We start from the raw sequence: 57,671 nt of genomic DNA on the forward strand, positions 1-57,671 counted from the left end.
ATCAGAATCGAATTGTACTAAATCTGCATCAATATTAGAATAATATTGGATTGCACATTGATAGTTTTCAGCTCTGAAACATGAATCTCCTTTTTGAATGGAGTATTGGTAATCTTTGACGTCTTGATCAAAAATTATATTGAAATTTAATAGGAGTAAGTTTAAGAATATGATCACAGTAACTCAAGAAAATTAAAAAACTCAAATTAAGCTATTGTGATCAAATTCAATAGATTTTTTATCTATTTTTCTTTTTTAATTTTTCATATTCGCGATCAACAGAATAGTAGGAATTATTTACATACACTCCAAAGAAATGTAACGTTATTCCTATCCCCCACCCTAAAGTCATCCATAACGGCCAAGGGAGAAATAAATCACCATAACTGCTTCCGAAACTTCCTGTAAAATACCATAGCAACCAAACTAATACATTTACCGACAGATAAGTTGTTAAGTGGCGCTTAAATCCTACTCTAGCTTCAGCTAGTTTCCATAATTCTTCATCTCTATTTTCCATGATTCTTAATTTAATTGATGCTTATATAATTGATATTTAATATGTTTTAACTAATCATAATTAACTTATTGTCTTTTACTAATCATTCACAAGATTGAATATTATACCAGCATATAAACTTCTTCTAGTCAGGTAATTAGAATTGTATTTACTGTAATCATAATTGTAGCTGATCGAATTTTCATTTTTGAAATCAAAGACATTATCTACATTTATAAATACAAGACCATTTAATTTACTTGACAATTGGAACAACTTGCTTGCCCCCATGGAAAAATTCCTATAAGGGTTAAAGAAGTTCGGAGATGATAGTTCCTGAGGTGCGAATACTTCAAGACTTGAAATAAATTGAGCACTATTCACTAATTGAAAAGTATTTCCTTTGAAGACTTGAAATGATGCATTTAAGCTCCAGCCAGGATAAGGATTATATTTTAAAAAAGTACGTGCAAACCATTCCCATTTGCTGCTTCGAAGATAAAATGAAGCTGATTGATCAAGCTGAATTTTATTCTTGTGAAAAAAGGTCAATCTGCTTTCACTGCCAGTAACTGCGCTGTCCCCGTGATTTCGAAAAAAGCTTTGATGCAGAGCCCAGCCCTTTTGTTTCAAATCAAGATCAATACTAGATTGAGACTGTTCTATTATTTGAGGATCAGTATCTATGCGAGTTTGGTAATACTTTCCATGACCTACCTTCAACTGCAGACCTTTATTCATTTCCCATAAATAATTGAACTGGTAACTCCACAATTGTTGATGGGTGACCGGAATATAAGCTGTTCGCATTCCTGAGCCAAATGAATGGTGGCCCCATTTTTTGCGCCCGTACAAATAATACTCGTGACTTTGCAGCTGTTCCTTGGAATTAATGGTAATTGAAGGATGATCAGGCGCCAAGGCGTAACCTAAAGAAGGAACCTTACCCTTAAGAATACTATTTTGGTTCCAGTAGGCATAGCCTGTTTTAAATACATCACCCTTTTTACTATAAGTGAAATTTGCCGATGCATAGGGATCATTGTTTTGTTGACTATATTCTAGGTTACCAAAATTATAGTTATTTTTGCTTAATGAATTGCCCGCAATCAATGAGGCTTGCCAAGCCCCAAAATCCTGTATCCATTGAGCTGTAGTAATACTTCGTTCAGCATTTTGTACAAATCCATCTTGATAACTGGGGTGTTCAAAATTGAAATTATACGAATCAAATAATCCATATTGGTAGATCTTAAGAGATCCCCATGACTGATGGGTGGTGAAAAGCGCACCGCCTTCGTACGCATTAAAACTATTGATATCTTCAAAATTACTTGTATTGACTCCCTTTAAGATTTCATCAAACTGGTAATTTCCAAAAACCCCCACATAAGATCTTTCTCCAACTTTCCCTCGACCTGAATATCCTACGTTGGCCATAGAGATAACAGCTGTATGTTGCCAATAGTCAGGAAAGCGATCTGCTAGTTCCAACACTACCGTACCGGAAGTAGCTTGACCATATTCTACCGGTGGATTTCCAGGAAAAACAGTAGCACTTTTTAGGAAATCTGTATTAAAAATACTGAGTGTTCCGGTATTCGTCAATTGAGCATATTTGACAGGATTTTTTACTGGCACCCCATTCAAGAAGTAACCGGTTTGTTGCGGAGAAGCTCCCCTAAATGCCACAGCCGCATTTTCATCTTTCGTAGTGGATGACATCTGTGTATTAATAGCTACCAAAGCATCTGCTTTAGAGTTGGGATTAGTGTAAATATCCAAAGGCTCAAGTTTTTCAAAAGCAAAATTTTCTGCTCCTAAAACGCTGGCCTTTACCTCAACACTTTCCAACTGTCGCGAATATGGTTCCATACTAATCAGTACATTATCATCTTGTTCGGCTACAATAAAAATCCTTTCCTTATACCCAATAAAACTACAAAGTAAAGTATCACCTAACTGAATGCCCGCTATGGTAAAATAGCCCTTGCTATTTGTCACAGCATTAAGTTTATAATTGCTTTTCATCCAAACATGTGCTCCAAGAAGAGGTTCATCATTTGACACGATCTTCCCGGAGATTGATATTTGCCCAAAAGCATCACTCAAGAAAAAAAACAAGCCCACTAAACACAATAACTTCTTCATCATTGAAAAATGTTTTATTGATCAATTTAAATGCTACTTTTATTTGCTTGCTTGAGCTTGAGGCAATAGTTGAGAGGATACCCATTTAAATTCGGGCTCAACAGTTAAAGCTTTCTCGTACGTTTCAATCGCTTTATCCTTTTGACCAATGGCTTGGTATGCCTGACCTAAACTAGCCAGTGTATTAATATATAGCCATCCTTTATAATTTGCTTTTTCATATAGGGCAATTGCTTTTTCAAAAGCTTTAACTGCAGCTTCTTTATCACCACCAAAAGTTTCTGGGGTATAGAATAGTGAAGTTCCTGAAATCATATTGACAATCGGTGAATCACTATTCATGGCTACTGCACTTTCAATTGCGCTTGAGCTTTTAGGCCCATAATACATCCCTTTCCAAGGAGAATAGGCCATGATAAAACCATAGATTGAGGATCGTAGCGCCATCGCTTCTGCCTTATGAATTCCTTGCTCTTCTAAACTTTCAATGTATTCTAAAGCTGGATCAACGAATTCATCAAACTTTTCCTCATTAGATGCAACCATCGTATTATTCAAAATCCCATAATAAGCTATGGCTTTCTGTAGAGGCCTCTCCTTATCAAATTGATTAAGGGCAGCTTCCCATAAATTGTCACTGCTTAACAGATATGCTTTATACATTAAACTATCTACTTTTTGCGCTTCACTGAATTGCGCATTGACTAAGATCATCAAAACAACTCCTAAAACTATTCTAAACTTTTTCATAATAAACTACTTTATTTTATAAACTATATTAAGATAAAAAAAGACTCCTTGAAGTCTCAATATTTAAAAAGATCAATCTGTGGGTTTAATATAAGACCTCAATGCATTTAAATATTTTTCAAATGCATCAACTCCTTGATCAGTTATTCTACAACTAGTATGCGGATAATTATCCTTAAAGGTCTTCTCTACCTTTATGTACCCTGCATCTTTCAATTTATTAACCTGAACGCTCAAATTTCCTGAAGTGGCATTTGTTTTCTCCTTTATATAATTAAAGTCTGCCTCTTCTACATTCATTAACAAACTCATAACAGCTAAGCGTAACTGAGAATGCAATAATGGATCTAATGGCTCGAACATGATTTATACGTTTACTTTTTTAGGTAACAAATGACCTGGAATTATAAAACTTACCGTTACAGATAATGAAAGTAAAAATAGCTGCGTTTCAAAGCCAAAATAGAAAGCAGCAAAGCCAACTACCATACTAAGATATCCACCAACTGTCAGCGCCTTATATTTAATGATACCTCCAGTGCTGGCAGTGCCAATACCATATAAAACCATCAAAACAGGATAAATCCCGTTCCAACCTAATGCAGGAGAGGCAAATAAAAACACAAATAATGCGGCTATAAATGCTTTCCAAACAGATGCGATGGCGCGATCTGTAAAACTAAATACTCTGGCTTTCCTTTTCTTACGACCGAAATAAACAGCATTCACAACCCCTGCTATCGGCATCGTCAACCACACTAACCAAGCCATTTCAATTCCGAATTGATACTGCAATACATAATGGGCCATTGATGACACCGCTACTGCATAGCCCCACATAAGGTAGATAAATTTATCTTCGCTGATGTTATATTTAGTATTACTGATCATCTCTGAGATGATGTTCAAACTTTCTTCTACATTTAAATTTTCCTTTTCCATTTTCAATTATCCTTTATAAACTCCCAAAGTTTAGACTTAACTTAACACCGAAATTATTGAGCTCCTGCTGATTCAAAGCGGCATCCGCGTCTAAATAAGCTAACCTATAATAAACTCCAGCCGAAATATGCATATAACTATTGACTGAATACCAAAATTTCAGATTAGGCTCAATAAAAAAGAAGCCTTCTTCCAAATCGTCAATTGCATAACCACCAGAACCAGCCAAAACATCCCCTCCAATTCTTACAGACTCTCTCACTTCATTAAAGTATCCAAACATCATTCCTCCATAACCAATCGAACTCAACTCTCCATTACTGGTAGCTAATGTATTCGATCCGCCATATCCAGCCCCACCCAAGTAAAAGTTAGAATTGATCACCCAGGCTCCACCACCTCCTATCAATAATAAATTCCCGCTGTTGGTAAACTCCGATCCGGCATGTACTCCTCCGAACCCACCTTGTGCTTTTGCATTTTCAGAAACCATCACTGAAAAGCAAATCAAAACCGCAAATAAAAATAGTTTCTTCATGGTTCAATAATTTGTTGACAATACAAATGTAATTTAGTTTATTTTATAAACCAAATTATAATGCAAATAAATAATAAGATTTCAGCTATTGCCTATTAGTACGTATAGTATTATTTAAGACTATTTCTAGAAAAAAAGTACTATTGTGAGATGTGAAAAAAATTACAAATATTAATCAATTGACGCAATCATGAGATGAAAGAGGGATATGTTTAAGCGATTTTCTTAAGGAGATTCCAAAGCATCAGCTTTTTGGATGTATCTTTATTTAGCTCAGTCAAATCGTGTGCGTATATGGCACTACCCTTATTGATTTTTAATATTTGGTACTCCGATGATTGGACATACTGATTATGAAAAGAAAGGAACAATTTTAAATCTTGTATCGATTTTAACTGCTCAGGATGATCATGAATAATTTCATATTGACCCTCCTCAATTTTGATAGCATTTAGTAATTTTTTTAACGTCTCTCCCTCCTTTTCTCCTAAATCTTGATGAACTAGAATTACTATTTCCTTGTGCACTACCGGAGCTTTTTCTATAGAAGTATTCAGTTCAATTTGCGGTTCTTCGACTTTTTGCTTTGCAAGAGCATCGCTATCTACATTATAATCAATTTTCTTGTCTTCCTCTTGAAAAACAAAAAGCTGATCACCTTCAAATATACCAGGCAAATATTCTTCCTCGATATCCATTATTCATCCAATTTAAAAATAGATTTCAATTCTGTCGCTTCTTCAGGCTTCATTCGCTTACCCAGTACCAATCGTAATTGTCGTCTTCTCAAGGCGCCATCAAAAAGCTCTTGTTCCTCTTCAGTTTCTGGCACTAATTCTGGAACATCGATGGGTCTACCAGACTGATCAACCGCTACAAAAGTAAAGAAAGCGGAATTAGAAGGATATTTTTTTCCAGAAGGAATATTTTCTCCTTTTACCACAATATGAACCTCCACAGAAGAACTAAAAGCTCTCGTTACTTTAGCTTCCAAGGTCACGACATCCCCTAACGCAATTGGGTGTTGAAAAGAAATATTATCCACAGAGGCAGTAACCACAATTCTATTACAATGCTTCTGAGCAGTTATAGCAGAAACAATATCCATCCAATGCATCAATCTGCCTCCCATTAAATTATTAAGAGGATTTGTATCATTGGGTAACACCAATTCCGTCATAATGGTATAAGTGTCTTTTGGGTTCTTTGCTTGTTTTGCCATAATTATTCTGATTTATTGCAAAGATAAAACATAGATAGCAAAACGACTTCCTATTAGGTAGAATAACTCTTCAAAAACAACATCTTGCTTAATAAATAAAATCATGATTTTGTATTACATCTAAATTCCTTTTTTTTAAATTCACTTGTAAAGGTATATTTAAATAGAATAAAAAAATACAGCCTCCATGAAACTGGAAGAAAGAGATTGGACAATCCCCCTTATTTATTTATTTACAGGTATTATATGGATTGGTTTAAGTGATGAACTGCTCTTTTATTTTGCTGAAAGATTTATTTTGGATTCGGATACTACTAATACAATTAGTCAATGGAAAGGCTTTTTCTATGTTATACTGACTACTTTCCTGTTGTACTATTTAATTAAAAGAAAAACAAAAACCCTAGAATCTGTAAAGAATGACTTTAGAAGGTTATTTCAGGAGAACCCAAATCCCATGTATATCTTTGAAATCAATAGCCAAGATATTTTACTAGCTAATAAAGCTGCTGGAAATCAATATGGTTACTTTTCAAAAGAGTTGAGTCAGTTAAATCTTAAGGACTTAAGGCCTTCATCAGAAGTGGGAAAGCTACAAATACATCTACAAAACTTAAAAGAAGACTTTGCTGATAGCGGTGAGTGGCTACATCGAGACAGATTTGGAAATCACTTTTACGTCAATATCTATTCTCATAAAACTTTATATAAAGACAGAGAATGCAGATTAGTCAATGCCATCAACATTAATAAAAAGATATTGGCAGAATTGGAGCGAGAAAATTTTGAAAGAGCTTTAGATAAAGCTGCTTCAGTTTCTATAACTAATATCACAGGAAATATAGAAGAAGTTAATAGTGAATTCTGCCGGGTAAGCGGCTACCAGCAAAATGAGTTAATTGGGAAACCGATTGAAATTTTAGAGTCAGGATTTCATGACTCAAAATTCTGGAATGACATGTGGGCGAAAATCAAAGCTGGCCAGATTTGGAGGGCAGATTTGAAAAATAAAAATAAAGAAGGACATTGCTATTGGGTAGATATTGTAATCAGTCCGATAAAAAATCATGAAGGCAAAATATATAAATTCATGTCGATCAGCTATGACATCACCGAAAAGAAAGACTTAGAAATAAATCAGCAAAAGCTCCTAGATGACTTCACTGAATATGCCTTTCAAACCTCCCATGAGCTTCGCGGTCCTTTAACCAGTATGATGGGACTGGCAGGCCTTTTTGAACGATATGAAGATCCCGCTTATCTAGTCGCAAAATTAAAATCAACAGCGCAACAAATGGATGTTGTGATAAGAAAAATGAATGACAGCTTAAGTCGAACTGCCTTAGACTTAATTCTAAAAAAAAGAGACCACTAATCCTCGGGATAGGGGACGTAAACGAAACTCGTCATATCAGTATCTATGACAAATAAACAGCAAAATTCATCAGGATTCTTATAGGCTTTTTTGAATTCTTCTATCTTATCTTCATCCACTATTTTTCTTTGAACAAACTCATCCAAATAAGTAATGAAATAATTCCAGGTTAAATTTAGCTCCCCTGCCCCGATCAACACTTGTCCTATAGGCTGTTCTGTTTTACAAATAGGAAAGATTGGGAATTCCGAAAATCCCTGCTTTCTTACTGCATAAGAAGCTTCTTTAAGCGTTTCTGAAATCGCCACAAAATCTTCGGTTATTGTACCTAAGTATTTTCCGTTTAATTCCGGGTTATTATCCATAATCTATTCATCAATTTAAAGCATTGCCTCATCAGCAAAACTGTAGTACTTATCTTCTGCAAAAATAATATGATCCAGTACAGGAATATCTAACAAGAGTCCACTTTCTTTCATTTTCCTAGTCAGACGAACGTCCTGCTCACTTGGGTTTCGGTTGCCTGAAGGGTGGTTGTGTGCAAGTATTAAGGCTGAAGCCATTTGATCAATAGCTTCCTTATAAATTATTTTAACATCTGCAACGGTTCCTGAAATCCCACCACTGCTGACTCTCTTCATTCTGATTACTCTATTGGCTCTATTCAGCATGATGACCCAAAATTCCTCATGATGCAAATCCAGCATAACCGATTTTAATAAATCATACGCATCTTGCGAACTAACAATTTTAGGCTTCTCCTGAACGGTAGATTCCTTCCTTCTTCTTCCCAGCTCTAAAGCGGCAATAATTGAAATAGCTTTTGCTTGCCCAATCCCCTTAAATCTTGTCAATTCTTTTACTGAGAACTTTGCCAAATGGTTTAAATCGTTATTAACATCTGACAATATGTTTTTACCTACGTCAATAGCCGATAAAGACTGCGTTCCTGAACCTATCAAAATGGCTACTAGTTCAGCATCAGACAGGACACTACGCCCGTGCGTTAATAACTTTTCTCTTGGTCTATCAGCTTCGGCCCAGCTTTTGATGCTAGATATCGCTGAATACTGTTCGTCTTTCATTTGGGTTTTACCTTTAAGGTTGAAAAAATAAATCCCCAAAAGTTATAAAAATTAGCATAAACTAAAAAAGCCTCAACTGACTGAGTTGAGGCTTAAGACTAATATCTTAGAATCTCTTACGCTAATTTAGCTACGAACTTCGCTAATTTAGACTTGTTATTATCCGCCTTTTTCTTGTGGATAATATTCTTTTTCGCTAATCTGTCTAACATTGAAGTTACAGTTTTCAAAAGATCTTCAGCTTGCGCTTTATCTTCTGTAGCTCTCAATCTACGGATATAAGTTCTCGTAGTTTTAGCTTGATATCTGTTTCTCAAACGTTTTGCTGCACTTGAGCGAATTCTTTTTAATGCTGACTTGTGATTTGCCATATTGATTTATATCTAATGAATTTCTTGCTATCTTTTTAAGGACTGCAAATTTAAAAGAATTTGTTTTACTAAACAAAGCCAATTCGTTTTTATCATTATTTATTTTGCGAAATAGTAATAAAAACGATCAAATAAGTGGTTGTCTCACCTTAAAGTCTTACAAAAGTACGATTAAATATTGACAACTCCTGCTTATAACAAGAATGTGCTTCATTGTTTTTTCACTTACAAATTTATATTTTAGACTCTGAATCAGCCAAAATCATAAGATGAAATCTATCCCTCTGATATTATTCATTCTAGTTCTATTCATTTCAATATTCTCTTTTCAGTTCAAAACTAAACCGAATTGGGGGTTCTTTGCTCATCAAAAAATCAATAGAATGGCTGTTTTCAGACTTCCTCCTGAAATGATTAGGTTCTACAAACATCATGTTCAATACATAACAGAAAATGCCGTCAACCCTGACAGAAGACGATATGCGGTAGATTATGAAGCACCTAGACATTATATCGATTTGGACGTTTATGGCGACAGTGCAGTTTATAAAATGCCACGCTATTGGAATGATGCAGTCGAAAGATTTAGCGAAGACACTTTGCAAGCTTATGGAATCGTTCCCTGGCACGTGAATTTCGTTACCTATCAACTGACAGAAGCCTTTAAAGAAAACAATGCAAAGGATATTCTAAGATATTCTGCGGATCTTGGCCATTACATTGCAGATGCTAATGTTCCTTTGCACACTACTGAAAACTATAACGGACAATTAACGGGGCAATATGGAATTCACGGATTTTGGGAGTCACGCTTACCGGAGCTTTATTCAGCCAATTATGATTTCTTTATTGGGAAAGCAGAGTATGTTGAAAATACTCAATTGGCCATTTGGGAAGCTGTGAAAGATGCTCACCTAGCCTTAGATTCCGTCTTTAAATTTGAAAAAATGCTGACAGAGAAAATGGCTGATGATCGAAAATTTAGCTCTGAATTGAGAGGTAATGTAAATGTAAAAGTCTATTCAAGAGATTTCTCAAAAGCCTATCATACGATGTTGGGTGGACAAGTGGAAAGACGAATGCGAAATTCCATAAAAATGGTAGGAGATTATTGGTTTACGGCTTGGGTAAATGCCGGACAGCCCAATTTGGATTTACTAATTGAAGAAAAGGCTATTTTCAGTAAGGAAGAATTCATCTCCCCCGGGTCTTCTAAAATACTAAGGCAACATGAGAGTGGCGTAAAAAATTAAGGAAGGCATTAGTTAGGATACTAATGCCTTATTTAATTCTCAGTTTAAAAATAAAAAGAGTAATAGCCCTTCACACCCTTTTTATTAACGCCTTGAACGACTACTTTTCCTTTTATGGATTCTAATGTGTCCGATAATTCTTTAGGATTATCTACTTCATTACCATTGATGGCAGTGATGATAAAGCCTTCATCAATATTCAACCTTTTGAAAAATCCGTTTTTGACATCCACAACTCGAACTCCATTATTGATATCTAATAAATTTCTCTCCACCATCGGAACACTTTCGAATTCAACCCCCAATGACTTGGAAAAATAAACATCTCTTTTCAATAACTCAGTGGTATTTTCGCTATTGGTCAAAATCAATTCCTTTTGAATTCTTTTCCCATTTCTATCAATTGTTAAATACAGTTTATCACCTGGAGAAAGCATGCTAAGCTTTTCTTCAAATTCTGAATGCGTACTGATATCTTCCCCATTAAACTCCCGGATGATATCCCCCTTCTGAAGATTTACTTTATTAGCGGCACCTTTTTCTTGAATATAGCTAACGACTACTCCATCTAAATCTTCAGTATTTAATTTATCAGCAATTTCTGTTGAAAGACTCGCTACCTCTGCCCCCAAAAAGGCTTTTTGTACCATTCCATATTCAATTATATCAGTAGCTATTTTCTTGGCAATGTCAATAGGCACAGCAAATCCATATCCAGCATAAGAGCCCGTTCTAGATAAAATAGCAGTATTGATCCCTACCAATTCTCCTCTCGGATTCACCAATGCTCCACCGCTGTTTCCCGGATTAATGGCAGCATCAGTTTGAATAAAGGATTCAATTGGAAAGTTACTCTTCAGAATATTGAGTTCCCTTCCTTTTGCACTTACAATACCAGCCGTTACAGTGGAGGTTAAATTGAAAGGATTACCGACAGCCAAAACCCAAGAACCCACTTTCAAATCCTTAGATGAACCAATGGAGATGGCTGGTAGATCTGTCTCATTAATTTTCAAAACAGCTAAATCTGTTGATGGATCTCTCCCAACGAGGCTTGCTTTATAGGTTTTCTTTTTTCTCACCACTTCTATTTCATCTGCTCCTTCAATTACATGGTTATTGGTAATTATATAGCCATCAGATTTAAAAATTACACCTGAACCAGAACCTACTTGTTGCATGCTTCCGCTTCCTCCAAGCCATAAATCTAACCATGAGCTTCTACCATAAGATTCTGAAACGGTTTTAATATAAACTACGCTTTCACGACTATTTTTCGAAGCCTCCACGAAATCTATATCAGGAATAGAGGCTACAGGATTAGAATGATCTTCTTCAAAATTCTGATTATTAACGTTACTTACCGGTGTCTGAAAAGCAGCTTCTCCTATATTCAGTTTTTGATTCAGATCGGTTACATGAACAATCAATAAAGCTCCAATAACTCCACCTACAAATGCACTGATTGTTGTTTTCAAAATTTGATTCATAATCTGTTTATTTAATCTAATATCTTGGTAAAGATTTTTTATGCCATATATTGTGCAAAATGTTTACGAAAAATAAATTCATTCAGTTCAGTCTCTGCAAAAAAAGTTAACATAAAAAAACGGCAGCCCAAAAAGACCACCGTATCACATATTTAATTGTTAACCTAAACTGTGTATTATCCTCCTGCCCTGTTTAATTCGTCCAAATTCGTATTTCTTTGACGGGCTTTAAATTCTTCTCCTTTGCTGAAGCTATATCTTATGGAAAAGCCGACACTCTGCTGTCCAAAATACTGGCTTATTTCATTGACGTTACCGTTGAAATTTGAATTCCCTTCAAATCTTCTTGTCCTGAAAATATCTGTAAAATTTAGAGAGGCATCTAACTTCTTGTTCATGAAGCTTTTCTTTATTGCAAAATCAATCCCCCATTGTTCTCCAATTGCGTACAGCCCCCAAACAGTATTAGATCTATAATCTCCATTCAACTCAACCTTGAAATCATTCGGTAACATAAATGTATTACCTGCTCTTACAAAAGCAGAAGTAGCATTGTTTTCTACCTGATTTCCACTCAAAAAAGTGGTGAATTCTTGATGAAATACTGAAAGATTTGCATTGATAGACCACCATTTAAATGGTTGAAACGGAACTACAGCCGTTGCGCTATAATTCACTTGATCATCAATATTCTGTTGTGCAAATACTGTAGTTCCATCTTCTGGATTTTGTAAAGGTACCTCTGCGATAAAATCGCTAGTCAACCCATAATTAAGTACTAAATTATACTGCCCCAAAATTGTTTGGGTAACTGACATGGAGTGTGTAAACTGCGGTCTCAAGTACGGATTCCCTTGTGCCCAAGTATAGGGATCTAAATACATAATGAATGGATTTAAATTACTGTAATTAGGTCTATCGATTCTTCTACTATAATTATAATTAACCTGATAAGCTTCCGAAACATTATGTTGTAAAAAGAAACTAGGGAAAAGATTAAAATAATTTCGTTCATTAATTGTATTTAAAGTTAATGACTCGCCCTCTGAATAAGTTTGCTCTGCTCTTAAGCCAACTTTATATGACATTTTCTCACCTAGCTTCCCTGCAAAGCTGCTATATCCTGCAAAAATCTGCTCAGTATACACGAAATGATTAGACCTATTCGGATCTAACGTCCTCTGATTATCTTCTACTTCAAAAAATTCAATTTCATTATCTGACACAACGTGACTTGCCTTTAAACCAGCTTCCATCTTAACTTTTTCAAATATTTTACCTTCAAAATCGACTTGAGCTGAATAAATATCATATGCAAATGGATTTTCATTTTCCAAACGCTCTACTGAATTTGGTTCTGTATTAGCTTCTTGAAAGTAGCTGTTAGTAAATGTAGATCCACCTTCATTAATTAATTTCACATAGTTTAAATCTGCAGTAAGCTTGCTGCCATTGGTATCCAGCTTATGAACATAATGCAGATTACCTTGGGTATTTAAAAACTGATATTCAATCTGATTATCTGAATTAATCATGAATTCATTTCCTCCCTGATCTAAATCTGTATCAATATTAAAATCATGATATACATCCTGGCCATATACATTTAGCATTACCCCAACTGACTGTTTATCATTAATATCATAATCAGTACCTATTCGCATGGAAGGAATCACTCTATTGACAAATTCTTTTCCAGTCTGATCAAAAATAGTTGTCACGCCATTAGATTGAGTGATTTCTCTATAAAAGCCAGCATCTCTAATTCTTCCTCTCTGCGATAAATCAGCATTTACAAAAGAATTCCAATCCCCTTTCTTATGGTTCAATTGTAAACCGGTATTGTAGTTTTGCATTTCATTGTATCGGTAGCCTGCATTCAAACTACCATTTACACCTTGCATACTATTCTTCTTCAATGTGATATTGATAATACCCGCATTTCCTTCCGCATCATATTTAGCGGATGGATTATTAATAATTTCAATAGTTTTAATATTATCAGCTGACATTCCTTGTAACATATTTTGCAGGTCAGTAGCAGATAGATAAGATCTACGTCCATCAATCATGACTTGTACACCTGACTTTCCGTTCAGCTGGATATTACCATCTTGATCAACAAATACCCCTGGCGATTTCTCCAATACTTCGTAAGCTGTGGCACCAGCAGCCATAGCAGTCCCTTCTACTGATACAACCATTTTATCAGCCTCTACCACCACTTGTGGGCGCATGGCTTTTACCTCCACCGCATCCATAACCTGAACATCTTCCTCTAGTCTAATAGTAGAAAAATCTACTGCTGGATTGTTGGCGTCTACTGTTATGCTTTTGGAAAGGTAAGTTTCAAAACCAACCCCTGAGACTTTTAAATAATAATTGCCATATTTCACATTGATTTTAAATTGCCCTTCAGCATCGGTTACGCTTCCGGTCAATAGACTTGAATCTGAAGATTGATAAACGGCCACATTACTGTAAGGAAGTGGGGCATTTGCTTTGTCTTTCAAAACACCCTTAACCGAGCCTGTTTGCGCTTGGGCAAAGCTGCTTAAAAAAAGTGTTAGCGTTAAAATAGATAAAATAGTTTTCATGTTCTTGAGCGTTTGCATGTTTTCGTCTTTAGTTAATAGATGCGTTCATGTTAGTGCTCGATGCATGGAATGTGCCATTTTCTGTAAAAGGCCTATTTTGGGTTTAGAAGGTGATTTAGAAGAAAAAACGATTTACAAGTGTTCAATTATGAACATCAGAAAGATTCAAAAGCGAACATTTGAAGAAAAAATTCTAGTAAGATGCGGATAAATAAATAAAAAAATTGGTGGCAAACTGGTTAAGAAATGCATAGCACAAAAAATGCTATGCATTACTATTTCATATGATACTCAGCTCTTTCGCTGTTTCCTCAATCTTATTTAGCGCATTATCCAATTGATCTTCAGAAAATCCAGCAGTAATTGTCATTCTCACTCTAGTAAGCTTCCTTGGAACAGCTGGGTACGGAACCGGATTTACAAAAATGCCTTTTTGATGTAATCGATAAGTCATTTCCTTCACTTTATTATCATCTCCTATAATAATTGGAAATATTGCGGTCTCAGCATTCCCTATATTAAACCCAGCACTTAATAATCTAGCTTTCACGTACTGAATATTATTCCAAAGCTTATCTTGGCCTGCTTGGTTATTTGCTATTAGCTTTAAACCTTCTAAAGCTGCAGCTACTGCTGGCAAATAAGGGGAGGTCGAAAACATATAGGATCTACTGCTATATTTCAGATAATTAATCAGCTTTTGAGATGCAGAAACGAATCCACCAACCGCCCCAACAGATTTACTCAAAGTTCCGGTAATGATATCTATCTTTCCTTCTAGACCGAAGTAATCAATAGTACCTTTTCCATTCTTGCCAATTACCCCTGTGGCATGCGCTTCATCTACTAATACCCAAGCGCCATAGTAATGCGCCACATCCAAAATTTCGGGTAAATTACAAATGTCACCATCCATTGAATAAACACCATCTAGTACTACTAATTTATTGATATATTTATTTTGAACATTTTTTAATACTTTCTCTAATGAAGCAGGATCGTTATGGGCAAAAAACTTTTTATTGGATCCCTTGCTGCCATCGATAAGGCTCGCATGAGAGAACATATCATAAATAGCAATATCTTTATGTCCAAGCAGTCCGGAAATGGTGCCAATGTTCGCTGCATAGCCTGAGGTATAAACTATTGAAGCCTCCATAGCTTTCATTGAAGAAATTTGTTCTTGTAGCTCTCTGATTATACTCATAGTTCCACTCAACAAAGGAGCACCCCCAGCACCTCCACCGTATTGCTCAATCGCTTCAATAACCTTAGCCTGTATTCTTTTATCTTGGGTAAGATTAAGGTAATCATTAGATGCAAAATTGAGCATTTCCTTTACCGTCTTTGTTTCCGGATCAATTACATTGGAAACCACTTTTGATCCATCAATAGATTCTCTTTCATATAAAAAGCGATTGCTTTTTTTCATGTCCGAAAACCAACTCCCCATCATATCCATCCGGCTGTCCCATTCAGCATATTCCAGTTTTGGGTCGCCCGTAAAATTATATAATGAGTATTTATTGGCATCTATTTCTCCAGCTGGAGAAATATCAAAATACATGTGATCAATATTTTCATCATCAAAAAGATGATAATGCTTCCTTGAGCTTGTGGGGTTAAATGACATTTTGTATCGTTTTGGTTTAAATAATAATAAGGGCAATAATAGATTAGCATAAATGCAAACCCATTTCGATTAATACCTACGCTATTTTTAGTAACTACATTAAGGTAAAAAAGTTAAGCTCATATCTTTATCTAGCATCCAGCCAGTTATGCTGTAGCGCTTACGATAAGACATTAAAACTTCATGTTCAAGTTCACTTCTAAACAATAGCAAACGTCCAGCAACTGGCTGTATTTTTTCATCTTTGTCATCAAAATAAAGTGCCAGTTCACCACCATGACCTTCTTGCCAGTTTTCATTTAGATAAAGGACAAACGAGATCACTCGATGAGCATTTTGTTGAAATCGATCAACATGTCTCTTATAAAAAGTATGCTCTGGATAAATAGCAAAATGAGTTTCGAAATCTTTTAAACCCAAATAGCAATTTTCATTCAAGGAAGTTTTCAATAGCTCTATTTCATTTAAAAAATCTTGTACGATTTCTGACTGGTTATTTCTATCTAGCCATTGAATGTAATCTCCCCTAATACCTTTATCTAACTGGAACAGTGCTTGTTTACCAATCCCTGCCTTTTTAAAAACTCCTGATTGACTTCCCTGATTAGCAATTGCTACGAGCTTTTTTACATTGTCTTGAGAAACAAAATTATCCCAAACAAAATAACCTACTTCGCTTAAATGATCGATAGCAAGTTCTAATTTCTCCTTTGTATTCATTTAACGGCAAAAATACATAATAAAATTATTAAGTTGATAAATAAATTGCGAACCGTTATGTATACTTGCGTAAAAACCTGAAACACTTATAAACGTACGGGTTCTATATATAACTATTTTTTGTACCTAAAAATCTATTTCAGCCAAACCTAAAGCTTTTAAATGTTATAAAAACTAACTTATGTCTTCAGACAACGGTACGGCTGTTTTATATTTTGATATACACTTCAAATTGGTTAATAAGCCTGATGAGATAATCAATTTTTTGGAAGACTTTGAAAATTCCGAAATTAATCGCTCTGATTTTTTAGGTAAAATTAAATTTCAATCTTTGATAGATATTATTGGCAGAAGCAACCACTTGAAGGGGAAAGTAGATGCCTTTCAATTAGAGCTTAATAGCATGTTTGATGAAATAAAGGTCGAGATTTGTCGAAGATTGAGAGTCATGATTGCTTTTGATAAACAAACAAGACTTTTCAAAGCTGATTGGCAAAAGATTAAGGTTTTCGAATCGCTATTAATAGATCTCAAACAACAAGGAATGTTTGATATGATTAAAGATTTTATTGAAGGGAATCAGTTAAGTTTAGGGAAGCGATTTAGCTTTGAGGAAAAATACAAACCATTTACTCCCAAATTAGATGACAAAAGCGCTAAAAATCATTTCAAAGCCGAATTTCGATCTAGAAATAACAGTACGCTTCCAAAATACATTATTTGGTTAAATAATCTCGAGCAAGAGAAGGCATTCCCTAAATCAGGAAAAACAGAACATAATTACTCGAAATCAACTCATGAATTACCGCAAGAATTAATATTTGAGAAAATTGCTCCCAAAATAATTGCCGCAAATACCTTCAGTTTTAATGTAAATTCAAACGACTCGGTTTCTTTTGAAGAAATCTTTAATTTAGATAATTACTACCTCGAAATAGTTGATGAAAATAAGATTTAGTCTTTAATCAACATCAATAGATATCTCATCTTTTTTGAGCTTATCAACTATCAAGCTACTTGCTCCAATAATAGGGGCAGACTGATTTTGTAATTGAGAGGAAATCACCCGCACTCTACCTTTAAAAACTGGCATCAAATTTAACTCTAAATGCTCCTTGACTGGATTAAAAATTAAATCTCCAGCCTGAGATAACCCACCAAAGATAAATATTGCCTCAGGATCAGTATGGATCACTGTATCTGCCAGTTTAGTACCTAAAATCCTACCCGTATATTCAAAAGCCTGCTTCGCAATTATATCCCCTTTTAAAGCATATTTTGTAATCATCTCCGGACTGAGTTCATCAAAGCTAACAGACCGAAGCGCGCTGTCTTCAGTATAATCCGCCAATAATTTATAAATTGTTCTTTTGATCCCTGTTGCTGATACATAAGTTTCTAAGCAACCTCGTTTTCCACAGCCACAAAACCTACCATTCCCATAAGTCACAGTAGTGTGTCCAAGCTCTCCAGCAAAGCCGTTAGCTCCATTCACTAATTGACCATTGCTTACGATTCCAGCACCTAAGCCCGTACCTAGTGTTATAACAATAAAATCTTTCATCCCCTTAGCTCCACCAAAAATCATTTCACCTACTGCAGCTGCATTAGCGTCATTGGTTACCACCGTTGGCACATCAAACTCATCTTCCAAAGTTTTTGCTAAAGGTAAGATTCCCTTCCACCTTAAATTAGGAGCATGCTCAATCGTTCCTTTATGATAATTAGCATTAGGCGCACCAACACCTATCCCTATTAGCTCATGTTTCTCTTGATCTAATCCCTTCCTTATTTCGTTTGAAAGCAAGTGAATATAATCAGCAAAAACCGCTTCCGTTTGTGTTGGAATTGCGCCTTGGTATAAAACCTTGCCTTCTAAAGTTACAATTCCAAATTTTGTTCCAGTACCTCCTATATCAATCCCTATGCTAACTTTCATATGCGTAATATTTAAAATTGACCAACCATTTTCTAACAATTGGCAATATCAATTTCTATAATGTTTTTCTATTAAATACTCTACCAACAAATCAATAGGCTCCTCCACAAAAATTCCCTTCTTCAACTGATGATCTTCCACAACCTCGTTCACGATTTCCTCAAAAAAGTATGGTACTGACCCTACAAAATGGATCGGTAAATTTTCATAATTTTTAATACTGCAGATATAGGTTTCCACAAATTCAGAAATGCTTTGTTTCACAAGTTTTCTCAAATATGGATGGTCAATTCTTTCTTTGATAAATTGACTAAAACTACTTAGATAAACATTTGCATAAGGTTTTATGTAAACATTTAACAGTATTTCTTCTTTATTCAATTGAAACTCTGTTTCAAGATCTCGAGTAATATCCTCAGGCAATTGCTTCTTTAAATATTGGCTTAGAAGTAATTTCCCAAAATGACTTCTACTGCCCTCATCTCCCAAAATAAAATCCATGCCACTTACCTCCTGGCGTACAATATCGCCATCAAAATGACAGGAGTTAGAGCCAGTGCCCATTAAGGCCGTTATGGAAGGTTCCCCATTAAAGGTTGCAAAAGCTGCAGCTACTATATCTTCTTTCACATAAAGATGTGATTTATTAAAAACCATGGAAAGCCCTCTTTCAACCATTGAGGCAAAATGTTTACTAGAACAGCCTGCGCCAAAAAAGTAAACAACTTCTATTGCTGATTTCTGATCAATGATCTCGGTTCCTAAGGATTTCACAATATCACTTATGGCAACATCGTCCATAAAAAAGGGATTAATCCCTTTGGTACTTTTCTTTACCCTTGTTTCTCTGGCATCTACTAATTGCCAATCGCATTTCGTGGATCCGCTGGTACCTATTAAAATCATAACTTAAATTGATAAAATTTTAGCAATTCTTAAATCATCCTTATGAATATCTTTAGGCTGATTCATAATATCATCAAATTTATTAAAAATAATATCATGATGGCTTATCCCGACCATGCTATCTGTTTTTCCCTGATCTAAGCCTTCTACTGCCGCAACTCCCATCTTACTGGCCAAAACTCGATCAAAATAAGTAGGGCTTCCTCCTCTCTGCAGGTGACCTAATATAGTAACTTTTGTGTCAAAATAAGAAGATTTTTCCTTGACTTTCTGAGCTATTTCCATCGCTGATCCTGACTTCCCTCCTTCTGCGACAATGACCAAACTGGACGTTTTTTTCTTTTTACCTCCTCTATTCAATTTTTCAACTAACTCATCGATTGAGGTTTCTTCTTCAGGGATGATAATAGAAACAGCTCCGCCTGCTATTCCGCTATTAATGGCAATATATCCTGAATCTCGCCCCATAACCTCGATAAAAAAAAGACGATTATGAGAAAGAGCTGTATCTCTAATCTTATCTATTGCTTCAACTGCAGTATTGGTAGCTGTATCATATCCGATGGTATAATCAGTGCCCGGTATATCATTATCTATAGTGCCGGGTATGCATATATACGGCATAGCATGTTCTAAAAACAAATAGTGCATACCCGTAAAAGAGCCGTCTCCACCAATTCCGATTAAGGCATCAATCTTTTTATTTTTCAGCTGATCAAAAGCTTTCTGTCGTCCTTCAGGGGTTCTAAATTCTTTAGAGCGAGCTGATTTCAGCATCGTACCACCTCTTTGCAATATATTTGCAACAGATCGAACATCCATTTCTTCGAAATCACCTTCAATCATCCCTTCATATCCGCGGTAAATACCAACTATTTCCTTGTTATAAAAAATACCCGCTCTTACGACAGCACGTATAGCAGCATTCATCCCAGGGGCATCACCACCAGAAGTAAAAACACCTATTCGATTTATTTTATTCATTTAAAAAAAATTTTCAACCCATCAAAGATAGTGTAATGTGTACACTTACCCAATACTATTTTACTATCTTTGCATTACTAATTGAATAGAAACATGTCAGAATTCCATTACAATCCGCATATCTCTGTTGACTGCGTCATATTTGGCTTTGATGATGAAAAGATCAATATTTTATTGATAAAGAGAAAGCAAGAAGGTGAAAATGTTTATGCTTTACCGGGCGATTTAGTCCAAAAAGGAGAAGATTTAGATGTTGCTGCAGCTAGAGTATTGTTTGAACTTACGAGTTTGGAGAACTTATATCTGGAGCAATTTAAAACATTTGGATCGCCAGAAAGAACCTCGGATCCAGTTGATGTAGAATGGATTAAATCGATTAGAGAACACCCTGAAGCACGAGTAATAACAGTTGCCTATAATTCATTAGTGAAAACCGAAGATTTTGATTATCGGCCTTCCTCATTTGCCGAAGAAGTTTTGTGGCATCCAATAGAAAAACCTCAGAAATTAGGATTTGATCATAATGAAATAGCCAATACAGGTTGGGCAATGTTGCGAGAGAAAATCAAAAGAGAACCTGTCATTGCTTTTTCGTTGTTGCCGGAAAAGTTTACTTTAAGACAGTTACAAACGCTTTATGAAGCGATAGTAGGACAAGAATTAGATAAGAGAAATTTCAGGAAAAGAATGCTTAGAAACAGGTTTTTGGTTCCCATGAATGAAAAGGAGACCGGCGTTTCGCACAAACCTGCGCAATACTATCGTTTTGACGACCTTGTGTACAAAGAAGAATTTGCTAAAGATCAGTGGTTTTTATTCTAAATATTTACCTAGCTTTAAATACGAAAATATGATTTACGCAATTTTCAGTATTTAAATTTTCAAAATGATTTAATTATGTGCGGCATTGCTGGTGTTTGGTCGAAGCATGGTGCTTTGGAAGAAGAAAAGTTTGAGAGTGCTTTGCAGCTACTGAATCATAGGGGTCCAGATGAACGCCATTCAATCAAAACCTCAACTATTAATCTCGGTTCACAAAGACTTAAAATAATCGGTATTGATAGCGGGAAGCAACCCATAGTTGATGCTCAAGGTCACTATTTAGCTTTTAATGGCGCGATATACAATTACCCAGAAATTGCTCAGTCATTAAAAGTTTCTTCAAAATCCGATACTGAAGTTCTATTTCAGCTGATCCTACAAAAAGGATTTATGGAGGCCATCAATGATTTAACGGGAATGTTTGCCATCGCCTTCTTCGATGAAAAGGAAAGTAGCTTTTTCTTAGCCAGAGACAGAATGGGGCAAAAACCTTTATACTACTATCAAAATCAGAGTATTTTGCTTTTTGCTTCTGAACTTAAAAGTTTGAAAAAACTGATGGAACTACAGAGCATTGAAGTTGCTATAAATAAAAATGCGATCTATCACTATTTATCTTTCGCCAATATTCCCGAACCTGAAACTATCTATAAAAACGTTTATGCGCTACCTCCTGGCCAATTTCTGAAATACCAAAATGGCTCGCTACATTTTTCGACCTATTGGCAACATGAGTACTTGCCTAAAGAGAAAATCTCCTTTCTTGATGCGAGAATAAAACTGCAGGCCGCTATTGAAGAAGCTGTGAGAATCAGGTTGAGAGCGGATGTGCCCATAGGATTATTTTTATCAGGTGGTTGGGACAGCTCAGTTATTGCTTTTGAAGCCTCCAAAACAGGTCGAGATTTGAAAGCCTTTACAGTCGAGTATCCATTTCAAACTTCCCAAAATGAAAGCCATACTGCTGGAGTTACTGCTAGACAGTTTGGGCTAGATCATCAAATAATTAAAATGGATAAAAGTCCACTTGCAATGCTTGAAAAATCAATTGGCACTTTCGATCAACCCCTAGCGGACAGTAGCGCACTTCCTAATTTAGCTATTGCTGAATCTGCTTCTCAACACGTTAAAGTAATGCTAAACGGAGATGGGGGTGATGAGCTCTTCGGAGGCTACAGAAGATATTTTACTGCCAAAAATATTCAGAAATTAAGACTCTCCAGGTATCTGCAAAACAGCCTCCCAGTTGGGAAAAGGAGATCAAAATTAGGGTTTGTAAATAGAATTTCAAGAATCGCTAATGTACCAGCATCTGAAAGATATTTACTCTACACAACGGATATGCTGCAGGATGCCGATATCTCAACTATCTGGAACCATCCCGAAGAAATCGCAAATCCTTCTCTTGATCTCTTGAGTCTTCATTTTGACTCCAAACTTTCTGATCTTGACCAGCTCATGCACTGGGACAGGAAATTTAACTTACTTTCTGGAATTCTAGTAAAAATGGACAGAGCAAGTATGGCTCATTCTATAGAAGCCCGTTCTCCGTTTTTAGATCATCACTTATTTGAAATAAGCAACTACCTACCAGACAATTTCAAAATATCTTGGTTTGATCGCAAGCATTTATTGAAATCAATTTATCGCAATAAGCTTCCAAGTGTTGTCACTAAAGCATCCAAGACCTCATTTGAAGCACCTTTAGATAACTGGCTGAAAAATGATTTCAAGGAGTTGCTGAAAGATTTACTTTACAATCCTCAGGCACGAGTGTACAAATATGTTAATTACACTGAAATCATGCTGCTAATGAGGCAAGTGAAATATCAAGAGCGCAATACTGATTATATCATTTATGCCTTACTAGTTTTAGAAATGTGGCTACATGAGCACGACTAATAGTAGATCATTTGAATATTTAAAAAACTTTAGCAAAATTCGAACATGAGTTATAAAGAAGTTGATCCGAAATCTATCAAAACACCAGAATTACATGCCTTGTTACTAGGTGCCATTGCTCCTAGACCGATAGCTTTTGCAAGCACAATTGACAAAGAAGGCAATGTTAATTTAAGTCCGTTTAGTTTTTTTAATGTTTTTGGTTCTAATCCTCCCATTCTAATTTTCTCTCCTGCCCGCAGAGGTCGGAACAATACCACAAAGCATTCCTACGATAATGTTAAAGAAATTGCTGAAGTGGTGATCAATATTGCTAATTATCCTATGGTGGAGCAAATGTCACTAGCCTCCACAGAATATGATAAGGGTGTTAATGAATTCGTAAAAGCAGGATTTACTCAAGCAAACTCCACCAAAGTGAAGCCCCCGCGAGTTGCTGAGTCTCCAGTAGCCTTCGAATGTAAGGTAAAACAGGTAATAGAAACAGGTGAAGATGGCGGAGCTGGAAATCTAGTGATTTGTGAAGTAATTCATATCCACATAGATGAAGAAATTTTAGATGAAAATGGAAAAATTGACCCCTTAAAACTGGACCCCATTGGAAGGCTCGGTGGAAACTGGTACAGCCGTTCCAAAAATGCATTATTTGAAGTAGAAAAGCCACTTCAAAAGTTGGGGATTGGAGTTGATGCATTACCTAATGAGATCAAAAACAGCAGATTTTTGACTGGTAATGACTTAGGGAAACTAGGGAATATTGAGAAAATACCTGAAAGGAAAGAACTCCAAGAAATTTCAATCAACTTTTCCTCATCTGCCAATTCTGAAGAAATACATGCTCTGGCTCATCATTTGCTTGAAGATAATAAAGTAATGGAAGCCTGGAAAGTTCTATTGAATTTCTAAATTATTTGAACGGATACTTACTAAATTTTACTCTTGATTGCCCGTCTTTAGTAACATGTGCAATACAGAATTGACGAGCTGATGAATTTAATCCTTTTAAGCTCAATTTGAGCTGATCTTTTGAAAGATCATCCTTCAAAAAATAGTAAACTTCAGTGGTTCCATATTTGGTATGAGGCAGTAAATCAGCGTGCTTATTCATTTCTGACCATAATGTGTCATTTACCGAAAAAACATACACACGTTGAATAGGGCCAGTATTATTTTCATTTCTTTCAAAAGCCAACTCTTTAAAATCACCTTCTAAAGAATTTATATTTTCAGTTGTAAACAAAGAAAATAAAATTAAACTAACTACAAATATCGAAATCAATAAAATTATTCTTCTCATACAACTATATTTTTTTTGAACGGTATGCATAAAAAAAACCGTTCATGTATTAAACACATCAAATATAAACTTTATGGTTATTAATATTTTAGTTAATTTGATTTAAATATTATTTTCAAACAAAGTAAACATTCAAAAAAATTGATTAAGATGAATTTTAAGACCAAAAACAACCTTGACAGAGTAATTTGCATAACTGAGTATCAAAAAGATAATGATTGGATTTATTGTGATTGGGAAGGATATGCTAATGTTGATGCAGTGAAAAACTGGGGTTTAGAGTTTGCAGATTTGGTAAAAAAGACCAAATGTGCTTACCTCCTAAATGACGACAGTAAATCTACAGGCCCTTGGACACAAGCCATGGAATGGATTGAAACAGTTTTGATTCCAAAAGTAATTGAAGCTGGATTAAAGTACTATGCCCATGTTGTTTCCAAAAACACTTTCTCAGAAATGTCAGCTAAAGAACTTAATATGAATATCGATGGCCAATTAGAGATGGCGACATTTAAAACAGTGGAAGAAGCACAGGAGTGGCTAAAAACAAAGCAATCATGATATCTCTAAAGAAAGGTAGTCTGCTTTAAGGACTACTTTTCTTCCTCCAAATTCACCTCACATCTTTGATTAATAATCAACTCTTTCTGCTTATCCAAAGTAAATGCAGATTTCTCAGCCTCCATTTGTTGCTGATATCCTTTTCTCAACTGCTTTCTTTTTACTGCTTCGGCAAATCTTCTGACATCATCTTTAGTCTTTAAGATTAATGAAGGAACAGTCATTAAGCTACCATCCTCATTTTTTGCAACCATTGTAAAGTAGCTAGTATTCGTATGCTTTACTAAACCTGATTTAACATTTTCTGCTATCACTTTTATACCAATAATCATACTAGAATTACCTACATAATTAACAGACGCCATCATCGACACTAATTCTCCAACTTCTACTGGCTGAAGGAAGTCTACATTATCAACCGAAACTGTGACACAATAAGCGCCACTATGCTTTGTAGCCGTAGCATAAGCTACCTTATCCATTAAAGAAAGGAGTATTCCTCCATGAATTTTACCTCCAAAATTGGCATAAGAAGGAATCATGAGTTCAGTTATGGTGGTTTTTGAGTTTTGTGTAGACTTTGCTTTCATATTTTAAGTTATGATGGAAATTAAATTTAAGGAAATTTTAGGTAAGGGACACACATTTTCTGTACTCAACATTATTGATTTTTGTTCGTTATCCGAGCAAATATTTTTTATAATCTAAGTTTAAGCAAATCAATCTATTTATGCATTGTATAAAATTCTTACTTTTTGTTTCTATTCTACTATCAACAGTAAAGGCGCTGCCTCAATCTACATTAGAAAAAGCAGATCAACTCTTTGAAGAACGATGTGAAGTGATTCAGGATGAAAAAGCAAGCAGTGAAAACATTGATAAAGCTATAAACCTCTATAGCCAAAGCACTGAAGAACCAGAAAGAACTATTGGCTTACTAAAAAGCTATGAGTTCAAAGCCTCATGGACGAAAGTATCAGAAGAAGAAAAAAGAGCCCTCTATGAAAAAGCAATCGAGCTTGCAAAAACTAAATCCGTACAATTTCCAGATAATGGTGCAATTGCCTACTGGCATGTCGCAAACTATGCCCGATGGGGAGATTTAATTGACATTACGGAAGCTGCTCAAGAAGGTGTGATTGATGAAATCAAGAAATTAGCTGAAAAAGCAATCAACTTAGACAAAACATATAATCAAGCAGGGGCTTTGAGACTACTAGGCGGTATCCATCTAGAAGCTCCAACTATACCATTAATTCTTACTTGGCCTTCAAATGAAAAGGCTAAGCAGCTACTAACAGAAGCCTATAGAATAGCTCCTCAGCATCCTGCAAACGCATATTTATATGCGAAAATGCTGCATATTGTAGGGAACGATAAGAAATCAAATACTATATTCCAAGAACTGATAGAAAGAGAAGAAAGAAAGCATTACTTTTTGGTTGATCAAAAATATATCCAGAAAGGGAAAGACTATTATGAGGAGAATTTTTGAATACTAATCACCCAAAGAGTTTTTGGTGACCACATACCTATAGGCGACAATCGCCTTTTCCCATTTTTTTAGTTTTGTCAGATCTTTTTTAGCAAAACTAGGAAAAATCAATTTATTAAATTTTGCAAGAATTTGGAAAAAAGATTTTTTCATAGAAAAGAGAAAGCCCCAAGATTGGGGCTCCATTTATCTTGTCGAATACTTTCTCAGTCTATCTTTTAGTTGCTCTCTGTCACTAGTAATACTTGGATCACTATAAATACTTTTCGAAAGTTCGGCAACAGCTTTCTTTTTGTATCCTAACTTTTGAGCAATTTCTTGACAGAAAACAATTTCACTTTTATATACCTTACCATCAATTTTCATCAATTGGATGATATTGTATAAATATTCAAATCTTTGATCTTCTGAAAGCGTTTCCAAACTTTTGAAAGGCTCAGGGTTTTTCATCATCTGATAAATCTCATCTTCTGTAACCCCATTAGCCTTACCAATCTTTTCAATCAAGTTCGCTTCCTTTTCCGCCAATTCATTATCAATTGTGGCCAATTTAATTAAAATTTTTAGCTGTTCTTTTAACATGGTTTGAATTTTAGACTTTAAGTTTTAGTATCCTTCTATGGTATTTAATAAGCCGTAGTTGTCTGCAAATTCGGACAACCAAAGTATTTAATTTTTATTAAACGCATCTAAAGTTAATAATACTTTTGAAAAATCACATTTTTTTATCCCTTAATGTAATTATTCAGTACTTTTTAAGGAAAAATAAATTATCACCCAAATGTCAATTTGCAACTTTCAGACATTTAATAAGAATCATTTTCCTAAATTAGAACTAAACTCAATTGATACCCACGAAGTACAATTAATTGAGTGCAAAAACTTTGTTATAGATTTAATTCTAAAACGGAAGTAGATTTGATGATATCGAGCAGAAAGCTGTATTCAACAAAACAAAAAACACATGAAAAAAGAAAAAATAACATTTGAAGGTTTTATGGGAGATAAGCTTTCTGCTGAACTTCACTTTCCTGCAGATGACGCCCCTCATAATTATGTGATTTTTGCACATTGTTTTACGTGCAATAAAAACTTAAATGCAGTCAGAAATATAATTCTGGGAATGACTAAAAAAGGTTTTGCTGTTTTAAGTTTCGACTTCACAGGATTGGGTCAAAGTGAAGGCGATTTTGCAAACACTAATTTTTCTTCCAATGTAGAGGACCTTATCAAAGCATCAGATTACTTAGAACATAATTACCAGCCTGCTACTATGTTAGTGGGTCATTCACTAGGTGGTGCAGCAGTCTTAATGGCTGCCGCTAAGATAGCCTCTATAGCTACAATAGCAACCATCGGTGCCCCTTCTCAGCCTGATCATGTTCTTCATTTAATCGAGGACAAAAAAGAAGATATAAAAGAGAAAGGGGAAGCTGAAGTGACAATCGGAGGTCGTCCATTTAAAATAAAAAAGCAGTTCCTAGACGACTTACAAAACAAAGATAACCTCAAAAAAATTGAAGACTTGAGAAAATCCATTTTGATACTGCACTCTCCTCAAGATCGAACGGTTGAAATTTCCAATGCTGCTGCAATTTATGAAAGAGCCCATCATCCAAAAAGCTTTATTTCTTTAGACGGTGCAGATCACTTGTTAAGTAATAAAGAAGATTCGCTCTACGCCGGTGAAGTGATAGCAACTTGGGCTGATAGGTATGTTAAAAAACAAGATAAAAAGAAAATTTCAACCGACTCGCAAACTGTTGCATTCATAGGGAATAAAGAGCAGAAATACACTACTCAGATTGTGGCCGAAGGACATCATCTAATAGCAGATGAACCAGAAGATGTAGGAGGAAACAATTTCGGCACCTCTCCATATGGTTTGCTGACTTCCGCTTTAGCAGCTTGCACCGCAATTACTTTAAGAATGTATGCCAACAGAAAAGAATGGGATGTTGATGAGATCTTGGTTCACGTAGATCAAGATCAGCTATATGATAAAGATAGCAAAGACTGTGAGTCAGAGAATAGCAAAATCACATTTTTTGACAGAAGCATCGAAATAAAAGGAAGTTTAGACGAAAAGCAAAGAAAGCGATTAATTGAAATTGCCAACAAATGTCCCGTTCATAAAACACTGGAAAGCAAAATTAAAGTCGAAACAAAAGAGAAAAAAAATTGAACCACAAAAGAAATGGAAGAACACAAAAGGTTTTATGCAATGCATAAAACTGAATCCCAATAGCAACCTTAACCCGTAATAGAAAAAAACAGCTTGTATTTTCTTAGAAAAATCAAAAGACATATATTTATCTAGTAATTATTAAATATTTCAACCAAATTTTACCATTATGAGCACCCACAAAAACTTTTCTAAAGGAGTTAACCTATAAAATTAACGGGGCCGCAATTGAGGTTCATAAAGAATTAGGACCAGGCTTACTAGAGAGTGTATATCATCAATGCTTGTTATATGAATTAAAAAGTCAAAACATCAATTTTCAATCGGAACGTTTGATTGAAGTGAACTACAAAGGTTTGAACTTAGACACCAACTTAAGATGTGATTTATTAGTTGAAAATTCTATCTGCATTGAACTAAAAGCTGTTAAAGAAATCCTACCTATTCATGAAGCACAGATCATTTCGTATATGAAGCTTTTAAAAGTACCTAAAGGTATTCTCTACAACTTCAATGTATACAACCTATACAATGACGGGCAAAAAACATTTGTCAATGAATATTTTACTTCTTTGGACTAAACGAAGAAATCAGATCAGGGAAATTTATTTTTTAAAAATAATCTTGATTATTTCCTTTTGTGTTCTTTGTCCTCTTTTGTGGTAGTTAATTATTTTATTTAAAGTTCCCCACTTACCATTTCAGGTGAAACTAAAATTCTTTTCTATCTTCAAGCAAAATTTTAGCGCTCCATTATGATTTTAAATAATATTGATTGGGTAATCTTAATTGGTTTCTTAATTATTTCTTTGGGGATTGGGTTCTGGACTTCAAGAAAAAACAAAAATGCTTCCGAGTTTTTTGCCGCTGGAGGTAAAATGCCTTGGTGGCTTTTAGGCGTTTCTATGGTAGCCACTACTTTTTCTACCGATACCCCAAACCTTGTTACCGATATCGTCCGCCAAAACGGTGTTTCTGGAAACTGGGCGTGGTGGGCCTTTCTGCTTACAGGTATGCTTACAGTTTTCGTTTATGCAGGATTGTGGAAAAAATCGGGCGTACTAACCGATGTAGAATTTTATGAATTGAGATACTCGGGCAAAGCTGCTCGATTTTTAAGAGGCTTTAGAGCCATCTATTTAGGCTTTCTTTTCAATGTGATGATCATGGCCTCGGTGAGTTTAGCTGCTATCAAAATCGGAGGCGTTTTACTAGGCCTTAGTCCTGTGCAAACTGTAGTCATAGCCGGAATCATTACGGTTATTTATAGTAGCTTAGGCGGACTCAGGGGAGTCCTGTTTACTGACTTCTTACAGTTTTTCCTATCCTTGGGCGGGGCTATTGTAGCAGCCTATGTCGCCTTAAATCATCCAAAAGTCGGGGGATTAGAAAATTTATTAATACACGAAGATGTGGTCGATAAACTATCCTTTTTCCCTTCCTTCTCTAATCCTGAAATGTGGGTCATGCTCTTAATAATTCCGCTATTGGTGCAATGGTGGAGTACTTGGTATCCTGGCGCTGAGCCGGGTGGTGGTGGATATATAGCTCAGCGAATGTTTGCCGCTAAAAATGCTGACCACTCTATTAAAGCAGTATTATTTTTCAATGTTGCGCACTATGCCATACGTCCTTGGCCGTGGATTATAGTCGCATTATGCTCCATTATTGTTTTTCCCGACCTAGATAGTTTTGCCAGAGCTTTTCCAGCTGTTAACTCGGGCGTTGCAACACATGATATGGGATATCCAGCTATGCTTACATTCATTCCTGCAGGATTACTTGGTTTGGTAGTTACTTCACTGGTAGCTGCCTATATGAGCACCATTTCTACACACTTAAATTGGGGTTCCTCCTACTTAGTAAATGATGTTTACAAAAGATTCATCAACCCAGAAGCTTCTGATAGCAAGCAAGTTTTATTGGGTCGCCTACTAACAGTGATTTTAATGATATTCAGTATGCTGATGGCTTTAGTTTTAGAGAATGCCTTGCAAACCTTTGAAATTTTATTACAAATTGGTGCAGGAACAGGTTTGATTTATATTCTTCGTTGGTTCTGGTGGAGAGTAAATGCAATCAGTGAAATAGTAGCTATGGTTGTCTCCTTTTTCCTTGCACTATATTTTGCTTTTGCAGATCAGCCTTTTGGATTTGAAGAACTATTATCTTGGCAAAAATTAATCATTGGAGTGAGTATCACTACAGTAAGTTGGGTAACAGCTAGTTTTCTAACACAAAAGACAACTGATGAACAATTAGCTAATTTCTTGAACAAAGTAAACCCAGGAGGCCCAGGCTGGAGAAAAATCATAGCAAGATTATCATCTAAAGGGTTAATTAAACCTAAAACTCAAAAATGGAAAGTACCAACAGGTATCGTCTGTATGATAGCAGGAAGCATGGGTGTCTATGGCTTTCTTTTTAGCACAGGTTTATATATTTACGGTGAAGTATTTAAAGCAAGTGGTTTATTACTCTTTAGTATACTTTGCGGATTTGTGATTTTCAGATTGTATCCTAGAATTATTGCTGAGGATTGAGATTGTTTATGCATTTATCATTTTTGTTAAACATTTTATTATAATATTTATATTAATTGAATATTACAGTGAATAATTAAAACTCATAACATACCTTTTACAGTATTTTATGTAAAAATACGCATATTTACCTATTTGTTTATCTTGCTCTGATCACTACTTTTATCGGGTATTTAAATTTAAGTGACTATGAAAGTTCCTATTAAGGTTTTAACACGGGCTAGATGTGAGGAAGTAGAGCAACAGCTAAAACAATATGGAGAACAAATTCAAAATGCCATCTCCTTCATAAGAAAAGTCGAGTCAGGAGAATTAGACATCCAATTCGATTCTCATGATTCTGAAAATGAGCTTGCTCAATCTCTTTTGAGCATGCAAGCAAAAATGCGCAGGATTGCTAAAGCAGAACAAGAAAGGAATTGGGCAGCAGAAGGACTAGCGAAATTTTCAGAAATATTAAGAGAAGACAAAAATAATTTACAGGATTTTAGTTATGGCATCATTAGTAATTTAGTTAAATACCTGAAAGCCAATCAAGGTGGGTTATTCATAAAAAGCCTCCATGAAGAAGATAATAAAGAATATCTACAGTTACAGGCGGCATATGCTTACACTAAAAAGAAATATCTAGAAAAAAATGTTGAACTTAATGAAGGTTTAGTAGGACAATGTTATTTAGAGAAAGACTTTATTTACATGACCGATGTTCCACAAGATTATGTAGAAATCACATCCGGTTTGGGTGAAGCTACTCCTTCGTCAATTCTTCTATTTCCATTAAAAATTAATGAAGAAGTCTTTGGAGTGATTGAACTAGCTTCTTTTAAAGAATTTGAGCCTTATCAGATGGATTTCCTGAAAAAATTAGGCGAAAATATTGCCTCAGCAATCTCAAGTGTAAAAATAGCGGAGAAGACGAATAAGCTACTTTTTGAAGCACAGCAGCAATCAGAGGAGTTACAAGCTCAAGAAGAAGAATTGAGACAAAATATGGAAGAAATAGAGTCCACTAACGAAGAAATGAAAAGACAAAGACAGGAATTGGAGAGTAAGGATAAAGAATTGAAAAAGGTTATTGCAGAAATGGAAGCCAATGAGCTTGACATGCAAAAAGCTGAAGATAAAAATAGAAAAATAGTGAAAGACTTCCTTTTACTTCGAAAAGAAGCAAAAGCAAAAGACGAAGCTTTAGAGGTGAAGGATAATCAGCTTTCCGAATTCTGTGAAAAAATAAAAGAATTAGAATCTAAACTCAACATGCGGAAAACCGCTTAAATATTTGTTTAACTATATAAATAAACTATTATGATCGACTTATTAATCACCGAAGAAATTAAAGAAAAAATTGCTGAAAACCCTTCTGATGTGGACAACATTATCAATAGCACAAAGGAAATAGGAATTTGTATTACAAATCAAGATAAAAAGTTCGTGGCAGTCAATGACTATTATTGTGATCTCTATGGATACAAAAGAGAAGAATTAGTTGGAAACGAATTCACGATGATTGTTCCTGATGATTTCAAAGAGCAAATGAATCATCTTCATGATAAATTCATGAAAGATAAAAGGGAAATCTCTCGTGATTGGCAGGTACAAACTAGAAACGGCTTACTAAATATATCGGTAGATACTGCGTACTCAGACCAAATATACGGTGGTGGTGCTGGATATAAAATTACGTTAGTCTCTAAAGAGCTTTAATTCATTTAAACTTGACAATAGCAAAGCTATAAATACTTACATTGCTGCTGTCAAGTTTCTTCCTCTTTTTTAACCGACATCGGTTGTTTTCCAATTAATATCTGAAAGAACATTTTAAAATCAGAAGCCAAACTCCATAGTGGATAGGTAAAAGTAGCCGGCTTGTTTTTTTCAAAAAAGAAATGACCTACCCATGCAAAACCATAACCAACCACGGGAATTAGTGCTAAGCCCCAATAGGTTTGTGTAATTAAAGCCCAAGCCAATACTCCAAAAAGCAAAGCAGTCCCTGTAAAATGTAATTTTCTACATGTAGGATCTTGATGCTCTGATAGGTAATAAGGATAAAATTCTTTGAAGCTCTTATATTGTCTTTCTGCCATTTTTTTTTATATCAATATAATCAATATCCGCTAAACCTCATAAAATTTGCTCCTATGATTTTCCAAAGTGAATCTGGACTTATGCTGCCATTAAACTATATAAACGGTATGATTTTTGATTTATAAAATGAAAACTTTAAAGCCTATGAAAAATCTATCAATATTATTAAGCCTTCTTTTTATAATAAGCAGTTGCACTGTCATACGTCAAGGTGAAGTTGGTGTCAAACGTAAACTTGGTAAAATCAACCCAGATGTCTATTATGCTGGTATTTATGGGATTAATCCATTTTTTACGAAGGTGATTAAAACGCCCACAAGGACGGAAAATCTTGAACTAAACCTTAGTCTACCCAGCAAAGAAGGTTTAAGTATTCAATCTGAAATCTCAATTCTATACCGAATCAAGGAAGAAATGGCCCCAGTGATAATTGAAGACATCGGTCAAAATTATGTAAGAAATGCTATACTTCCTGTTTTCAGATCGGCTGCTTCAGATATTTCTGCAAATTTCATGGCCAAAGACATGCATTCTGGAAAAAGAAAACAAATAGAAACAGAAATCAAAGAGAGAATGACTGAGGTTTTAGCAGAGCGGGGATTCATAATTGAAGAAGTTTTAATGAAAAGTATTGAACTCCCTAGTGAATTATCCGCTGCTATAGAGCGGAAACTACAAGCAGAACAGGAATCCATGAGCATGGATTTTATATTGGAGATTGAACGAAAGGAAGCTGAAAGAAGAAGAATAGAGGCTGAAGGTAACAGGGACGCACAGAAAATTTTAGCTGAAGGTTTGAATGATGCTATCATTCAATTGAGAAGTATTGAAGCCTTTAAAGAATTGGCTAAAAGTCCGAACGCAAAAGTGATTATTACAGATGGCAAAACCCCTTTACTTATTCCTGGTAATCAATAAATTTTTCAAAAAATTCAACCCAAAAGGCTTCATAAATTTGAAGCCTTTTTTTTATAAACCACTAATATAATTTTCATACAAGCCATGGAATAAATTCCTAAATTGAAGAATACGCTAAAAAAGTTAAGATTATGAAAAAAGCTCTATTACTAATTTCAATCCTATGCTTAATAGGAGTTGTTTCATATGGTCAAGAAAAGACACCATTAGAATATATGGATGTGTTCGAATTGCAATATGTCGGAGATCCACAAATTTCCCCAGATGGTGAAAAAATAGTTTATGTACGCAATCAATTTGATGTGATGACTGATCGTAAATACACTAATTTATGGATAATTGATTTTTCAGGAGAAAATCATATGCCGCTTACCTCAGGTAAGTCAGGTTACAGTCAACCTAAATGGTCGCCCGATGGCGAAAAACTAGCTTATGTGTCCGCGGAAGAAGGCAGCGCTCAAATATTTGTTAGGTGGATGGAAACCGGCCAAACTGCATCCATCACAAATTTAACATCAGGGCCTGGTAATATAACCTGGTCGCCCGATGGCCAATATTTAGCTTTTAAAATGAGTATCCCTAAAAAACAAGAAAATTTCGGGCAGTTTCCTTCCCCACCAAAAGGTGCAGATTGGGCTTCCCCAGGAAAAGTCATAGAAGAAGTGTCTTATAAATCAGATGGTAATTTTTCATTTCTAGAACCTGCCTACAATCATGTTTTCATCGTAAATGCTGAGGGTGGAGCCCCTCGCCAACTTACTAGTGGAGACTATGATCATGCTGCTCCTTCATGGGCAGCTGATGGATCACATTTGGTTTTCTCAGCTAATCGTTCCGAAAAAGCAGACTTGGAACCCAATAATACTCATATTTTCAAAATCAATGTTGCATCAGGAGCATTAACACAATTAACAGAAGGAAAAGGTCCTCATAACAGCCCAGTGGTTTCGCCAGACGGCAAATCGATTGTCTATTTAAGCTACGAAGATCAGTTCGTAGGTTATCAGTTAGACCATGTCTTCGTTATGGATATTGAGGGTAAAAACGTAAAAGAACTCAATCATGGATTAGATAGAGATTTCAAAAATTTCACTTGGGCAACAGACAGTAAAAGTCTATTTGCTTATTATGACGACCACGGAAATGGGATACTAGCAAATCTTAAAATGAACGGAAATGCAATGGTCATCACTAAAGGAATCGGCAACGGATCTTTTGGAAGACCATATGCAGGGGGCAGTTACAGTGTAGCTAACAATGGGAAATATGTCTATACCAAGGCCAACACACAGCGTCCAGCAGAATTGACTGTTGGTCATTTCCCAACAAAAATGGCTAATAGAACGATAACAGATTTGAATGCTACCTTCCTCAAAAACAAAAATATTGGTAAGGTGGAAGAGCTTGTTTTTAATTCATCATATGATGATAAGGATGTGCAAGGCTGGATTGTTTATCCACCCGAATTCGATGAAAATAAAAAATACCCATTAATATTAGAAATTCATGGAGGCCCTCATTTAGCCTACGGCCCGCACTTTAGTCCTGAGCTACAATTAATGGCTTCAAGAGGATTTGTAGTCCTATATACCAATCCTAGAGGTAGTACCACCTATGGTGAAGAATTCGGTGGATATATCAACCATAATTATCCAAGTCAGGATTATGATGATTTAATGTCAGGAGTGGATGTGATGGTTGATAAAGGCTTTATTGACCAAGATAGACTGTACATCACTGGCGGAAGCGGTGGTGGCGTTTTAACCGCATGGAGCATTGGTAAAACAAACCGCTTTCGTGCTGCTGTGGTTAGTAAACCTGTGATCAACTGGTATAGTTTTAGTTTAACAGCTGATGGATACAATTACTACCCTCAGTATTGGTTTAACAAAAAGCCTTGGGAAGACCCTCAACAATACCTGGACCGCTCTCCTATTTCTTTGGTTGGAAATGTAAAAACTCCAACCCTCTTAGTTACGGGTGAAAATGACTATAGAACACCTATGAGTGAAACAGAACAATATTATGGCGCATTAAAACTGCAAGAAGTGGAAAGTAAAATGGTAAGAATACCGGGAACTGGACATGGCATTACGGCTAGACCAAGTAATATTATTAGACATGTAGCCTATATTACAGGCTGGTTTGAGAAATACGAATAGGTTCCTAAATTAGTCTTTTAACATAAAAACCTCATTCACATTTTATGAATGAGGTTTTTATGTAAATACTTTAAATTGTTAAAGGGAGAAAAAAATTGATTAATTAAGCTACTTTCTCTTTCGTTCCATTTAACCACTCAGGTTTAGTTATTTTTACTTCTGCATCTAATTGATTGAGCATATTATAAAGACCGAAATAGGTTCTATTTACGTATAGCCCATGCTTTGAACCCCTAGCGCCATTGCTGTTTCTCACTTCTTTCATCTTGGAAACTCGCTCGCCCATCGCATATATCTCTTCGAAGAAGGCATTATTACCAAAATTGAATACATCATATTGAAAAGGTTTGCTCAACATCCCAATCATTTCTGTAAATACACCGCTAAATATTTCTCTTTCAGCTGGAGTATCTTTTTCATGGAAAAAGTCTAAAGCTTTGAATCGCTTATCAATTTCTGATTTATCTTGCAAAAAGCCTGGCTTAAGCAATGCAAAATAATTTTCATAGAAATCGTCTGGTATTTCCTTAATACAACCAAAATCAATAATACCCATGGTGCCGTCATCCATAAACATGAAGTTTCCAGGGTGTGGGTCTGCATGAACTTGCTTCAATTCATGAAATTGAAAATTATAAAAATCCCAAAGAGCTTGACCAATTTTGTTTTTCGTTTCTTGAGATGGATTGGTTGCCAAAAATTCTTTCAAATGAACGCCATCTAACCAGTCCATGGTAATTACACGGCCGCCAGAATATTGCTCATAATATGTTGGGAAATAAAGTCCTTCAATTTTTCCCGCTAAAGCTTCAGTTATTTCTTTAGATCGTCTTAATTCTAAATCATAATCAGCTTCTTCCATTAATTTTCCTTCCACTTCGCTCATATAATGATCCAATTCCGCGTTGCTCATATTAAATAAGCGAGTGGCAAAAGGCCTAACTAGTCTCAAATCAGAACTAATGCTGTCGGCAACCCCTGGATATTGAATTTTTACTGCTAGCTTCTTCCCATCTTTGGTAGCCTGATGAACCTGCCCCATAGACGCTGCATTCACAGCATTTTTTGTGAAAGTATCAAAAATGGCGTCAGGACTTTTACCTAAAGTTTTTTGAAAAGTCTTTACCACCAAAGGATAAGACAATGGAGGTGCGCTATACTGCGACATTGTAAATTTTTCTTGATAAGCAGGAGGCAATAAGTTCCTATCCATACTTAGCATTTGAGCAACTTTCAGCGCGCTTCCTTTGAGTTCACTCAAAGATTCGTAAATATCTTCTGCATTATCTAAATCTAATTGCGAACGGTCCATACCTGGATTGAAGGCTTTCTTAGAATAATGTTTTATATAATTCCCTCCTACCCTAGCACCTGTTGAAACAAATTTACTGGCACGTTGAATTTTTGAAATTGGAATTCGGGATTGTTCTTTTCTTTCGCTCATTACTATCGGTTTTGAAATATGAATTTGGCAAAATCAAACATTGAATCTAATGGACTTTTACCCATCAAGTCATAGGCAACATTTACAGCTTTCTCAATTGCAGCATCTGTTTTTTCAAAGTCCTTACTGTCATCATTAGCCCAAAATTGAAGAATAAAGAGGGTTTGGATCCACAATCCTTCTGCATATCGATCTCCAATTACGGGTCTATCCATTATCTCTTCTGTTTCTTTCCCTTGTAATAGTAGCTCATCAACGAATTTGTAAAAATGCTTTTTGAACACTTCCAAAAAAGCAGGCTTCAAATCTCCTTTGCGCATTTCGTGCAAATCCATCATCGCATATGAGCGATTTGCTTTCAGAACTTCAATTATGGTAAAGTAAAGAGCTAATAATTTCTCTCGTGATGAATATTCTACAAAAGATTCTTCTGCGTGAAGATTTTCTATCGTTTCAGTTAAAAAATCTGCCCATATATGCTTTTTTAAAGCTTTAAAAGAATTATAATGATTATAAAAATCAACCTCTTTCATTTTTAGATCTTTGGCGAATTTATAGATAGAAGCAGGTTCTTGCCCATTTTCTAGCACAAAGTCTATATAAGCTTCTTTTATTTTTAAATCTACTGGTTTTGCTGTTTGCTTTTTTGCCATAAGTCACGTTGTAATTATGGTATTGTAACAGCCTGATAATCGGAAAGGTTTTAGGAATTAGTAAGAAATTGAATAGATCATATCTTTGTACAATACTTTTGCAGATATAACTTCAAGATTACTTTTACCAATAAATAGAAAAAGGTTTTAGGCAAATAAAAAGGAAGCACATCGACTCCCTTTGAATTATTTAAAAATACTAGTCTCTAATGCTAAGTCGGAGCCTACTATCCCTCTATACATGCCCTCAGAGTTAAAGCTAAATTCGTAATTACCAACAGCATCAACGGCAATCAACCCGCCTTCTCCCTTCATAGCCACCAATTTTTTCATAACAACCTCTTCGCAAGCTTCCTGTAATGACAAGCCCTTATATTCCATAAGGCAAGATACATCATAAGCAACTATAGCTCTCAAAAAGTATTCACCATAACCCGTGCAAGAAATGGCGCAAGTAGTATTATTTGCATAAGTCCCACTGCCAATTACAGCACTATCTCCGATTCGGCCATATTTCTTGTTGGTTAAACCACCTGTAGATGTTGCAGCAGCAAGATTTCCTTCAATATCTAAAGCTACGGCACCAACCGTTCCAAACTTCTTATCGGCATCATGATCCAACAATACTTTCCCTTCTCCTTTAGCTGCTAACCACTGCTCCTCTCTAAATCTGGTTTGGAAATATTCATCGGCCGCTTTTTCTAGTTTTCGGCTGTCGGCATATTCTATAGCTCCTTTTCCAATCAGAAAAACGAAATCGTCATCAAATAGTATTGATTTAGCTAATTGAATAGGGTTTTTTATATTCTTCACACCTGCAATTGCGCCTGCTCTTAACTTTTCACCTTCCATTATGGAGGCTTCCATTTCGTTTTGTCCACTATTAGAATATACAGAGCCTTTTCCTGCATTAAAAAGTGGACTATCTTCCAAAATACTTACTGCAACAGCTGTGGCTTCGATTGCAGTACCCTTCTTATTTAAGATATCCTTTCCTCCTTCTAAGGCTTCACGGAGTGCCTCATGGTAGGCATCTTCCTTTTCTGCAGTCATATTTTTTTTGAGTATGGTGCCAGCACCGCCATGAATGGCTAATACAAATTTCTTCATTTTTGATTAAAGTAAGTAAAACTAAATTTGAAAATTGGGTGTATAACAACTACACCCTAACGGAAAAGAAGAAATTCTCTAACTAACAGTCAAAAATGGGCTGTAGATTCTGTAATTCGAATTTTTTTACTTCCAATTGAGGAATTGGTTTTTGAGTAGAATCTGAAATTTTGAAGTGTTTTAATGTTTCCACATTCAATAATAATATTTTCCTCGATGAATGCCAAATCATTTTTTTAACACTGATGCTATTTTATATCTTCTAATTCTCTTCCTTTTGTTTCGGGCATAACGAAAATAGCCCAAAGCAATTGAACCAGCATCATTGCCGCAAAAAACCAAAAAATGACAGATGAACCGAAGGTGCTCGCAAAAAATGGAAAAACATTTGCTATAATAGCTGCAAAAAACCAATGGGTAAAGCTTCCAATGGATTGACCATGTGCCCTTAATTTATTTGGGAATATTTCAGCAATAAAAGCCCAAATTATTGAACCACTTCCTACAGCATGAGCGGCTATAAATAGAAACACAAAAAATGGTAACAAATCGGATGGAATAATGTCTCCGCTAAAACTAATGGCCATTAAACTCAAAGAAACTAAATAGCCAGCAGAGCCTAGATATAACAAAAACTTCCTTCCCATTCGATCAATCAAGTATAATCCAACCATCGTGGCAACTACATTTATCAATCCAATCCCCATAGTTGACAGTAAACCGTTTTCAGTGCTTATACCTGCTGACTCAAATATCCTTGGAGCAAAATAAATAATGGCATTGATACCAGACAATTGATTGAAAAATGCAATTAAGATCGCCATGAAAGTGAATTTGAAATATTTTTTGTTGAAAAGAGCAAAAAAACCTTCTTTACGTTCATTTTTCGCCTTTTCTCTTTCAATATTTTTGATAATAGAATCTACATTTTCAGGATCTGTCTTAGTTAAAACTATTCTAGCTTCCTCGTAGTCATTTTGATTGGCAATGAGCCACCTTGGGCTTCGTGGTAATCGAACACTTAATATGGAATATATTAATGCCGGAATAATTTCGACTGCCAGCATCCATCTCCAACTGTTATCCATATCAGCTAGGGCAATTAAGTAATTGGAGAAATACGCTATTAAAATCCCAAGTACAATATTGAATTGGAAAAGAGCCACTAACATACCTCTTTTGCCTGCTGGTGCGATTTCACTAATGTACATTGGAGCAATTACCGATGATGCTCCTACCCCTAGACCACCTATAAAACGAAAAATCATGAAAGTATATACATCAGGAGCTAAGGCTGAACCCAAAGCAGAAACAGTATAAAGTAATCCGATGAGTAAAAGCATCGGTTTCCTTCCAAATCGATTAGCGGGATAGCCTGCCGACAAAGCCCCAATTACAGTCCCATACAACGCAATAGCTATGGAAAAACCATGCATCCAATCTGAGAGATGCCAAATTTTTTGGATATCCTGTTCCGCACCTGAAATTACTGCGGTATCAAAACCGAATAGAAAGCCACCTAAAGCAGCTGTTAACGAAATGAAAAATACATATGAGTTCTTGAACATTCTTTCTTGATTCACCTAGCTTCCGCTAAAAGTAGTAAAGTAAATTGAGAATGAGAAGTAATCATTTGTTGAAGTGATCAAGCACTTTAATCTTGAATTATTGAAAAACTATTCAAATGCTTTACTGCCGATTATAGCTAACTAGCTCTCAACTTATTAAAATACTGGCATGACTTAAATAAACTACCTTCATCAGAAGAAAAGTAAATATTATTTGTTGATGAATATTATAATGAAAATTTAAGTACTTTGGAAAAAAAAGAAAATAAATAAACTTATATGATTATGAAATATATAGTGCATATCTCCCTACTAATTCAGTTTTTATGTATTTATTCAATTCAAGCACAAAAAAGGACTGAAAATGCAGAGAAAAGGCTAGGTGAATTCAAAGATAAAATCGCTTTGGATCAGTATGATGATTTCTATATCATTAGCTTCAAAGACATAAGCAATGTCAATAATGGTACAGAACAAACTATTAGAATTGACAATCATCAGAATCTTATACGATTTAAGAATATCCTCTTGAATGGTTTTGAAGAAGAACCGGATGAACCCATCATTTATGAGACAGAAAAATATGAGTTTAGATTGTACTATAGAAACCGGTCAATTAGAAAAGACTATGTAGAGGTCATAGTTGAGGATAGCAAAACGGAAGTAACCTCTACTATGCCATGGTTGACATATGCTGCGATCGAGAAACTATTCCAAACTGAAGAATAAAAACAATCTAAAAACACTGAGAATATATGGCCGTTAGATAGAACAGACCAATTGAGATCTTATGACTTTTTTAGCTATACTTTTACAAATACCACAGGGAGTTCCGCATCCTGATGATAGTGAACCACTTCTACTACAAACGCCCTTCGATTATATTTTTTACGTAGTATTACCCGTACTTTTCTTAATTGGAGGCTACTTTTGGTGGAGAAGAAAAAAGAAAAGAGAGGAAGAAAAAGACAAGTAATCAATAATGCAACCTTCCAAATATACAATTTTAATACCAACACTTTATCTCATAATTTATTGACATTCAATATTTTTATTTGCATATTGAGATTGTATGGATTTGAAATTCAGCACATATTACAATTTCAATATCAACCCAAAAAAGATTTTCGGGCTCAAAATTTTGAGCTTCAAACCGGTTCACAGACGAAATCTGCAACCGGTTTTTGATTGTTAGTCATTACTTATCACTTCTTAAAAAAACTCCTATTACAGGAAGAAAACTATAATTACATCTTTCAAGCTAGTGGGCACTCACTCTTAAAAGATGAATAGTTTTTAAACGTCTTAGCCTATTTCATTAGGCTTAAAAGGCGATTTACACTCATTATTCAAAATTTTAAATTAAAGAAATTATGAAAAGGATAAGTTATGCCCTTTTGGCAATATCAATACTGTTTTCAGCTTGTACAGAAGAAAATCTAGAAATGAAAAAACCTGACCACGCAGGAGGCCCCAAAAAAGATAAGGGCGGAGATGATGGAGGCAGCAATACTGAAGTGATACATTATCTGACAGGAAATTCAGAGGATATACAAACTAACAGTAGCCTCGGGTATCTTTTAGCTGGTGGAGCAGGTGATCAAAAGTCATGGTTTGATTGGATGGTCACCAAAGCGGATGGCGGAGACTTTGTCATCCTAAGAACGGATGATAGTAACGGATATAATGATGCGTCTTTTATAGAAGGAGCTAATTCTATTCTTACACTAGTTGTAAATGGTCAAACTAGTGCCAACTCTGATTTCGTAAGAGACAAAATCAGAGAAGCTGAAGCATTATTTATTGCAGGTGGTGATCAAACATCATACTACAATCTTTGGAATGGTACTGAAGTGGAGAGTTCAATTCAGTACTTAGTAAATGAGAAAGGCGTACCAGTTGGTGGTACATCAGCTGGATTAGCTATTTTGGGTGAATTTGCCTACATACCTCAATCATCAGGTGTAATTTCTTCTGAGGCTCTAAGCGATCCTTACCATCCTTATCTAGAAACTATTAAAACGGACTTTCTACAACTCCCTGGTTTAGGAAATATTATTACGGACACTCATTTTTCCGAAAGAGATAGATTAGGGAGAACAATTACGCTCATGGCCAGGCTGATTGCTGACGGAATAGTTAGCAGCTATCAAGACATAAAAGCGATTGCTGTAGATGAATTCACTGCTGTGGCCATTGAACCAAATGGCGATGCTAAAGTGCTGGGAGACGAGAATTATGAAGACTATGCATTTTTCTTCGAAGCTAACTCAACACCTAATCAATGTGAGGCAGGTCAGGAATTGCATTGGACAGACGCCATAACTGCCTACACCGTAAAGGGAGTGTCTAACCCTAACACAAGCTTTAACATTGGTAATTGGGCCACTGTAGGAAGCGTTGCTCAGTTTGAAAATGTTAATATTAATTATGGCAGTATTTCAAATGACATCCAACAGCCAAATTAATAGATTGCCATTGATATCTAAATAAAAAAAAGGGACCAATTTGGCCCCTTTTTTATTCGCTTATCTTTTTTGGATTAACCTCCGAAATCATCAAATCTGATGTTTTCTGGCGGAACACCCATGTCATCTAACATTTTTAGGACAGCAGCATTCATCATCGGAGGACCACATAAGTAAAATTCTACCTCTTCAGGCTCTTTATGATGTTTTAAATAATTATCATAAAGTGCATTGTGAATAAAACCTGTATACCCATCACCATCTTGATCATCCAAACTCTTTTTGATCTTCCAATTATCCTCTTCTAAAGGCTCAGAAAGTGCGACTTGAAAATCAAAATTTGGGTTCTTATCTTCTATTGCTCTAAAGTGATCGACATAGAATAATTCTCTTTTTGATCGACCGCCATACCAGTAGGACACTTTTCTATCAGTTCCTTGCGTATGGAATAAATGGAAAATGTGTGAACGTAACGGAGCCATACCAGCACCACCACCAATGTAAATCATTTCAGCCTCTGACTCATTGATAAAGAATTCACCATAAGGACCTGAAATAGTTACTTTGTCACCCGGGTTTCTTGTAAAGACATATGAAGAACAAATACCAGGATTAACATCCATCCAAGTATTTTTAGCTCTATCCCATGGTGGAGTAGCAATTCTAATGTTCAACATGATGATATCACCTTCTGCAGGATGGTTTGCCATGGAGTAAGCTCTGAATATAGGTTCATCATTTTTCATCACTAAATCCCATAAACCAAAATTATCCCAATCTTCCTTAAAGATATCTTCTTTGTGACCTAGGTCAGGATGAGGAGTAATATCAATATTTTTAAAGTTCACTTCAATTTCAGGAACGTCAATCTGAATGTAACCTCCCGATTCGAAATCTAATGTTTCGCCTTCAGGCAACTGCACAACAAACTCCTTAATAAAAGTTGATACATTGTAGTTCGATTTAACAGTACATTCCCACTTTTTAATACCAAAGATTTCTTCTGGAATGCGTATGTGCATATCCTCTTTCACTTTCACTTGGCACGAAAGCCTTACTTTCTCTTTCTTTTCAGATCGACTAAGGTGGCCTTCTTCTGTAGGTAATACATCACCTCCACCATCTTCGACTACGCATTTACACATGGCACAAGTACCGCCTCCACCACAAGCAGATGGTAGGTATATATCTTGTCCTGATAGAGTAGATAGTAAAGTAGAGCCTGCAGATGTTACAATAGGATTGTCTTCATCTCCATTAACATAAATATTAACGGGACCTGATTGAACTAACTTTGATTGCGCAAATAACAGAATTAATACCAATAATAATATTAGAACTGTAAAGGCAATAATTGAGGTTATAACTACTGATGTCATGAACTTTGATTTTGTTCTAAATGATTCAATTAATTGAGCTGCAAATATATTACTTAAAATGTAAACCTATAAGCACGATTAGATATTTTTCTAATAATATATTCGAAAATCTAACAGTTAGAAGAATCAAAAAGTTGGCAAAAAGTGAAAATTTATTAAAAAATATTTTTCCAGGTTCCTTTTAATCGATTGTATTTGATAGTGGAAGGTAAGGCCTTCCAAAAATATTGATTGATTTCAACAGCAAATGATGGCTGCATATAGCAGTTTATAGCACATCCTTCACATTCTGGAAGCTTTCCTTCCAAAGCTGCTAATTTCTGTACCTCATCAGATTTATACAAATTATACAAATCGCCATTTATCGGATATTCTTTTTTTCCCAGATGATAACACGGAAGCACCAATTCATTTTTAGGGGAAATCACTAAAGAAGAAGAAGCGGCTTTGCAAACCGGATCATGCACATGATTACCTCCATTTTTCCTTAATTCAATAAAGGCATTGTTTAAATAAATGTTTTTCTTTCTACCGATCTGCGAAAGGTATTCAAGATTATGATATGTTAGTCCTCCACGGGTTTCTACCGTATTATAATCAAAAATTGGATTGACAATTAAAACCAAATCGTTTGGCAAGCATATTGACCGATACACCTTTTCTAATTCTTCAATATTGTCATTCATGGCTGTGAATAAAATGTCAGGCTTCTCGCCTAATTCTTTCGCAACTTTTATTGATTTCATCACAAATTCAAAGCAGCCAACTCCCCTGACTTCATCGTGCTGCTTCGCATCCGCAAAATCAAGCGAAAAATGAAGCATATCAACCAAGCCTTTTAATTTATCGGCTTTTTTGGGGTAAAGTAATCCGTTGGTAGTGAGAGTGGTAATAAATCCCATTTCCTTGGCCATCTTCAGAAAAACGTCAATTTCATTATGCAATAGAGGCTCTCCCCCGGTAAAGTCAATTACTTTCACTCCTAATTTCTTGAGGTGTTTCAGGTTTTGCTCAACATCCTCCACTTTTATGTAAGGACTGGGCTTTTCCCATATATCACAGAAATAGCAGCTTGCATTGCAACGATAGGTTACATAATAATTACATAAAACTGGTTTACGAATAAGGCGCATGCCCTAAAGTTAGGAAGAAGCATTTCGAAATACTAAATTGCTTCAATGAAGATGCTTCTAGAATCTGATTTTACTAATTTTAAGTTCAAAGAGGAGAAACTTTTCTTACAAGAGGCTATACTGAAAGGCAACTACTCATTTAAAAGCTTACTCCAATTAATGCTTCATCCAGATTATAAAGATAAAGCATCATGGGTAATGAGTGGCGTGGTAGAGAACAATCCAAGCATTGTAAATGAAGAAGAAATGGGCTTTCTATTAGATTTGCTAGAAAAAAAGCCAACTAAAGGTGTGGAGAGAAATATTTGGAGAGCATTTGAATTTATCGAGATCCCCAAAGGTCATCAAGAACAGTGCGTTCATTTGGCTTTTGAAACCCTTGAAGATAAGAAAAGTTCTATTGCTGTTCAGGTTTTCGCCATGAGTTCCGCATTCAAGCTTTCAAAAAAGAGTAAAGATTTAAAAAGACTTTTAAAAGAGATTCTGTTATTGAAAATAGAGAACGCTTCGAAGGGCTTTCAATCAAGGGCTAGAAAAATATTAAAAGAGTTGAATTAGAACATGATGCCAAACCCCGTATTGAGCCAAGGCGTAAGTCCATTCTCATTGATTATAGCATTTATTCCTGCCTTAAAAAGAATATCGTTGTTAAAATGCTTACGGTAATTTAAGCCCGGCACAATATTTTCGAAAATATCAGCATTTCTGCTTTCCTCTGAAATCCCTTTGTATTCTCTTGCAATAGTCAAATTTGCACCTAATTCAAGGAATGCACCTTTTTCCTCGTTTAAATCAAATAGATAAGAAAAACCAGTAGTGTAGGTAACATAAAAGTCATCTTCCGAATAGCCTCCAAGACCAACTCTCCACAAAAAACCAGGAGTTTTTGATAGCTGTCTTTCGTAATTAATGGAAAAGAAGAGGCCGGCTCCCCCTGCTTCTACATAAGAAGCATTTCTTTTAGAAGCTATTTCTTCTTGTGCAAAACTCATGCTAGCGCATAAAAAAATAAGCAAAATGGTTGATAGTAGCTTTTTCATCATTATGTTTTTAGTTCGAAAAAAATATAACAAAAAAAATGCCAATCGGTGAAATTGGCATTTTTAGCAGTATATATGATCAAAGTTTATTTCAACATCTTTAATAAAGTAGTCAATTTACTTTTCAACTGCCTTCTATCAACAATAAAATCTAAAAACCCATGATCCAACACAAATTCAGCACTTTGAAACCCTTTGGGTAAATCCTTTCCAATGGTCTCTCGAATAACCCGAGGACCTGCAAAGCCGATCAAAGCGCCCGGTTCAGCAATGTTAAAGTCACCCAACATTGCATAGGAAGCCGTTACACCACCTGTGGTCGGATCTGTCAGTAAAGAAATGTAAGGTATTTTTGCTTCAGAAAGTTGAGCTAATTTCGCTGAGGTTTTAGCCATCTGCATAAGCGAAAAACCAGCTTCCATCATTCTGGCACCACCTGATTTTGAAATCATTAAAAATGGCACTTTCTTTTTGATAGAATAATCAATAGCTCTAGCAATCTTCTCACCAACTACAGATCCCATCGATCCACCAATGAAACTAAAATCCATACAGGCTACACATAAATCCAGACCATTCATTTTACCATGAGCAGATCTTACCGCATCTTTCAAGTCTGTTTTTTCTTGTGACTGCTTGATTCTAACTGGATACGGTTTACTATCTACAAATTCCAGCGGGTCAGCTGAACTGATATCTTTATCAAGTTCAGTAAACTTATTATCGTCAAAAAGAATCTCAAAATATTCTTTTGAGCCTATTCGTACGTGGTACTCATCATCAGGGCTAACATAAGCATTTTCCTTAAGTTCACGCATATGAATAATTTTTCCACCTGGAGTTTTGTACCATAATCCATCAGGTGCTTCTTTCTTATTTTCGGTGGGTGTTAAAATCCCTTTATTTTGTCGCTTAAACCAAGCCATATTGTTTCAATTATTTATCAAAACCCTATTCAGGTTTTTGTTGGAACATCAAAGATAATTGAATTGGATGTCAATTGCCAAAGTTAAAGTTCAAAACCCCACCCAATTTATTATTTTCACTGCTATTTTACTCCTATCAACAGTTTTCCGCATAAAAAATCATAGCAAAGCCAAAAAACCCTAAAACCACAGCTAACAAACGTTAGTATCTGATTTACAGAAGATTAAAATTATCTAGAAAAGTTTTGATAGATAAAATAATTCTATGAAATTTACGGAATGAACGTTCATTCCGCCATAGAAAATAAACTGGATAAGAAAACCTTAATATTGGAATCTACTTTGGACTTAATTTCTGAAAACGGATTTCATGGAACACCTATTTCCATGATAGCAGAGAAAGCAGGTATAGGAGCTGGTACTATTTACCGCTATTTTGAAAATAAGGAGGATTTAATCAATGAATTGTTCAAGGAAATCAAAAGGCGCGTTATGCATGCGATGCTCTCCGACTATGATGAAAAACAAAGCTTCGAAGATAGATTTAAGCATCTTTGGATGAATTTAATCCATTATTTCATGGACCATCCAAAAGCTTTTCAATTTATTGAGCAACATCGGTATGCATCATATATGAGTAAACTGACCCGAGAAGAAAGTTTTATGATCATGTCTCCGGTAATGATGTTTTTTATTGAAGCCAAAAGAGCAAAAGCTATGAAAGATTTACCGGTCTACACCATTATTTCCTTATCCTACGGACCAATTACTTCTTTAGCAAAATTACAAATTGACCATCAACAGCATTTAAGCGAAGAACGGATAGAACAAGCTGCAGACGCATGTTGGGATGCAGTGAGAAGACATTAACAAGATTAGTAATACTATTACAAATATATAATTATGAAAACACCTAATGTAGTTTTTAATGGAATCGGTTCTTATGTACCAGAAAACATAGTTCCCAATGAACATTTTCTTAAGCATGAATTTTACTTGGAAAATGGGGAGCGGTTTGACATCCCTAATGAGGAAATCATCAAGAAATTTGAAAAGATCACGGGCATTAAAGAAAGACGATATGCAAGTGATGATCAACTAAATTCTGATTTGGGATCATTGGCCGCAGAAAACGCCCTAAAAAATAGCACTATAGATAAAGAGGAATTAGACTACATTATATATGCCCAAAATTTTGGTGATATTGAAGCTGGCACTAACAGAATTGACAATATGCCAAGTTTGGCCGCTAAAGTGAAAAATAAATTAGGAATTCAAAATCCTGATGTAGTTTGCTATGATATTATTTTTGGATGCCCAGGTTGGGTTCAAGGTGTCATTCAAGCTTATCAGATGATTAGAAGTGGCTTTTGCAGGAATGTAATGGTGATTGGAGCCGAAACTTTGAGCAGATGCGTGGATCCTCATGATAGGGACGGAATGATTTTCTCTGATGGGGCTGGTGCCACTATTGTTTCTGCTTCTTACGATGAAGATAGAAAAGGAATTTTAGGCTTTGCCAATAGGACTGATGCAAATGAAGAACTAAGTTACTTAGCGATGGGCAAGTCAAATAAAGAAGGAGAGGATAACAATGCTCGCTACATAAAAATGAAAGGGAGAAAAATCTATGAATATGCTTTAGAAGAGGTAGCTGCAGCCATGCAATCTGCCCTAAAGCGTTCAGGTATCTTCATGGAAAATATTAAAAAAGTTTTGATCCACCAAGCAAACGAAAAAATGGATGAAGCCATTTTACGAAAACTAGGTCAACTCAACGATTTACGCTTAGAAGCCAAGGACATGATGCCTATGACCATTCAAAAATACGGTAATAATTCAGTAGCGACCGTCCCTGTAATGCTAGACAAAGTGTTAAGAGGTGAAATTGAAGGCCACCAGATCAAAGAAGGAGATGACATTATTTTGGCTTCCGTTGGTGCCGGAATGCACATTAACGCCATCATTTACAGGATGTAATTCGGTACGAGCCTTACAACCTTATGTAAAGAGGGAGAAGTATCACTCAACTTCTCCCTTTTTTTCTACTTGAAAAACTTCTGTATAATCTGGTTGGTTTTATTACCATCTACTTCCGCCCCACTTAATAGTTTTGAGAAAGTGGCTTTGTCTTCTGGGCTGATGTTAGTCTTATAGTCAATTTGATTACTATCGAATTTCTTGCTGCCCATGTGCCAGCTAGGGAAAGTTTTTTCTTTAATAGGGACATAGGACAACATGATGCAGTTAGCATGCCTAGCGTCTTTTTTGATTTTATCGTACAACCCCATCACTACTCCATTTTCTCCTTCAACCAACTGTAGAAATTTTTTATCGGAGTAAAGTAGGGCTCCGGTTATTCCCAAATCAGGATTATTTTTTTTACAAGCTTCCAAGATGTTATCTATTTCATCTTCGGAAGAATTGTTTCTTTTCCTGTCACTAACGTAAACTAATTGTGAAAGCATATTGCGTTAAAAAATTAAGTGAAATTAAAAATATCCTAGCGAACACATATACATCTCAATTGTTCAAAAATTAGAGAATTAAAAACAAAAAAAGAGAGACTGGATACCAGCCTCTCTTTCTATTTACTAAAATTGTAAAATCTTATCCTTCTACTTCTTCTTTTACTTCCTCAGCAGCATCTTCCATTTCTTCGCCAGCATCTTCAGCTTTTTCTTCACCTTCTTCTACTGATTCTTCAACGTCTTCTTTCACTTCTTCAGCAGCATCACCTACCTCGTCAGCTGCATCTTCTACTGCATCTTTTACTTCCTCAGTAGATTCTTCCATCTGCTCTTTTGCTTCTTCTTTTTCGCTCTTGTTATCACATGCAAAAACAGCTAATGTAAAAGCACCCAATAAAAATAATGTGAATAATTTTTTCATAGTTTAATAGATTATGGTTTAAGATGTAAATGTATCTAAATATTAAGACAGACAAAAGTATATTTCTATTTTTTTCTGAAAACTAGCTTAACAGGAACCCCTTCAAAGTCAAAATTCTCTCTTAACCTGTTCTCTAGGTATCTTTCGTAAGGAGGTTTGATATATTGTGGCAAATTACAGAAGAAAGCAAACGTAGGCGTATAAGTAGGCAGCTGCGTTGCGTATTTAATTTTGATGTATTTACCCTTTAAAGCTGGAGGTGGATATTTTTCTATCTCCTTAAGCATCACTTCATTTAAAGCAGATGTACTTACCTTTTCCGTCCTACTAAAATAAATTTTAGTGGCCAGTTCTATTGCTTGAAATATTCTCTGCTTTTCAGTAACGGATGTGAAGATTATGGGAATGTAATCTAATGGACCCAATTTCTCCTGAATCTGTTTCTTAAATTTATCATGAGTCTTACCGTCTTTCTCTACTAGATCCCATTTATTGATCATGATCATGATGCCCTTCTTATTTTTATGAGCTAAGCCGATAATTTGCATATCTTGTGATTCAAAACCACGAGTAGCATCAATCATTACAATACAAACATCACTATCCTGCAAAGCCTGAATTGCTCGGATGGTAGAGTAGAACTCTATATCATCTTTTGTTCTGGTTTTTTTTCTCAAGCCAGCTGTATCAGTCAATATAAAATCTTTACCATACAGTTTATAGTGCGTATTAATAGAGTCTCTGGTAGTTCCAGCGATATCTGTCACAATAGTGCGTTCATCCCCTAATAATGCATTCAAAAAAGACGATTTCCCGGCATTAGGCCGCCCTAGAATTGCTAATCTTGGAACGCCTTCAAAAGGATCTTTGTGGTCGTCATCAGGAAAAAGCTGTACTACAGCATCTAAAACCTCTCCTGTTCCAGAACCACTTGCAGAAGACATGCTGAACACTTCATCAAAACCAAGTCCATAAAATTCACCTGCCATATAGCTCTTTTCAGTATTGTCGGCTTTGTTAGCTATTACATATACTGGTTTTCCCACTTCTCTTACGACATTGGCGAAATCTTTATCCATATCGGTTAGGCCAGTGTGACAATCTACCATAAACAGTATCACAGTTGCTTCTTTTAATGCTTCTTTCACCTGCTTACGGATCTCTTTCTCAAAGATATCATTTGAGCCCGTCACATAGCCACCAGTATCAATCACAGTAAATTTCTTACCAATCCACTGCGCTTCTCCGTATTGCCTATCACGCGTTACACCTGATTCGTTATCCATAATCGCCTGTTTGCGCTCTACTAAACGATTGAAAAAGGTGGACTTACCGACATTTGGTCTCCCTACTATTGCTACTATGTTTGACATTTTTAATTACGAATTATGAATTTTTTAATTACGAATTAAGGTGATAAAGTACCACCCTCTTATTCGCTTCTTGATCTGATCGTTTTTTGTATCGACCCTATTATTTTTAATATTTCTTCGCACTTAGCGATCATTATTAGTGCAGCTTCTTCCTCTAGAAATCCCGCATCTTTTATTAAGCGTAACCAATAATGTGTTTCCCTAGCCTCTTTATAGGAAATTGATATTTTAGCTAAAAAATCTTTCCTTGACTGAGCTCCAATTGCTTCTTCCACATTTGCTCCGATAGAAGTCCCTGACCTTAGGACTTGAGAAGATATCTCAAAATGAGTTTCTTTTTTTAATAATTGAGCAATTCTTATAATCTCTAAAGCAAATTGATAACTTTTTAATTGAATAACATTTTGCGACTTCATTAATGGCATATTTGGTTGAAAAGATGATAAAATCTAAGAATGTCACTCCAAATTTCCTAATTGATAATTCGTAATTCGTAATTATCAGTAGCCGAATCGTTTCAACTTCAAATCCTTTTTACGCCAGTCTTGTTCTACTTTTACAAAGGTTTCCAAATGGATTTGCTTATTGAAAAATGTTTCCAGGTCTTGGCGCGAAGCCATTCCTACCTTTTTTAAAGCTTCACCCCCTTTACCTATGATGATCCCCTTTTGGGATTTTCTCTCTACATATATTTCTGCCCTTATTCTGATGATTTTCTCATCTTCTTTGAATTCAGTAACCACTACTTCGCAGCTGTACGGTACTTCTTTTTTATAATTCTGAAATATCTTTTCTCTAATAATTTCCTCCACAAAAAACTTCTCCGGCTTATCCGTCATTTCCTCTTTGGGAAAATAGGCTGGGTGCACCGGCAATAAATTAATTAATTTCCCAAAAAGCTCTTCTATGTTTATTTTTTCTAGGGCCGAAATCATGATCTGATGATCAGGTTCAATAATCTCAGCCCAATACTTCATTTTATCCTCCGCCTGTGAGCCTTTCGATTGGTCAATTTTATTCATGACCAATATTATCGGCACACCACTTTTCTTCAGTCTGTCAATTAAAACATCTCCTTCCTCATACTTCTCATATAAATCTGTCACAAAAAGTAAGATGTCAGCATCCTCAAGTGCGGATTTCACAAATCGCATCATGGAGTTATGCAATTCATACTGAGGACTCAAAATACCAGGCGTATCAGAATAAACGATTTGAAAATCCTTACCACTCAAAATCCCCATAATCCTGTGGCGAGTAGTTTGAGCTTTGGAAGTAATAATAGAAAGGCGCTCTCCTACTAAAGCGTTCATTAATGTAGACTTTCCTACATTTGGTTTTCCTACTATGCTTACAAATCCGGCTTTATGCTGATTTTCTGACATTAATTTAAATTTATTTTGCAAAGGTACTTGATTTTAATGAATTTCTAATTACCTTTGTAATCCTTTTGAAGCAAACATCGAAAAAGATGTTGAAATCAAGAGTTTATATCGCGGGGTGGAGCAGTTGGTAGCTCGTTGGGCTCATAACCCAAAGGTCACAAGTTCGAGTCTTGTCCCCGCTACTACAAAGCCTGTTTAAAGAAACATTAAGCAGGCTTTTTTTATGCCTTAATTTTAAAATATTGCTCGTTGGGCTCATAACCGCTAGCTAGCAGACACTAATTCGAGTCTTGTCCCCGCTACTTCGAAGTCTGTTAAATCCAAAAAATTATATTAGCATGGAAAAGTAAGAAGTATGAATTTCCAGTATCAGTTTCTTGCAGACTTTATTATTTCACCAACGCTTTCAAGGCTATTATTCATTGTACATTTGACAATCCTTAAAAGGTTAATTTCATTATTGACAACAACTTGAATATTAAGTCAAGCAGTAGTGAAGAACATTGGCTATTACCAGCAGTTTATTATCTATGTTGACAAATAAATTCTAAGCCTTCCTTAAAAAATACATGTGATTGTAATTTCTTAAACTCTAATCGACAATAGCAGTTAATGTAGTCAGATATTAATTTATGGTTACACTATCTCTCATTCACTATTCAAATAATAAGTACTGGGCATTTAAACAAATGCAACTATTACCTCCTCGATTGACAAAAATTGAAGGCTGTCAATTTGCTAAACTTCTTGGCACTGGAAGCGGCTTTGGTTTTAGTCTTTGGCCTGACTTCTCAACATATGCCATGCTGATGAAATGGGGCAACCCACAAGACGCTACACACTTTTTTGATCATTCAGAAGTTTTTGATGAACTAAACAGAAAATCTAGCAAAATTGAAACGCATTATCTAGATTCTCTAGGAGCGCATGGCAGTTGGTATGGAAAAAATCCATTCCCTGAAAAAACGGAATACAGTGGTGGAAAAATTGCAGTAATTACCAGAGCACGAATCAATATCCCTAAACTGCCTAGGTTTTGGCAATTTGTCCCCATGGCAAGTAGAGCCATTGAAAATGCTAAAGGACTAATTTTTACCAAAGGCATTGGAGAATGGCCTTTAATTGAACAGGCTACTTTCAGCGTTTGGGAAAATGAACAAGCCATGAAGGACTATGCCTACTCTAATATTCATAAAGAAATCATAGGAAAAGTAAAGAAGGAAAATTGGTATAAAGAGGAACTATTTAGTCGTTTCAATTATATTAAAAGCATTACGCATTAACAGCAAAGGCTAAAATCCGTTACGAAACAACACCTACATAAATCAGCTTAGTATGAAAAATATCTTAATCATAACATTTCTTTTTGTTCTATTTCAGGGATGCGGACAGAAAAAAGAACAAGCCCCACAAGAGCTAATCAGCTTTTCGATAGACCAAAATTTTGGTGATTATTGGTATCAAGGCAAAGCAGAACTGACTTCCTATGAGTTGGAGCAAGTTCGATATGGAGAAAAGAGAAAAGGTGAAGCGGTGCTGATTTTTGTAACAGAAGATTTCTCGAAAAGCAAACAAGTGAAGTTAGATAATCCTTCCGCAAATTCTGACGATGCAGAGAAGGTAATGAAACTCAATTTCACCAAGAAATTCAATACGGGAATTTATCCTTACTCTATTATGACCTCGGTATTTGCTCCTGTCTACCCAAAAAGTGACCTACACGCAAGAAAACTCACCACTTCGGTTCAGGAATGGTGCGGTCACGTATTCATGCAACTTAACAATGAAACAAATCAGTACAATCTATTGAGTAGATCTTATTTTGAGAGTGAGGGTGATCTTGAGATGAGTTTAGACAAAATTTGGCTGGAGGATGAACTCTGGACTTTAATACGCTTAGACCCTGCCCAAATTCCTGAAGGAGAAATAAAGTTGCTACCTTCCACACAATATTTAAGACTTAAACATAAGGACTTGAAAGCTTATACTGCCATGATCAAAGTGCTAAAAAATGAGCATCTAAATGAACTTAAGATTCAAATACCTGCATTAGAGCGTAAGGTATCAATTTTCTATCAAAACAAATTCCCTTACGACATTGAGAGTTGGGAAGAAAGTTATCCAGAAGGTGGGGAAATCATGACCACTTCTGCAAAACTTAAAAAGCGGATAATGTTGGATTACTGGAAAAAAAATAGCGTACAGGACAGTACCTTCAGAAAAGAGCTTAGCCTTGGATATTAGCCCATAACAAAGCATCCGCTCGGCATTAAAAACTGCAATAGATGAATACGCTTAAATCTCTTGAATTTTGCAAATCCTTAATACGGATCAATCTAGGGTTAATAAGCTCTTACTTCTTTTCCTTCCATAAAATTGACAAAGGCTTTATTTACCACTCTGTTTCCTCCTTGAGTTGGAAAATCACCCGTAAAATACCAATCTCCTAAGTGTTCAGGACTTGCTTTATGCAAATTTTCAACCGTTTGGTAAATTACTTCCACCTCTGCTTCGATTGTATCAACCTTCACTAATTCAGCAATTTTTTGAGAAATTTGCTCATAACTAAAAGGCGCAAAAACATCTTTGACATGATTCTCTGTATTATCACTAATTAGACACTTTTGATACGCCTCATCAAGTATATTCTCTTGCTTCGTTTCTTTTAGTAAAGCTAAAACCGCTCTGAATGCAATGAAGTCTTTCATTTTACTCATATCAATTCCATAGCAATCCGGGAAGCGAATCTGAGGAGCTGAAGAAACAATTATTATTTTCTTGGGCTCCAACCTGTCGAGCATTCGTAGAATACTTTTTTCTAAGGTGGTACCACGAACAATAGAATCATCAATAACCACCACGGTATCAACTTTCTTTTTTATAACTTCATAGGTGGTGTCATAAACATGGGCTACTAAGTCGTCCCTATGAGCATCATCAGTGATAAAAGTTCTTAATTTGGCATCCTTAATTACTAATTTCTCTACTCTAGGACGGAATGACAATAGTTTTTCGAGTGCTTCATCATCTTCTCGAGCACTTCTTAGTTCTTGTAATTGTCTTTTGGCCAAGTGTTGCTCCATCCCTTCCATCATTCCTAAAAACGAAGTTTCGGCTGTATTTGGGATGTACGAAAATACAGTGTTTTCTAAATCATAGTCTATCGCTTCCAAGATCTTAGGGACTAAGAGCTTTCCTAAGGTTTTTCGCTCAGCGTAGATCTCAGGATCAGATCCTCTTGAGAAGTAAATCCTCTCAAAACTGCACGATTTTCGCTCCAAAGGCTCAATGAATTGCTCCATTTTATAATCACCTTTAGTATTGATGACCAAAGCATGCGCAGGCTTTATTTCTTGAATATCTTTATAGTTGACATTAAATGCCGTTTTAATAGCTGTCTTCTCTGAAGCAACTACCACAACCTCATCATCGGCATAAAAATGCGCAGGCCGAATACCTGAAGGGTCTCTAGCTACAAACGCATGCCCTGCACCTGTAATGCCAGCCATAGCATATCCTCCATCAAAATCGCGACAAGCACGCTGTAGCACTTGAAGCAAATCTAATTTTTCTTCAATTATCTGAGTAATTTCAGCATTAGTATATTCATCTTTGTGGAGCTCGAATATTCTCTGATTTTCTTCATCTAGGAAATGACCGATTTTTTCCATTACCGTCACCGTATCCACTTTTTCTTTAGGATGCTGGCCTAATTCGGTTAAAATATCAAAAAGCTCTTCAACATTTGTCATGTTGAAGTTTCCAGCTACCATCAAACTCCTGTTTTTCCAGTTATTTTGACGTAACATGGGATGACAATTTTCAATAGCATTCTGCCCATGAGTCCCATACCGTAAATGTCCTAACCAGAC

Annotated in this window: 59 protein-coding genes, 1 tRNA gene and 1 pseudogene (2 of these 61 only partly in view); 24 read left to right on the forward strand and 37 right to left on the reverse strand. The window is 35.6% G+C overall.

Going from position 1 to position 57,671, the window contains the following annotated elements; translation table 11 throughout:
- From B9Y84_RS09245 to B9Y84_RS09285, 9 genes are all read right to left on the reverse strand, one after another.
- Window positions 1–177, reverse strand: partial view of an ATP-binding protein gene (locus B9Y84_RS09245; protein WP_085516800.1) — the 5' end (the start) only. 1,746 nt of this gene lie to the left of the window's left edge; 177 of the gene's 1,923 nt are visible here — the first part of the coding sequence; its start codon is at window positions 175–177; its stop codon lies off the left edge, out of view.
- Window positions 178–238: 61 nt separating this feature from the next.
- A complete protein-coding gene (locus B9Y84_RS09250) occupies window positions 239–520 on the reverse strand; it encodes a 2TM domain-containing protein (RefSeq protein WP_085516801.1) in 282 nt (93 codons plus the stop codon).
- Between the two features lie 78 nt (window positions 521–598).
- Complete coding sequence (locus B9Y84_RS09255; RefSeq protein ID WP_085516802.1) at window positions 599–2,653, reverse strand: TonB-dependent receptor; 2,055 nt, start codon at window positions 2,651–2,653, stop codon at window positions 599–601.
- Window positions 2,654–2,689: 36 nt separating this feature from the next.
- Window positions 2,690–3,400, reverse strand: a complete 711-nt coding sequence (locus tag B9Y84_RS09260) for a tetratricopeptide repeat protein (protein ID WP_085516803.1) — start codon at window positions 3,398–3,400, stop codon at window positions 2,690–2,692.
- 72 nt (window positions 3,401–3,472) lie between these two features.
- The gene (locus B9Y84_RS09265) at window positions 3,473–3,763 is read right to left on the reverse strand and encodes a winged helix-turn-helix domain-containing protein (protein WP_085516804.1); all 291 of its coding nucleotides are present in this window, start codon (window positions 3,761–3,763) and stop codon (window positions 3,473–3,475) included.
- A gap of 3 nt (window positions 3,764–3,766) precedes the next feature.
- Complete coding sequence (locus B9Y84_RS09270) at window positions 3,767–4,342, reverse strand: hypothetical protein (RefSeq protein ID WP_085516805.1); 576 nt, start codon at window positions 4,340–4,342, stop codon at window positions 3,767–3,769.
- A gap of 13 nt (window positions 4,343–4,355) precedes the next feature.
- A complete protein-coding gene (locus B9Y84_RS09275; protein ID WP_085516806.1) occupies window positions 4,356–4,880 on the reverse strand; it encodes a hypothetical protein in 525 nt (174 codons plus the stop codon).
- Between the two features lie 212 nt (window positions 4,881–5,092).
- Window positions 5,093–5,578 carry a hypothetical protein gene (locus tag B9Y84_RS09280; RefSeq protein ID WP_085516807.1) on the reverse strand — a complete coding sequence of 162 codons (486 nt, stop codon included), beginning with the start codon at window positions 5,576–5,578 and terminating at the stop codon, window positions 5,093–5,095.
- A complete protein-coding gene (locus B9Y84_RS09285) occupies window positions 5,578–6,102 on the reverse strand; it encodes an acyl-CoA thioesterase (RefSeq protein ID WP_085516808.1) in 525 nt (174 codons plus the stop codon). The genes B9Y84_RS09280 and B9Y84_RS09285 overlap by 1 nt, the downstream gene beginning before the upstream one ends.
- A gap of 187 nt (window positions 6,103–6,289) precedes the next feature.
- Here B9Y84_RS09285 and B9Y84_RS09290 point away from each other — a divergent pair, with 187 nt between their 5' ends.
- On the forward strand, window positions 6,290–7,477 hold the full coding sequence (locus B9Y84_RS09290; RefSeq protein ID WP_085516809.1) for a PAS domain S-box protein: 1,188 nt from the start codon (window positions 6,290–6,292) through the stop codon (window positions 7,475–7,477).
- Here the strand turns inward: B9Y84_RS09290 and B9Y84_RS09295 are convergent.
- The 3 genes from B9Y84_RS09295 to rpsT all read right to left on the reverse strand — a co-directional run bounded on the left by B9Y84_RS09295 (window position 7,474) and on the right by rpsT (window position 8,933).
- A complete protein-coding gene (locus B9Y84_RS09295; RefSeq protein ID WP_085516810.1) occupies window positions 7,474–7,842 on the reverse strand; it encodes a hypothetical protein in 369 nt (122 codons plus the stop codon). The two genes, B9Y84_RS09290 and B9Y84_RS09295, sit on opposite strands and share 4 nt — an antisense overlap.
- 15 nt (window positions 7,843–7,857) lie before the next feature.
- Complete coding sequence (gene radC, locus B9Y84_RS09300) at window positions 7,858–8,562, reverse strand: RadC family protein (protein ID WP_085516811.1); 705 nt, start codon at window positions 8,560–8,562, stop codon at window positions 7,858–7,860.
- 116 nt (window positions 8,563–8,678) lie between these two features.
- Window positions 8,679–8,933: a 30S ribosomal protein S20 gene (gene rpsT, locus B9Y84_RS09305; protein WP_085516812.1), complete on the reverse strand. Its 255-nt coding sequence runs from the start codon at window positions 8,931–8,933 to the stop codon at window positions 8,679–8,681.
- A 269-nt stretch (window positions 8,934–9,202) separates the two neighbouring features.
- Here rpsT and B9Y84_RS09310 point away from each other — a divergent pair, with 269 nt between their 5' ends.
- Entirely contained in the window at window positions 9,203–10,186 is a 984-nt protein-coding gene (locus B9Y84_RS09310; RefSeq protein WP_085516813.1) for a zinc dependent phospholipase C family protein, read from the forward strand.
- A 44-nt stretch (window positions 10,187–10,230) separates the two neighbouring features.
- On the opposite strand, the gene B9Y84_RS09315 is transcribed toward B9Y84_RS09310, so the two are convergent.
- The 4 genes from B9Y84_RS09315 to B9Y84_RS09330 all read right to left on the reverse strand — a co-directional run bounded on the left by B9Y84_RS09315 (window position 10,231) and on the right by B9Y84_RS09330 (window position 16,626).
- A complete protein-coding gene (locus tag B9Y84_RS09315) occupies window positions 10,231–11,676 on the reverse strand; it encodes a S1C family serine protease (RefSeq protein WP_085516814.1) in 1,446 nt (481 codons plus the stop codon).
- A gap of 176 nt (window positions 11,677–11,852) precedes the next feature.
- Window positions 11,853–14,273, reverse strand: a complete 2,421-nt coding sequence (locus B9Y84_RS09320) for a TonB-dependent receptor (protein WP_245830845.1) — start codon at window positions 14,271–14,273, stop codon at window positions 11,853–11,855.
- Between the two features lie 280 nt (window positions 14,274–14,553).
- Window positions 14,554–15,906, reverse strand: a complete 1,353-nt coding sequence (locus tag B9Y84_RS09325) for an aminotransferase class I/II-fold pyridoxal phosphate-dependent enzyme (RefSeq protein WP_085516816.1) — start codon at window positions 15,904–15,906, stop codon at window positions 14,554–14,556.
- Between the two features lie 99 nt (window positions 15,907–16,005).
- Window positions 16,006–16,626, reverse strand: coding sequence for a 2OG-Fe(II) oxygenase (locus tag B9Y84_RS09330; protein ID WP_085516817.1), 621 nt, complete (start codon window positions 16,624–16,626; stop codon window positions 16,006–16,008).
- Window positions 16,627–16,807: 181 nt separating this feature from the next.
- Between B9Y84_RS09330 and B9Y84_RS09335 the strand changes: the two genes are divergently transcribed.
- Window positions 16,808–17,584: a hypothetical protein gene (locus tag B9Y84_RS09335; RefSeq protein ID WP_085516818.1), complete on the forward strand. Its 777-nt coding sequence runs from the start codon at window positions 16,808–16,810 to the stop codon at window positions 17,582–17,584.
- A 3-nt stretch (window positions 17,585–17,587) separates the two neighbouring features.
- On the opposite strand, the gene B9Y84_RS09340 is transcribed toward B9Y84_RS09335, so the two are convergent.
- From B9Y84_RS09340 to pfkA, 3 genes are read right to left on the reverse strand one after another with little or no spacing between them, the layout of a single operon-like run.
- Window positions 17,588–18,565: an ROK family protein gene (locus tag B9Y84_RS09340; protein WP_085516819.1), complete on the reverse strand. Its 978-nt coding sequence runs from the start codon at window positions 18,563–18,565 to the stop codon at window positions 17,588–17,590.
- Between the two features lie 48 nt (window positions 18,566–18,613).
- Entirely contained in the window at window positions 18,614–19,471 is an 858-nt protein-coding gene (locus tag B9Y84_RS09345; protein WP_085516820.1) for a hypothetical protein, read from the reverse strand.
- A 3-nt stretch (window positions 19,472–19,474) separates the two neighbouring features.
- Complete coding sequence (gene pfkA / locus B9Y84_RS09350) at window positions 19,475–20,455, reverse strand: 6-phosphofructokinase (protein WP_085516821.1); 981 nt, start codon at window positions 20,453–20,455, stop codon at window positions 19,475–19,477.
- 93 nt (window positions 20,456–20,548) lie between these two features.
- On the opposite strand from pfkA, the gene B9Y84_RS09355 reads away from it, so the two are divergent.
- The 3 genes from B9Y84_RS09355 to B9Y84_RS09365 all read left to right on the forward strand — a co-directional run bounded on the left by B9Y84_RS09355 (window position 20,549) and on the right by B9Y84_RS09365 (window position 24,085).
- The gene (locus tag B9Y84_RS09355; RefSeq protein WP_085516822.1) at window positions 20,549–21,277 is read left to right on the forward strand and encodes an NUDIX hydrolase; all 729 of its coding nucleotides are present in this window, start codon (window positions 20,549–20,551) and stop codon (window positions 21,275–21,277) included.
- Between the two features lie 75 nt (window positions 21,278–21,352).
- Window positions 21,353–23,179: an asparagine synthase (glutamine-hydrolyzing) gene (asnB, locus tag B9Y84_RS09360; protein WP_085516823.1), complete on the forward strand. Its 1,827-nt coding sequence runs from the start codon at window positions 21,353–21,355 to the stop codon at window positions 23,177–23,179.
- 45 nt (window positions 23,180–23,224) lie between these two features.
- Window positions 23,225–24,085, forward strand: a complete 861-nt coding sequence (locus tag B9Y84_RS09365) for a flavin reductase family protein (RefSeq protein ID WP_085516824.1) — start codon at window positions 23,225–23,227, stop codon at window positions 24,083–24,085.
- A gap of 1 nt (window position 24,086) precedes the next feature.
- On the opposite strand, the gene B9Y84_RS09370 is transcribed toward B9Y84_RS09365, so the two are convergent.
- Complete coding sequence (locus B9Y84_RS09370; protein WP_085516825.1) at window positions 24,087–24,476, reverse strand: hypothetical protein; 390 nt, start codon at window positions 24,474–24,476, stop codon at window positions 24,087–24,089.
- Window positions 24,477–24,626: 150 nt separating this feature from the next.
- Here B9Y84_RS09370 and B9Y84_RS09375 point away from each other — a divergent pair, with 150 nt between their 5' ends.
- Window positions 24,627–25,037, forward strand: coding sequence for a hypothetical protein (locus tag B9Y84_RS09375; RefSeq protein WP_085516826.1), 411 nt, complete (start codon window positions 24,627–24,629; stop codon window positions 25,035–25,037).
- 32 nt (window positions 25,038–25,069) lie between these two features.
- Here B9Y84_RS09375 and B9Y84_RS09380 read toward each other — a convergent pair whose 3' ends face one another.
- Window positions 25,070–25,627: an acyl-CoA thioesterase gene (locus B9Y84_RS09380; protein ID WP_085516827.1), complete on the reverse strand. Its 558-nt coding sequence runs from the start codon at window positions 25,625–25,627 to the stop codon at window positions 25,070–25,072.
- Window positions 25,628–25,767: 140 nt separating this feature from the next.
- Here B9Y84_RS09380 and B9Y84_RS09385 point away from each other — a divergent pair, with 140 nt between their 5' ends.
- Window positions 25,768–26,532, forward strand: coding sequence for a hypothetical protein (locus tag B9Y84_RS09385; protein WP_085516828.1), 765 nt, complete (start codon window positions 25,768–25,770; stop codon window positions 26,530–26,532).
- A 186-nt stretch (window positions 26,533–26,718) separates the two neighbouring features.
- On the opposite strand, the gene B9Y84_RS09395 is transcribed toward B9Y84_RS09385, so the two are convergent.
- Window positions 26,719–27,114, reverse strand: coding sequence for a tellurite resistance TerB family protein (locus B9Y84_RS09395; protein ID WP_085516830.1), 396 nt, complete (start codon window positions 27,112–27,114; stop codon window positions 26,719–26,721).
- Between the two features lie 382 nt (window positions 27,115–27,496).
- Between B9Y84_RS09395 and B9Y84_RS09400 the strand changes: the two genes are divergently transcribed.
- From B9Y84_RS09400 to B9Y84_RS09420, 5 genes and pseudogenes are all read left to right on the forward strand, one after another.
- Window positions 27,497–28,717, forward strand: a complete 1,221-nt coding sequence (locus tag B9Y84_RS09400; RefSeq protein WP_085516831.1) for a bifunctional alpha/beta hydrolase/OsmC family protein — start codon at window positions 27,497–27,499, stop codon at window positions 28,715–28,717.
- 206 nt (window positions 28,718–28,923) lie between these two features.
- Window positions 28,924–29,298: pseudogene (locus B9Y84_RS09405) on the forward strand (GxxExxY protein); the annotation flags it as partial.
- Window positions 29,299–29,472: 174 nt separating this feature from the next.
- Complete coding sequence (locus B9Y84_RS09410) at window positions 29,473–31,260, forward strand: sodium:solute symporter family protein (RefSeq protein WP_085516833.1); 1,788 nt, start codon at window positions 29,473–29,475, stop codon at window positions 31,258–31,260.
- Window positions 31,261–31,449: 189 nt separating this feature from the next.
- Window positions 31,450–32,535: a GAF domain-containing protein gene (locus B9Y84_RS09415; protein WP_085516834.1), complete on the forward strand. Its 1,086-nt coding sequence runs from the start codon at window positions 31,450–31,452 to the stop codon at window positions 32,533–32,535.
- Window positions 32,536–32,565: 30 nt separating this feature from the next.
- The gene (locus B9Y84_RS09420) at window positions 32,566–32,964 is read left to right on the forward strand and encodes a PAS domain-containing protein (RefSeq protein WP_085516835.1); all 399 of its coding nucleotides are present in this window, start codon (window positions 32,566–32,568) and stop codon (window positions 32,962–32,964) included.
- A 50-nt stretch (window positions 32,965–33,014) separates the two neighbouring features.
- On the opposite strand, the gene B9Y84_RS09425 is transcribed toward B9Y84_RS09420, so the two are convergent.
- On the reverse strand, window positions 33,015–33,347 hold the full coding sequence (locus tag B9Y84_RS09425) for an Mpo1-like protein (RefSeq protein ID WP_085516836.1): 333 nt from the start codon (window positions 33,345–33,347) through the stop codon (window positions 33,015–33,017).
- Window positions 33,348–33,492: 145 nt separating this feature from the next.
- On the opposite strand from B9Y84_RS09425, the gene B9Y84_RS09430 reads away from it, so the two are divergent.
- Window positions 33,493–34,266, forward strand: a complete 774-nt coding sequence (locus tag B9Y84_RS09430) for a prohibitin family protein (RefSeq protein ID WP_085516938.1) — start codon at window positions 33,493–33,495, stop codon at window positions 34,264–34,266.
- A 131-nt stretch (window positions 34,267–34,397) separates the two neighbouring features.
- On the forward strand, window positions 34,398–36,428 hold the full coding sequence (locus tag B9Y84_RS09435; protein ID WP_085516837.1) for an alpha/beta hydrolase family protein: 2,031 nt from the start codon (window positions 34,398–34,400) through the stop codon (window positions 36,426–36,428).
- Between the two features lie 103 nt (window positions 36,429–36,531).
- On the opposite strand, the gene B9Y84_RS09440 is transcribed toward B9Y84_RS09435, so the two are convergent.
- The 4 genes from B9Y84_RS09440 to B9Y84_RS09455 form a co-directional block, all read right to left on the reverse strand.
- Window positions 36,532–37,872 carry an ABC1 kinase family protein gene (locus B9Y84_RS09440; RefSeq protein WP_085516838.1) on the reverse strand — a complete coding sequence of 447 codons (1,341 nt, stop codon included), beginning with the start codon at window positions 37,870–37,872 and terminating at the stop codon, window positions 36,532–36,534.
- 2 nt (window positions 37,873–37,874) lie between these two features.
- Window positions 37,875–38,525 carry a TetR/AcrR family transcriptional regulator gene (locus B9Y84_RS09445; RefSeq protein WP_085516839.1) on the reverse strand — a complete coding sequence of 217 codons (651 nt, stop codon included), beginning with the start codon at window positions 38,523–38,525 and terminating at the stop codon, window positions 37,875–37,877.
- A 186-nt stretch (window positions 38,526–38,711) separates the two neighbouring features.
- On the reverse strand, window positions 38,712–39,635 hold the full coding sequence (locus B9Y84_RS09450) for an isoaspartyl peptidase/L-asparaginase family protein (RefSeq protein ID WP_085516840.1): 924 nt from the start codon (window positions 39,633–39,635) through the stop codon (window positions 38,712–38,714).
- Window positions 39,636–39,883: 248 nt separating this feature from the next.
- A complete protein-coding gene (locus B9Y84_RS09455; RefSeq protein ID WP_085516841.1) occupies window positions 39,884–41,203 on the reverse strand; it encodes a sugar porter family MFS transporter in 1,320 nt (439 codons plus the stop codon).
- 285 nt (window positions 41,204–41,488) lie between these two features.
- Here B9Y84_RS09455 and B9Y84_RS09460 point away from each other — a divergent pair, with 285 nt between their 5' ends.
- The 3 genes from B9Y84_RS09460 (at window position 41,489) to B9Y84_RS09470 (ending at window position 43,671) form a co-directional block, all read left to right on the forward strand.
- Entirely contained in the window at window positions 41,489–41,932 is a 444-nt protein-coding gene (locus tag B9Y84_RS09460) for a hypothetical protein (RefSeq protein WP_139827993.1), read from the forward strand.
- A gap of 61 nt (window positions 41,933–41,993) precedes the next feature.
- Entirely contained in the window at window positions 41,994–42,179 is a 186-nt protein-coding gene (locus B9Y84_RS20420; protein WP_139827994.1) for an adenylosuccinate synthetase, read from the forward strand.
- A 397-nt stretch (window positions 42,180–42,576) separates the two neighbouring features.
- Window positions 42,577–43,671: a cyanophycinase gene (locus tag B9Y84_RS09470; protein ID WP_085516844.1), complete on the forward strand. Its 1,095-nt coding sequence runs from the start codon at window positions 42,577–42,579 to the stop codon at window positions 43,669–43,671.
- Between the two features lie 74 nt (window positions 43,672–43,745).
- Here B9Y84_RS09470 and nqrF read toward each other — a convergent pair whose 3' ends face one another.
- Window positions 43,746–45,050 (reverse strand): NADH:ubiquinone reductase (Na(+)-transporting) subunit F, encoded by a 1,305-nt coding sequence (nqrF, locus tag B9Y84_RS09475; RefSeq protein ID WP_085516845.1) that lies wholly within the window; start codon window positions 45,048–45,050, stop codon window positions 43,746–43,748.
- Between the two features lie 155 nt (window positions 45,051–45,205).
- The gene (locus B9Y84_RS09480; RefSeq protein WP_085516846.1) at window positions 45,206–46,183 is read right to left on the reverse strand and encodes a radical SAM protein; all 978 of its coding nucleotides are present in this window, start codon (window positions 46,181–46,183) and stop codon (window positions 45,206–45,208) included.
- Window positions 46,184–46,228: 45 nt separating this feature from the next.
- Between B9Y84_RS09480 and B9Y84_RS09485 the strand changes: the two genes are divergently transcribed.
- Window positions 46,229–46,741: a hypothetical protein gene (locus B9Y84_RS09485; RefSeq protein ID WP_085516847.1), complete on the forward strand. Its 513-nt coding sequence runs from the start codon at window positions 46,229–46,231 to the stop codon at window positions 46,739–46,741.
- Here B9Y84_RS09485 and B9Y84_RS09490 read toward each other — a convergent pair.
- On the reverse strand, window positions 46,738–47,175 hold the full coding sequence (locus B9Y84_RS09490; protein ID WP_085516848.1) for a hypothetical protein: 438 nt from the start codon (window positions 47,173–47,175) through the stop codon (window positions 46,738–46,740). The two genes, B9Y84_RS09485 and B9Y84_RS09490, sit on opposite strands and share 4 nt — an antisense overlap.
- Window positions 47,176–47,309: 134 nt before the next feature.
- The gene (gene accD / locus B9Y84_RS09495; protein ID WP_085516849.1) at window positions 47,310–48,149 is read right to left on the reverse strand and encodes an acetyl-CoA carboxylase, carboxyltransferase subunit beta; all 840 of its coding nucleotides are present in this window, start codon (window positions 48,147–48,149) and stop codon (window positions 47,310–47,312) included.
- A gap of 279 nt (window positions 48,150–48,428) precedes the next feature.
- On the opposite strand from accD, the gene B9Y84_RS09500 reads away from it, so the two are divergent.
- Window positions 48,429–49,019 (forward strand): TetR/AcrR family transcriptional regulator, encoded by a 591-nt coding sequence (locus B9Y84_RS09500; RefSeq protein WP_085516850.1) that lies wholly within the window; start codon window positions 48,429–48,431, stop codon window positions 49,017–49,019.
- Window positions 49,020–49,052: 33 nt separating this feature from the next.
- Entirely contained in the window at window positions 49,053–50,129 is a 1,077-nt protein-coding gene (locus B9Y84_RS09505; RefSeq protein WP_085516851.1) for a 3-oxoacyl-ACP synthase III family protein, read from the forward strand.
- 65 nt (window positions 50,130–50,194) lie between these two features.
- Here the strand turns inward: B9Y84_RS09505 and B9Y84_RS09510 are convergent, their stop codons facing one another.
- From B9Y84_RS09510 to era, 5 genes are all read right to left on the reverse strand, one after another.
- The gene (locus B9Y84_RS09510) at window positions 50,195–50,617 is read right to left on the reverse strand and encodes a BLUF domain-containing protein (protein WP_085516852.1); all 423 of its coding nucleotides are present in this window, start codon (window positions 50,615–50,617) and stop codon (window positions 50,195–50,197) included.
- 142 nt (window positions 50,618–50,759) lie between these two features.
- Entirely contained in the window at window positions 50,760–51,041 is a 282-nt protein-coding gene (locus B9Y84_RS09515; protein WP_085516853.1) for a hypothetical protein, read from the reverse strand.
- 65 nt (window positions 51,042–51,106) lie between these two features.
- Window positions 51,107–52,414: a ribosome biogenesis GTPase Der gene (der, locus tag B9Y84_RS09520; protein ID WP_085516854.1), complete on the reverse strand. Its 1,308-nt coding sequence runs from the start codon at window positions 52,412–52,414 to the stop codon at window positions 51,107–51,109.
- A gap of 59 nt (window positions 52,415–52,473) precedes the next feature.
- Window positions 52,474–52,830, reverse strand: a complete 357-nt coding sequence (locus B9Y84_RS09525) for a four helix bundle protein (RefSeq protein ID WP_085516855.1) — start codon at window positions 52,828–52,830, stop codon at window positions 52,474–52,476.
- Between the two features lie 84 nt (window positions 52,831–52,914).
- On the reverse strand, window positions 52,915–53,799 hold the full coding sequence (gene era, locus B9Y84_RS09530) for a GTPase Era (RefSeq protein ID WP_085516856.1): 885 nt from the start codon (window positions 53,797–53,799) through the stop codon (window positions 52,915–52,917).
- A gap of 109 nt (window positions 53,800–53,908) precedes the next feature.
- Here era and B9Y84_RS09535 point away from each other — a divergent pair.
- The 3 genes from B9Y84_RS09535 (at window position 53,909) to B9Y84_RS09545 (ending at window position 56,043) form a co-directional block, all read left to right on the forward strand.
- Window positions 53,909–53,981 (forward strand) — tRNA-Met (locus tag B9Y84_RS09535).
- Between the two features lie 507 nt (window positions 53,982–54,488).
- The gene (locus B9Y84_RS09540; RefSeq protein WP_245830846.1) at window positions 54,489–55,082 is read left to right on the forward strand and encodes a spheroidene monooxygenase; all 594 of its coding nucleotides are present in this window, start codon (window positions 54,489–54,491) and stop codon (window positions 55,080–55,082) included.
- Between the two features lie 52 nt (window positions 55,083–55,134).
- Window positions 55,135–56,043, forward strand: a complete 909-nt coding sequence (locus B9Y84_RS09545; RefSeq protein WP_085516858.1) for a hypothetical protein — start codon at window positions 55,135–55,137, stop codon at window positions 56,041–56,043.
- Between the two features lie 98 nt (window positions 56,044–56,141).
- Here B9Y84_RS09545 and B9Y84_RS09550 read toward each other — a convergent pair whose 3' ends face one another.
- A protein-coding gene (locus tag B9Y84_RS09550; RefSeq protein ID WP_085516859.1) for an amidophosphoribosyltransferase crosses the window boundary here: on the reverse strand, window positions 56,142–57,671 show its 3' portion. 345 nt of this gene lie beyond the right edge of the window; 1,530 of the gene's 1,875 nt are visible here — the last part of the coding sequence; its start codon lies off the right edge, out of view — the gene reads right to left on this strand; its stop codon occupies window positions 56,142–56,144.

The organism is Marivirga sericea (genome assembly GCF_900177665.1).
GTDB lineage: Bacteria > Bacteroidota > Bacteroidia > Cytophagales > Cyclobacteriaceae > Marivirga > Marivirga sericea.

Coding starts and splice junctions, on each gene's coding strand:
- B9Y84_RS09250 (WP_085516801.1), bottom strand. CDS start 520: ATGGAAAATAGAGATGAAGAATTATGGAAACTAGCTGAAGCTAGAGTA.
- B9Y84_RS09255 (WP_085516802.1), bottom strand. CDS start 2,653: ATGATGAAGAAGTTATTGTGTTTAGTGGGCTTGTTTTTTTTCTTGAGT.
- B9Y84_RS09260 (WP_085516803.1), bottom strand. CDS start 3,400: ATGAAAAAGTTTAGAATAGTTTTAGGAGTTGTTTTGATGATCTTAGTC.
- B9Y84_RS09265 (WP_085516804.1), bottom strand. CDS start 3,763: ATGTTCGAGCCATTAGATCCATTATTGCATTCTCAGTTACGCTTAGCT.
- B9Y84_RS09270 (WP_085516805.1), bottom strand. CDS start 4,342: ATGGAAAAGGAAAATTTAAATGTAGAAGAAAGTTTGAACATCATCTCA.
- B9Y84_RS09275 (WP_085516806.1), bottom strand. CDS start 4,880: ATGAAGAAACTATTTTTATTTGCGGTTTTGATTTGCTTTTCAGTGATG.
- B9Y84_RS09280 (WP_085516807.1), bottom strand. CDS start 5,578: ATGGATATCGAGGAAGAATATTTGCCTGGTATATTTGAAGGTGATCAG.
- B9Y84_RS09285 (WP_085516808.1), bottom strand. CDS start 6,102: ATGGCAAAACAAGCAAAGAACCCAAAAGACACTTATACCATTATGACG.
- B9Y84_RS09290 (WP_085516809.1), top strand. CDS start 6,290: ATGAAACTGGAAGAAAGAGATTGGACAATCCCCCTTATTTATTTATTT.
- B9Y84_RS09295 (WP_085516810.1), bottom strand. CDS start 7,842: ATGGATAATAACCCGGAATTAAACGGAAAATACTTAGGTACAATAACC.
- radC (WP_085516811.1), bottom strand. CDS start 8,562: ATGAAAGACGAACAGTATTCAGCGATATCTAGCATCAAAAGCTGGGCC.
- rpsT (WP_085516812.1), bottom strand. CDS start 8,933: ATGGCAAATCACAAGTCAGCATTAAAAAGAATTCGCTCAAGTGCAGCA.
- B9Y84_RS09310 (WP_085516813.1), top strand. CDS start 9,203: ATGAAATCTATCCCTCTGATATTATTCATTCTAGTTCTATTCATTTCA.
- B9Y84_RS09315 (WP_085516814.1), bottom strand. CDS start 11,676: ATGAATCAAATTTTGAAAACAACAATCAGTGCATTTGTAGGTGGAGTT.
- B9Y84_RS09320 (WP_245830845.1), bottom strand. CDS start 14,273: ATGAAAACTATTTTATCTATTTTAACGCTAACACTTTTTTTAAGCAGC.
- B9Y84_RS09325 (WP_085516816.1), bottom strand. CDS start 15,906: ATGTCATTTAACCCCACAAGCTCAAGGAAGCATTATCATCTTTTTGAT.
- B9Y84_RS09330 (WP_085516817.1), bottom strand. CDS start 16,626: ATGAATACAAAGGAGAAATTAGAACTTGCTATCGATCATTTAAGCGAA.
- B9Y84_RS09335 (WP_085516818.1), top strand. CDS start 16,808: ATGTCTTCAGACAACGGTACGGCTGTTTTATATTTTGATATACACTTC.
- B9Y84_RS09340 (WP_085516819.1), bottom strand. CDS start 18,565: ATGAAAGTTAGCATAGGGATTGATATAGGAGGTACTGGAACAAAATTT.
- B9Y84_RS09345 (WP_085516820.1), bottom strand. CDS start 19,471: ATGATTTTAATAGGTACCAGCGGATCCACGAAATGCGATTGGCAATTA.
- pfkA (WP_085516821.1), bottom strand. CDS start 20,455: ATGAATAAAATAAATCGAATAGGTGTTTTTACTTCTGGTGGTGATGCC.
- B9Y84_RS09355 (WP_085516822.1), top strand. CDS start 20,549: ATGTCAGAATTCCATTACAATCCGCATATCTCTGTTGACTGCGTCATA.
- asnB (WP_085516823.1), top strand. CDS start 21,353: ATGTGCGGCATTGCTGGTGTTTGGTCGAAGCATGGTGCTTTGGAAGAA.
- B9Y84_RS09365 (WP_085516824.1), top strand. CDS start 23,225: ATGAGTTATAAAGAAGTTGATCCGAAATCTATCAAAACACCAGAATTA.
- B9Y84_RS09370 (WP_085516825.1), bottom strand. CDS start 24,476: ATGAGAAGAATAATTTTATTGATTTCGATATTTGTAGTTAGTTTAATT.
- B9Y84_RS09375 (WP_085516826.1), top strand. CDS start 24,627: ATGAATTTTAAGACCAAAAACAACCTTGACAGAGTAATTTGCATAACT.
- B9Y84_RS09380 (WP_085516827.1), bottom strand. CDS start 25,627: ATGAAAGCAAAGTCTACACAAAACTCAAAAACCACCATAACTGAACTC.
- B9Y84_RS09385 (WP_085516828.1), top strand. CDS start 25,768: ATGCATTGTATAAAATTCTTACTTTTTGTTTCTATTCTACTATCAACA.
- B9Y84_RS09395 (WP_085516830.1), bottom strand. CDS start 27,114: ATGTTAAAAGAACAGCTAAAAATTTTAATTAAATTGGCCACAATTGAT.
- B9Y84_RS09400 (WP_085516831.1), top strand. CDS start 27,497: ATGAAAAAAGAAAAAATAACATTTGAAGGTTTTATGGGAGATAAGCTT.
- B9Y84_RS09410 (WP_085516833.1), top strand. CDS start 29,473: ATGATTTTAAATAATATTGATTGGGTAATCTTAATTGGTTTCTTAATT.
- B9Y84_RS09415 (WP_085516834.1), top strand. CDS start 31,450: ATGAAAGTTCCTATTAAGGTTTTAACACGGGCTAGATGTGAGGAAGTA.
- B9Y84_RS09420 (WP_085516835.1), top strand. CDS start 32,566: ATGATCGACTTATTAATCACCGAAGAAATTAAAGAAAAAATTGCTGAA.
- B9Y84_RS09425 (WP_085516836.1), bottom strand. CDS start 33,347: ATGGCAGAAAGACAATATAAGAGCTTCAAAGAATTTTATCCTTATTAC.
- B9Y84_RS09430 (WP_085516938.1), top strand. CDS start 33,493: ATGAAAAATCTATCAATATTATTAAGCCTTCTTTTTATAATAAGCAGT.
- B9Y84_RS09435 (WP_085516837.1), top strand. CDS start 34,398: ATGAAAAAAGCTCTATTACTAATTTCAATCCTATGCTTAATAGGAGTT.
- B9Y84_RS09440 (WP_085516838.1), bottom strand. CDS start 37,872: ATGAGCGAAAGAAAAGAACAATCCCGAATTCCAATTTCAAAAATTCAA.
- B9Y84_RS09445 (WP_085516839.1), bottom strand. CDS start 38,525: ATGGCAAAAAAGCAAACAGCAAAACCAGTAGATTTAAAAATAAAAGAA.
- B9Y84_RS09450 (WP_085516840.1), bottom strand. CDS start 39,635: ATGAAGAAATTTGTATTAGCCATTCATGGCGGTGCTGGCACCATACTC.
- B9Y84_RS09455 (WP_085516841.1), bottom strand. CDS start 41,203: ATGTTCAAGAACTCATATGTATTTTTCATTTCGTTAACAGCTGCTTTA.
- B9Y84_RS09460 (WP_139827993.1), top strand. CDS start 41,489: ATGAAATATATAGTGCATATCTCCCTACTAATTCAGTTTTTATGTATT.
- B9Y84_RS20420 (WP_139827994.1), top strand. CDS start 41,994: ATGACTTTTTTAGCTATACTTTTACAAATACCACAGGGAGTTCCGCAT.
- B9Y84_RS09470 (WP_085516844.1), top strand. CDS start 42,577: ATGAAAAGGATAAGTTATGCCCTTTTGGCAATATCAATACTGTTTTCA.
- nqrF (WP_085516845.1), bottom strand. CDS start 45,050: ATGACATCAGTAGTTATAACCTCAATTATTGCCTTTACAGTTCTAATA.
- B9Y84_RS09480 (WP_085516846.1), bottom strand. CDS start 46,183: ATGCGCCTTATTCGTAAACCAGTTTTATGTAATTATTATGTAACCTAT.
- B9Y84_RS09485 (WP_085516847.1), top strand. CDS start 46,229: ATGAAGATGCTTCTAGAATCTGATTTTACTAATTTTAAGTTCAAAGAG.
- B9Y84_RS09490 (WP_085516848.1), bottom strand. CDS start 47,175: ATGAGTTTTGCACAAGAAGAAATAGCTTCTAAAAGAAATGCTTCTTAT.
- accD (WP_085516849.1), bottom strand. CDS start 48,149: ATGGCTTGGTTTAAGCGACAAAATAAAGGGATTTTAACACCCACCGAA.
- B9Y84_RS09500 (WP_085516850.1), top strand. CDS start 48,429: ATGAACGTTCATTCCGCCATAGAAAATAAACTGGATAAGAAAACCTTA.
- B9Y84_RS09505 (WP_085516851.1), top strand. CDS start 49,053: ATGAAAACACCTAATGTAGTTTTTAATGGAATCGGTTCTTATGTACCA.
- B9Y84_RS09510 (WP_085516852.1), bottom strand. CDS start 50,617: ATGCTTTCACAATTAGTTTACGTTAGTGACAGGAAAAGAAACAATTCT.
- B9Y84_RS09515 (WP_085516853.1), bottom strand. CDS start 51,041: ATGAAAAAATTATTCACATTATTTTTATTGGGTGCTTTTACATTAGCT.
- der (WP_085516854.1), bottom strand. CDS start 52,414: ATGTCAAACATAGTAGCAATAGTAGGGAGACCAAATGTCGGTAAGTCC.
- B9Y84_RS09525 (WP_085516855.1), bottom strand. CDS start 52,830: ATGAAGTCGCAAAATGTTATTCAATTAAAAAGTTATCAATTTGCTTTA.
- era (WP_085516856.1), bottom strand. CDS start 53,799: ATGTCAGAAAATCAGCATAAAGCCGGATTTGTAAGCATAGTAGGAAAA.
- B9Y84_RS09540 (WP_245830846.1), top strand. CDS start 54,489: ATGCAACTATTACCTCCTCGATTGACAAAAATTGAAGGCTGTCAATTT.
- B9Y84_RS09545 (WP_085516858.1), top strand. CDS start 55,135: ATGAAAAATATCTTAATCATAACATTTCTTTTTGTTCTATTTCAGGGA.